At 33.4% G+C, this 57,671-nt stretch carries 38 protein-coding genes (1 of these 38 running past the window's edge); 30 read left to right on the top strand and 8 right to left on the bottom strand.

From position 1 onward, the window contains the following. The 4 genes in view from BUB89_RS16615 to BUB89_RS16600 are tightly spaced (at most 11 nt apart) and all read left to right on the top strand, a layout consistent with a single transcriptional unit that may run on beyond the window. Positions 1–283, top strand: the 3' portion of a protein-coding gene (locus BUB89_RS16615; RefSeq protein WP_073247132.1) for a sulfatase. 1,112 nt of this gene lie to the left of the window's left edge; the window shows 283 of its 1,395 coding nt (coding positions 1,113–1,395); the start codon falls outside the window, past its left edge; it ends in the stop codon at positions 281–283. A 6-nt stretch (positions 284–289) separates the two neighbouring features. Continuing rightward, positions 290–1,288: a hypothetical protein gene (locus BUB89_RS16610; protein ID WP_141384495.1), complete on the top strand. Its 999-nt coding sequence runs from the start codon at positions 290–292 to the stop codon at positions 1,286–1,288. An 11-nt stretch (positions 1,289–1,299) separates the two neighbouring features. Beyond that, positions 1,300–2,766 (top strand): sulfatase, encoded by a 1,467-nt coding sequence (locus BUB89_RS16605; protein ID WP_073247128.1) that lies wholly within the window; start codon positions 1,300–1,302, stop codon positions 2,764–2,766. Next, positions 2,766–4,157 (top strand): sulfatase family protein, encoded by a 1,392-nt coding sequence (locus BUB89_RS16600; RefSeq protein ID WP_200806842.1) that lies wholly within the window; start codon positions 2,766–2,768, stop codon positions 4,155–4,157. The genes BUB89_RS16605 and BUB89_RS16600 overlap by 1 nt, the downstream gene beginning before the upstream one ends. 139 nt (positions 4,158–4,296) lie before the next feature. On the opposite strand, the gene BUB89_RS16595 is transcribed toward BUB89_RS16600, so the two are convergent. Then, positions 4,297–5,382, bottom strand: coding sequence for a hypothetical protein (locus tag BUB89_RS16595; protein ID WP_141384497.1), 1,086 nt, complete (start codon positions 5,380–5,382; stop codon positions 4,297–4,299). Between the two features lie 464 nt (positions 5,383–5,846). Here BUB89_RS16595 and BUB89_RS16590 point away from each other — a divergent pair, with 464 nt between their 5' ends. From BUB89_RS16590 to BUB89_RS16495, 20 genes are all read left to right on the top strand, one after another. Beyond that, a complete protein-coding gene (locus BUB89_RS16590) occupies positions 5,847–6,872 on the top strand; it encodes a TolB-like translocation protein (RefSeq protein ID WP_159434589.1) in 1,026 nt (341 codons plus the stop codon). A gap of 10 nt (positions 6,873–6,882) precedes the next feature. Continuing rightward, positions 6,883–8,565 (top strand): Kelch repeat-containing protein, encoded by a 1,683-nt coding sequence (locus BUB89_RS16585; RefSeq protein WP_141384501.1) that lies wholly within the window; start codon positions 6,883–6,885, stop codon positions 8,563–8,565. 16 nt (positions 8,566–8,581) lie between these two features. Then, positions 8,582–10,201, top strand: coding sequence for a glycoside hydrolase family 43 protein (locus tag BUB89_RS16580; RefSeq protein WP_073247120.1), 1,620 nt, complete (start codon positions 8,582–8,584; stop codon positions 10,199–10,201). Further along, on the top strand, positions 10,194–11,213 hold the full coding sequence (locus BUB89_RS16575) for a nucleoside hydrolase-like domain-containing protein (RefSeq protein WP_073247118.1): 1,020 nt from the start codon (positions 10,194–10,196) through the stop codon (positions 11,211–11,213). Before BUB89_RS16580 ends, BUB89_RS16575 begins: the two co-directional genes overlap by 8 nt. 174 nt (positions 11,214–11,387) lie before the next feature. After that, positions 11,388–13,514, top strand: a complete 2,127-nt coding sequence (locus BUB89_RS16570; RefSeq protein WP_073247116.1) for a Sip1-related alpha-galactosidase — start codon at positions 11,388–11,390, stop codon at positions 13,512–13,514. Positions 13,515–13,613: 99 nt separating this feature from the next. Next, entirely contained in the window at positions 13,614–14,621 is a 1,008-nt protein-coding gene (locus BUB89_RS16565; protein WP_141384503.1) for a nucleoside hydrolase-like domain-containing protein, read from the top strand. Between the two features lie 460 nt (positions 14,622–15,081). Beyond that, entirely contained in the window at positions 15,082–18,276 is a 3,195-nt protein-coding gene (locus BUB89_RS16560; RefSeq protein ID WP_083552917.1) for a SusC/RagA family TonB-linked outer membrane protein, read from the top strand. A gap of 59 nt (positions 18,277–18,335) precedes the next feature. Next, on the top strand, positions 18,336–20,057 hold the full coding sequence (locus BUB89_RS16555; RefSeq protein WP_159434588.1) for a RagB/SusD family nutrient uptake outer membrane protein: 1,722 nt from the start codon (positions 18,336–18,338) through the stop codon (positions 20,055–20,057). A 33-nt stretch (positions 20,058–20,090) separates the two neighbouring features. Beyond that, positions 20,091–23,156: a SusC/RagA family TonB-linked outer membrane protein gene (locus tag BUB89_RS16550; RefSeq protein WP_073247108.1), complete on the top strand. Its 3,066-nt coding sequence runs from the start codon at positions 20,091–20,093 to the stop codon at positions 23,154–23,156. A gap of 11 nt (positions 23,157–23,167) precedes the next feature. Beyond that, the gene (locus BUB89_RS16545) at positions 23,168–24,844 is read left to right on the top strand and encodes a RagB/SusD family nutrient uptake outer membrane protein (protein WP_073247106.1); all 1,677 of its coding nucleotides are present in this window, start codon (positions 23,168–23,170) and stop codon (positions 24,842–24,844) included. 38 nt (positions 24,845–24,882) lie between these two features. After that, on the top strand, positions 24,883–25,914 hold the full coding sequence (locus tag BUB89_RS16540) for a DUF5627 domain-containing protein (RefSeq protein ID WP_073247104.1): 1,032 nt from the start codon (positions 24,883–24,885) through the stop codon (positions 25,912–25,914). 167 nt (positions 25,915–26,081) lie between these two features. After that, complete coding sequence (locus tag BUB89_RS16535; RefSeq protein WP_200806841.1) at positions 26,082–26,768, top strand: hypothetical protein; 687 nt, start codon at positions 26,082–26,084, stop codon at positions 26,766–26,768. A 161-nt stretch (positions 26,769–26,929) separates the two neighbouring features. Then, entirely contained in the window at positions 26,930–27,796 is an 867-nt protein-coding gene (locus BUB89_RS16530; protein ID WP_073247099.1) for a 3-keto-disaccharide hydrolase, read from the top strand. Then, positions 27,793–29,595 carry a glycoside hydrolase family 2 protein gene (locus BUB89_RS16525; protein ID WP_200806840.1) on the top strand — a complete coding sequence of 601 codons (1,803 nt, stop codon included), beginning with the start codon at positions 27,793–27,795 and terminating at the stop codon, positions 29,593–29,595. The genes BUB89_RS16530 and BUB89_RS16525 overlap by 4 nt, the downstream gene beginning before the upstream one ends. Positions 29,596–29,692: 97 nt before the next feature. Then, positions 29,693–31,435, top strand: a complete 1,743-nt coding sequence (locus BUB89_RS16520) for a glycoside hydrolase family 43 protein (protein ID WP_073247095.1) — start codon at positions 29,693–29,695, stop codon at positions 31,433–31,435. A gap of 19 nt (positions 31,436–31,454) precedes the next feature. Next, a complete protein-coding gene (locus BUB89_RS16515; protein WP_073247093.1) occupies positions 31,455–32,993 on the top strand; it encodes a family 43 glycosylhydrolase in 1,539 nt (512 codons plus the stop codon). Positions 32,994–33,024: 31 nt separating this feature from the next. Further along, positions 33,025–34,116, top strand: coding sequence for a hypothetical protein (locus tag BUB89_RS16510; protein ID WP_073247162.1), 1,092 nt, complete (start codon positions 33,025–33,027; stop codon positions 34,114–34,116). A 28-nt stretch (positions 34,117–34,144) separates the two neighbouring features. Next, on the top strand, positions 34,145–35,119 hold the full coding sequence (locus tag BUB89_RS16505) for a hypothetical protein (protein WP_073247091.1): 975 nt from the start codon (positions 34,145–34,147) through the stop codon (positions 35,117–35,119). A 115-nt stretch (positions 35,120–35,234) separates the two neighbouring features. Next, positions 35,235–36,863 (top strand): glycoside hydrolase family 43 protein, encoded by a 1,629-nt coding sequence (locus BUB89_RS16500; RefSeq protein ID WP_073247089.1) that lies wholly within the window; start codon positions 35,235–35,237, stop codon positions 36,861–36,863. A 13-nt stretch (positions 36,864–36,876) separates the two neighbouring features. After that, positions 36,877–37,677 (top strand): 3-keto-disaccharide hydrolase, encoded by an 801-nt coding sequence (locus BUB89_RS16495; RefSeq protein ID WP_159434587.1) that lies wholly within the window; start codon positions 36,877–36,879, stop codon positions 37,675–37,677. Here the strand turns inward: BUB89_RS16495 and BUB89_RS16490 are convergent. The 7 genes from BUB89_RS16490 to BUB89_RS16460 form a co-directional block, all read right to left on the bottom strand. After that, positions 37,664–38,302 carry a 3-keto-disaccharide hydrolase gene (locus BUB89_RS16490; RefSeq protein WP_234982685.1) on the bottom strand — a complete coding sequence of 213 codons (639 nt, stop codon included), beginning with the start codon at positions 38,300–38,302 and terminating at the stop codon, positions 37,664–37,666. The genes BUB89_RS16495 and BUB89_RS16490 overlap by 14 nt on opposite strands. A 242-nt stretch (positions 38,303–38,544) precedes the next feature. Then, entirely contained in the window at positions 38,545–39,234 is a 690-nt protein-coding gene (locus tag BUB89_RS16485) for a fibronectin type III domain-containing protein (RefSeq protein WP_073247085.1), read from the bottom strand. A 10-nt stretch (positions 39,235–39,244) separates the two neighbouring features. Further along, positions 39,245–42,703 (bottom strand): carbohydrate-binding protein, encoded by a 3,459-nt coding sequence (locus BUB89_RS16480; protein ID WP_073247083.1) that lies wholly within the window; start codon positions 42,701–42,703, stop codon positions 39,245–39,247. A 198-nt stretch (positions 42,704–42,901) separates the two neighbouring features. Next, on the bottom strand, positions 42,902–44,353 hold the full coding sequence (locus BUB89_RS16475) for a family 43 glycosylhydrolase (RefSeq protein ID WP_083552908.1): 1,452 nt from the start codon (positions 44,351–44,353) through the stop codon (positions 42,902–42,904). A gap of 21 nt (positions 44,354–44,374) precedes the next feature. After that, entirely contained in the window at positions 44,375–45,856 is a 1,482-nt protein-coding gene (locus BUB89_RS16470; protein WP_083552905.1) for a family 43 glycosylhydrolase, read from the bottom strand. 3 nt (positions 45,857–45,859) lie between these two features. Continuing rightward, positions 45,860–46,840 carry a DUF5107 domain-containing protein gene (locus tag BUB89_RS16465; protein ID WP_141384505.1) on the bottom strand — a complete coding sequence of 327 codons (981 nt, stop codon included), beginning with the start codon at positions 46,838–46,840 and terminating at the stop codon, positions 45,860–45,862. A 2-nt stretch (positions 46,841–46,842) separates the two neighbouring features. Beyond that, the gene (locus tag BUB89_RS16460; RefSeq protein ID WP_073247074.1) at positions 46,843–48,345 is read right to left on the bottom strand and encodes a sulfatase family protein; all 1,503 of its coding nucleotides are present in this window, start codon (positions 48,343–48,345) and stop codon (positions 46,843–46,845) included. A 199-nt stretch (positions 48,346–48,544) separates the two neighbouring features. On the opposite strand from BUB89_RS16460, the gene BUB89_RS16455 reads away from it, so the two are divergent. The 6 genes from BUB89_RS16455 to BUB89_RS16430 form a co-directional block, all read left to right on the top strand. Further along, positions 48,545–49,585, top strand: coding sequence for a family 43 glycosylhydrolase (locus BUB89_RS16455; RefSeq protein ID WP_073247072.1), 1,041 nt, complete (start codon positions 48,545–48,547; stop codon positions 49,583–49,585). After that, positions 49,582–50,964, top strand: coding sequence for a glycoside hydrolase family protein (locus BUB89_RS16450; protein ID WP_073247070.1), 1,383 nt, complete (start codon positions 49,582–49,584; stop codon positions 50,962–50,964). The genes BUB89_RS16455 and BUB89_RS16450 overlap by 4 nt, the downstream gene beginning before the upstream one ends. A gap of 111 nt (positions 50,965–51,075) precedes the next feature. After that, entirely contained in the window at positions 51,076–52,560 is a 1,485-nt protein-coding gene (locus tag BUB89_RS16445) for an arylsulfatase (RefSeq protein ID WP_073247067.1), read from the top strand. 16 nt (positions 52,561–52,576) lie between these two features. Beyond that, positions 52,577–54,013: a glycoside hydrolase family 27 protein gene (locus BUB89_RS16440; protein ID WP_083552928.1), complete on the top strand. Its 1,437-nt coding sequence runs from the start codon at positions 52,577–52,579 to the stop codon at positions 54,011–54,013. Positions 54,014–54,114: 101 nt separating this feature from the next. After that, positions 54,115–55,101, top strand: coding sequence for a glycoside hydrolase family 43 protein (locus BUB89_RS16435; RefSeq protein WP_159434586.1), 987 nt, complete (start codon positions 54,115–54,117; stop codon positions 55,099–55,101). Between the two features lie 360 nt (positions 55,102–55,461). After that, positions 55,462–57,671: outer membrane beta-barrel protein (locus BUB89_RS16430; RefSeq protein ID WP_073247065.1), on the top strand; the 2,210-nt coding region annotated here is incomplete at its 3' end.

Below are 57,671 nucleotides of genomic sequence, written 5' to 3'. Positions count from 1 at the left end.
TACAGGTTTACCAAAAAACAGCAAGAACGAAGGTAATAGTCTTTTGCCATTATTAAAAAATCCTAAGTTAGATTGGGATCATCCTTCATTAACTCAAATGGGTGAGGGGAGAAATACGATTCGTACAGAAAAATGGCGATACATTAGATACAATGATAATTCAGAAGAATTATACAATCACGAAAATGATGCTTTAGAATGGGTTAATCTAGCCAATAAACCCGAATATGCAAACGTAAAAGCGGAGATGTCTAAAAAGATGGATGCTATTTTAAAAAAATAAGAAAAAATGAAAATGATGAAATATAGTCTCCTAGTCTGCATTCTTTTTTTGAGTAATTCCTATTCTCAATCTGTTTTAGAATTTCAAAAACAGTACAGTGGGAAATGTACTTGGAAAGCAGATTCAGGAGTATTAAAATTAGAAACTTCAGGTGCAATAAATTTTACAGAAAAAGGTGTTAAAGGTTTTCTTTGGGATGTTCCTGAGGAGGTGAAAAAAATAATAATTAATGCTAATACTACTGTAAATGGAGGTTTTCATACTAAAGGAAATTGCACTATTTCTGGTGAAAACAGAAAAACTTCAGTAGTTTATGGAACTGAAACACAAAGTTGGCCGCAAAAAAATAACATTAAAGCATTCGAAATTAGTTCGTTTGAAGCCCATGGAGGCACAATGACCTTACAAAATATGACGAGCTTAAACCCGAGATCATTTCATGTACGTGGTTTAGGAGCTGTAATTCATTTAAAGGATTCTGATTTTATAGATACACGTGGGGGTAGCGGAAATCATAGTGATGGTATCGCTGCAGGAGACGGTTCGACGGTTGATAATTGCTATTTTGAAACAGGTGATGATGTGATAAAAGTGTATAATGATATCACGGTAACCAATACAACTATTAACATGGTACAAAATGCAGTACCTATTCAGTTAGGTTGGGGGGATTATCCAGATGGAGCGGTAGGAACTTTCAAGAATTTGATAATTATTGGAAATAGTGGTAGAGGGAATCCAGGCGGAAGTAATGCCATAATTAATGGTCGAACTGGTAAATATACGGTAACGATCAATATTGATGGACTTAGCATTGATAATCCTACGGCCTCGATGGTTAATTTATTTGACGATAAAAACGATGGTAATTTTGAAAAGACATTGAAGGGAACATTGAAAAATGTAAACATTAAAAATATAAAGAGATATTCAACCCAATTAAAAGGGAACGATCAACTTAAAATATTTGATACGAAAGGAAAAGAAATCTCAAAAGATTTTTAAATTAAAAAAAAATGAAACAAATTTATTCAAAAATAATAATGACATCGTTAGTCTTATTGTTATCTCTTACAACTTACAGTCAAACCAAAAAAGAAGCAGTAGCAGCAAAACCCAATATTTTATTTATTGCCATTGACGATATGAACAACTGGACAAGCGCTATGGGAGGCGCTGCCAAAACGCCAAATATGGAGAGATTGGCAAAGGCAGGAAAGTTATTTACCAATGCCTATTGCGTGGTGCCGGCTTGTAATCCATCAAGAGTAGCTATTATGACTGGGGTTCGTCCTGAAACAAACGGACAATATACCAATCCGGGGAATTTTAGAGACTTACCGGGAAATGCCAATAGAATAACATTACCGATCTATTTGCAACAGAATGGTTACGAAGCTGTTGCTGCGGGTAAGGTGTTTCATAACGGAAGAGGAAAAGGCACGGAACCCGATCCCCAATCTGATCCCCAGTCGTGGAATTACCAATTCCCTAATGATGTTGGGACTAAAGGACATCAGTTGTATTTAGACAAAAACAATCAAGCCAAATGGTTGGAAGGTGCAATGTATAAAGAAGGAATGAATATAAATAAACCAGATTACTTGAGCAAGTTTGGAGTTTGGGGAGTAACACCAGAAAAAAAAGAAGAAACTTCAGATTGGAAAAATGCGGAATTTGCATCTAACTATTTAGGAGAAAAACACGATAAACCGTTCTTTTTAGCGGTGGGACTTTTTAGACCTCATTCCCCTCAAATTGCTCCACAAGAGTTTTTTGACATGTATCCTTTAGAAAGTGTAAAAATTCCAGAATTGCCTGCCGACGATCAAGATGATTTACCTGAAGTTGCCAAAACTAATTTCTCGTCAAATTTTGTGAGATTAGTAAAGGAAAAGGGGCAGTTGCAAAAAGCAACCCAAGCCTATCTAGCTTCCATGAGTTTTGCTGATGCCTGTATTGGAAAGATTTTGGAAGGTGTCGAAAAGGGTCCCAATAAAGACAATACCATCATTGTATTATGGACAGATCATGGATGGCAATTAGCCCAAAAAGAAAGATGGGAAAAGTTTAGTTTATGGAAACAAGCGACTAATTCCCCTTTGATTATTAAATACCCTAATATGAAAAATCGTGGTTTAAGCACCAATCAAGCCGTTTCTTTATTGGATCTATTTCCAACAGTACTTGATTTAAGCGGAATTGCAAAACCTGATTTTTTAGAAGGGACTTCCTTGGTGCCTATATTAACTGATGCAAATTATATAAGAAAAGAACCTGCAATCACTACTTATGAAAAAGGAAATATAAGTGTTGAGAAAGGGGATTGGAACTTTATTCAATACATTGATGGTTCTGAGGAGTTGTACAATCATGCCACAGATCCAAAAGAGTTTAAAAATGTCATTAATATAAAAGAAAATCAGGCTATAATAAAAGAATTAAGAGCCTATGTCGCTCATCTTAAAAAGGAAAAAAGATAATGAGAAAAATATTCTATACAATGCTTTTAGCGTTTGCGGCTTTAAGTTTGACAGCCCAAAAAGCCAGTACTGCAACGAAGCCAAATATTATTGTAATTTTTACAGATGATCAAGGCTATCAAGACCTAGGTTGTTATGGTTCTCCAAAAATTAAGACGCCCCAGCTTGATAAAATGGCAAAGGAAGGAATTCGTTTTACCAATTTTTATGTGACAAATTCTGTTTGTAGCGCCTCCAGAGCTTCCCTATTGACTGGAAGATATTCTTTTCATAATGGAGTGGGAGGTGTGTATTTTCCGGATGCTAAAGGTATGGAGAGTTCAGAAATTACCATTGCAGAGGTGGTAAAGTCAGCAGGCTATAAAACGGCTTGTTTTGGTAAATGGCATTTGGGTGATTTCAAAGAAAATTTGCCAACTAGTCAAGGTTTTGACACCTATTATGGTATTCCGTACAGTAACGACATGTACATAGGAGTAAAACAAGAATTTGCCCAAAATGTGGTGTTTAATGAGGGGTATACTTTAGAAAAAGCAAAACAAGATCAATTATTGGTTAAAACAAGCAGTCGGGAAAAACTAAAAGAGCTTGGAATAAAAGAACAATGTCCTCTCTTTGAAAATGACAAAATTATTGAATATCCCTGCAACCAATCTACCCTTACAGAGCGTTATTTTAATAAAGCAAAAGATTTTATTGATCAAAGTAAAGGGAATCCATTTTTTATGTACATCACTCCAGCAATGCCTCATGTGCCTTTATTTGCATCTGAAAAATTCAAAGGAACCAGTGAACGAGGTTTGTATGGTGATACTGTTGAAGAAATTGATTACTATGTTGGGAATTTAATGCAATATTTAAAGTCAAAAGGATTAGAAAAAAATACCTTAATTATTTTTGCTTCCGACAATGGTCCTTGGTTGGGATACAAAGATTTGGCAGGAAGTGCATTGCCATTTCGAGATGGTAAGTTTACCAATTATGAAGGTGGCGTAAGAGTGCCCTGCATTATGTATTGGCCAGGAAAAATTAAATCAGGTAAAGTTAGTAATGCTATCGTTTCCACTTTAGATTTTTTACCCACTATTGCTCATTATACAGGAGTAAAACTTCCTAATGTTCCTTTAGATGGAATGAATATTTCTAATCTCATAGAAGTTAAAGGGAGCTTGAACAGGGATTATATGTTATATACAAAAGGCACTGAAATTTATGGCATTCGCAAAGGAGATTGGAAATATTTACCACACGGTGGAAGTCGAAATGCTGATGAAAAAACTACTCCAGAGCTTTTTAATTTAAAGGAAGACATTGCTGAAACAACAAATTTATTTGGGAAGCATCCTGCAATTGTAAAAAGACTTTCAGAAGAAATTTTAAAGTTCAAATAGATCAAATAGGGCATAATCAAAAAACATTTACTTAGCTTCAAATTGGATGAAATTAAAGTAATTGTTGACCGATTAATATGAATAAAAAAAGGTTGTGGTAAAATCCACAACCTTTTTTTGCTAGACATGACTTATTTGTTTATGGGCAGGTTGATGGTTTGATTATTTGAGAATCAGCAGGAACAACACCTATTCCGTATCTAATATTACTTGGATTTGTCCATGCACAATTTCCACCTATTTGCTCAATAGTGCCATCTTTTATAATTGCATCAGGATTTTCCCCAGAGATTCTTCCAAAAGTATAAAAAGGGGATCTCTTAACCGGTTTAGAAGGATTAGCTTTCCAAATACAGTTGGTAAACTTTACTTTAGCAAGTTCTGCACCTTCATTTTTCTTTTGAGACCATCCAACAATTCCATGCGCATAGTTATCAGTACCTACATAATTATCAATAAAAGTACAATTTATTGCCTCTGTTATTCCTGTACCAATATCAGAAACTTTTTGCCCCCAGCTTACCATAAAGATTGCTCCATTTTTATTATGATATATAGTTGAATTCGAAATTTTGGTTACTTCACCTACGTACAATACATCATCATAAGTATCAATAAATGCTTGATCAACAATAGCTCCTTTGGCAAAATGGAATCCATCTGTAGAATGCGTTTCTCTATTTTCAATAATTTTAACCTCAGATATGGTTGCGTTGCTGAAACCTGTCAAATGAAAATTGGCAGGATTTCTACTTTGTAATTTTGAAATACTAATAGTTCCATTACCATCATGTCTTATAGAGCATAAACTTCTATCGCCTTTTGTATAGGGCGTTCGAGAGCCATCTATAATTGAATTATCACGATTGTCTCCAGTTACGATGAAGTTTGTTTTTTTTATGACAATATTACCATATAAAGTCACATTAGCATTAATCTTTATTTCAGTTAATGGACTATTAGCGGGTATTACTAATGTTGGATTCCAAAGGCTACCATCAGCTGTTCCAATTTTTCCTGTTTGCGTAAAAGTTAAAATAGTGCCCGAAATTGTAGAAGTAGCATTGGGTAAACTAGGCGTATTAATTAACTTACCACTGAGAGATGTTTTAATTTCATTTTCAGATTGGGATTGCGGTTCGGCAATTTGGCTTTCAACTGAATTTACTAATTCTTCACTACAGCTCATGAACACAAGTAGAAATGTTAAAGCTAAAAATTTCATTTTTTTCATTTTGATTAAATTAATTGGTTAATGCTTAATATAAAGCATTTCAAAAATATAAGAAGCTTGAATTTAAGCTTTGTTTGTTTATTCCTTTATTTAGCTAATTTGTATAATAGAATATGATAAAGTCAAATGAAAAATTTGCGGTAAAGAAAATATAATCAGAATTTGATATTAGTTTTTATTTACTATTGGTTTTGTAATGAGTCAGAATTTTGAAATTAAACACATTTGAGTCATGTAGTTTTATGTTAAGTTTAATTATTTGAGGTTATTTAGTCAATAATCTATGGTTTTATTCAAAGAAAAACAAAAAAGCTATTTTTTCGTTGATTTAAACCAACAAAGTTTTTGTGATAAGGCTAATTTTATTTAAAAAATAATTTAGACTAAAATTAATAATGTGGAATTTGTTAAAAATATTAGTAATTGTGATTTTTGGTTGCATAACTATGAATCCAATGGTAATTATAGCACAAAAAACAGGGGTCGTAAAATATCCTCTAGATACGATGCTAAATTATGTAACTAAAATCACCACTTTTGGAGAACGATGCGATTGGTCTTTAGATGGAAAAAGAATAGTTTTTTTAGAGAAAACTTTTGGTGATGTTTTTGAAATTGAAGTAGCCACAGGAAAATTAACGCCCTTAACGCATCATTTTTTTCACGAGGGTTTTGTTAGGGCTCTTTATCTTTCAAATGGAGATATATTATTATCGGGGTCAAAAACTTTTGATGCCTATGACCCCTGGAAAAGTAGGAGTCCGGAAAAGGCTGAACTTTGGGTATTGAAAAGAGATTTGTCAGGACCACCAACACCATTAGGTGTATTTTGTAAGGAAGGTCCAGCGGTTTCAAGAAAACAAATGAAAATTGCTTGGACGGTTGATGATATTTATGTTGCTGATATTGTTTATGAAAATGGCACTCCCATGTTGAAGCAAATAGAAACACTTGTACAATCAAAAGACTTACCAAAAGAAGTTGAAAACTGGCATTTAGAAACCCAAAATTTCAGACCTCCTTATGATAATGAATTGATTTTTAATGCACATTTTCCTGCTGTAGAATATGAAGCTGAAGTGATGGGGATTGATTTAAAAACAAGAAAAATTGTCAATTATTCACAACGTCCTGATCGATATGATGAGCCAGAAGGGATTTTTCCAGATGGGAAGAACATTTTAGTAGAAAGCACCCGCCATTATCCAAAGCGCGACGAAGGACGAACCACTTGGGATTATATTGATATTTACAAATTAGCATTGGATGGTTCCGCTAAAATAGAACGTATAACCTATTTCAATAAAGATAAAAAATATAAAGCTACCAATCCTGTTGTGAGTGATGACGGAAGGTATATGGCTTTTCAATATTCATTAGTTGGTGAAACTACAGGCATTGGTCACGGAATTGTTATTTGGGATTTTGTTAAAGAACAAGAATACATTCGGTCAAAAATCAAGAATAAGTCAAAAGAATAAAATCTATTTTATGTATAAGAATATCCTAATTTTCTTTTTAATTTTCTTAAAGGGTTTTTATTCCGTTGCTCAGTCCGATAATCTAAGCAACTACAGATGGACAACGATTGATACAAAAGGTAAAGTTACGGCTCGTCACGAAAGTTCGATGGTTGAATATAAAGAGAAGTTTTACTTAATTGGAGGAAGAGGGATGAATCCTGTCGATGTATTTAATCCTAAAACGAACACTTGGGAAGAAAAATCTAAACCACCATTAGAAATTCACCATTTCCAGGCAGTCATTTATAAAGATGCCATTTATCTTATTGGTATGACAGGTAGATATCCTAATGAAGAGCCTCTTAATAACATTTGGCTCTATTATCCAGAAAAAGATAAATGGGAAAAAGGAGCAGAAATACCTCAATTCATAAAAAGGGGTGGAGCAGGAGCAGTAGTGTATCAAGATAAAATATACTTGGTATGTGGTATTGATTTAGGTCATACGAGTGGGACCAATAATAATTTTAATAGTTACAACTTAATTACTGGAGAATGGGAAACTTTGACCAAAGCACCCCATATTCGAGATCATTTTTCTACAATTGTGGTTGATGATAATATGTATTGTATTGGCGGAAGAAACACTAGTTTTCATTTACCGGATAACTTTGGAGCTTTCTTTGATCAAACGATGCCCTATATTGATGTCTATAATTTTAAAGAAAATAAGTGGCATACGATGAAGGAGGAATTACCCTATCCTACTGCCGCTGGTGGTTTGGTATATTTTCAAAATAAGATTATCTATTTTGGAGGAGAAGGGTTTCTAAAACAAGCATACAATACAACCCAATGTTTAGATTTATCTTCAGGAAAATGGTCGCAATTAGCATCGCTAAATACGGGTAGGCATAGTGGAGGAACTGTGGTTCATAATAATAAAATATATGTTGCTGCGGGAAGTCCTGTAAAAGGTGGAGCAAATTTAAATTCAATGGAAGTATTTTCATTGGACAATAATTGGATTTCGCTTTTTAATGGTAAAAATTTAGAGGGTTGGGAAGTTAAAAATTCAGAAAAGGATAATGGAAAAATATTCTGGACAGTTGATAATGGTGCTATTTTATATAACTCTTTGAAAATTAAAGACAACAACCATTTTTGGTTACAAAATAAAGTGGAATACGGTGATTTTGAATTGCGTTTAAAGTTTAAAACTTCTAGAGAAAATATAGGAAATAGCGGAGTTCAAGTTCGAAGTCGTTTTGATGAGACGGCCAAAGAAAACATAAACGGAACAATAATTCAAGGGTGGATGGACGGACCTCAAGTTGACATTAGCCCAAATGAGTACTGGAAAACAGGGTATATATATGATGAAACTAGAGAATATAAACATTGGATAAATCCTGTAACAATAGATTGGAAATTAACCAAAAAAGATGTAGAACCCAAGAAAACTAGTAATTATTTTGAAGACGAAGGTTTGGGGTGGAACGATTTAACAATTATATGTAAAGGTATGAATATTAAAACCGTCGTGAATAATGTTATTGTTTCAGATTATGATGGTTCAGGTGTTTTAGACGATAAAGAACATAAAAAACACCGTGTTGGGCAAACAGGATTCATAGCTTTACAAGGCCATATGAATTCAGAAAACAAAATATGGTTCAAGGATATTGAAATTAGAGAATTAAAAAAATAAAATAAAAATAAAAAAAATGAAAAATACGTGCATCTTTTTTTTGTGCTTGATTACGGCAGTTTCTTTTGGACAATCAGCCCCCGAAAATTATAAAAACCCAATCTTATCTGGTTTTTACCCAGATCCTTCAATTTGTCGAGTAGGCGACGATTATTATATGGTCAATTCTAGTTTTGAATGGTTCCCTGGTATGCCAATTCATCATAGTAAAGATTTAGTGAATTGGGAATTAATAGGATATGGTTTATCTAGACCAAATCAGGTTGAATTACCAGTAGGCTTAAAAGATTCCAGAGGTATTTATGCAGTTACCATTAGACATCATGAAGGTTTGTTTTATTTAATTACTACTTGTGTAAATTGTAAAAATAATTTTTATGTTACCGCTACTAATCCAGCTGGTCCTTGGTCTGACCCTGTATGGTTGAATTCAAGAGGTATTGATCCGTCACTTTTTTGGGACGAAGATGGGAAATGTTATTACACAGGTCATGCCAACATTACTGGTGTAAACGATTGGCCAGAGAAAAATGGTGCTTGGATTCAGGAATTGGATACCAAACAAGGCAAATTAATTGGAGAGCCAAAGCAAATTACACATGGTCACGCCAAAAATGCCCGTTGGACAGAAGGACCTCATTTATATAAAAAAGACGGTAAATATTTATTGTTAGTTGCCGAAGGAGGAACAGGTTTTCAGCATTCGGTTACCTTGCATCATAGCGATAATGTTTGGGGACCATACATCCCTTATCACTCCAATCCGGTGATGTCTCATAGACAGTTGGGACAAGATTTTCCTATACATTCTGTTGGGCATGCTGATTTAATTCAGACCCAAAATAACGAATGGTGGGCGGTTATGTTGGGAAAAAGAAAGAATGAAAACTTTTCGTTATTGGCCAGAGAAACTTTTTTAACACCGGTGAAATTTGAAAATGAAGAAAGCTATCCTATTCCTGTATTCAATCCTGGAGTTGGCCATTTGTCATTCGAACAAAAAAGACCTAATCTGCCTTGGACACCATTAAAAAAAGCGCTAGAAAAAGACGAGTTTGATTCCAAAGATTTAGCTTTAGAATGGAACTTTTTGAGAACACCCTACACCAAATGGTATGCATTAGAAAAAGGAAATTTAAACGTACAACTGCGACCTGAAATTTTAGATAGTTTAGTAAATCCATCTTATGTCGCTAGACGAATTCAACATCATAAATTTGAAGCTTCGACGCATCTTGTATTTGATGCCAAAAGTGCAAAAGAGCAAGCCGGAATCGCCGTTTATCGCAATAGTACCAACCATATTCAGTTAGTTAAAGAAAAAAATGATTTGGTCTTGTTTGCAACCAAAAAAGGAAAACGAACAGAAACGGCTAGAATCCCTTTTAGCGGAAAAGAAGTATTTCTAAAAATTGAAGGAGATAATATTAGAGCCACTTTTAGTTACGCAACCTCTGAAGGAAACTATACAACAATTGGCGGAGTTCAGGATTTAGCGATTGTATCAGACGAAGTTGCAGGTGGTTTTAGTGGTCCTTATGTAGGGATATATGCCACAAGCAATGGAGAAAAGTCAAAGAATATTGCAAGTTTTAAATGGTTTGATTATAAAAATTTGAATAAAGAGAATGAATAAAACTTTAAGTGCATTTTTTTTAAGTCTGTTTTTTGTAAGCACTACTGTCGTAGCACAAAAACCAAAGGTTTGGATATATACGGATATGTCCGATAATACAATTCCTGGAAATAATCACATGAAAACAGTAAACGATCCCGATGATATTTCCGGAATGGCTGGCTATTTACTAATGGCCAATAGGTTTGATACCAAAGGGATTGTAGTAACAAGTACACATAGATCGGAACACAAAAACTCTGGAAACCAAGCCGATTGGGCCAATGATTTTTTTGGCAAAGCCTATAAAAAGGATGTTGTTAATTTGAATAAAAATTTTGGAGGTTATCCCAAAAATATTGAGTTTATACAATCTTGTATTAAGGAATCTGCCGAAAAATACAATTCAAGTACAGTGTATAATTCTTTAGAAAAGTATAAAACGGTTGCCTTGTTGAAAGATGAGGTGGAAAAGAGTACCGAAATTACCAATGTGTTGTGTTGGGGATCTTTGACAGAGCCAGCCATTTTGGTCAATTATTGTATCGCAAACCAAAGGTTCGATTTGCTTAAAAAATTGCGTTTCATAGCCCATTGGACAAACTCTTCGCTACATCAGGGAACTCCTGCAGATCCAGCAAAAGTAGCCAATTGTAATGAAGATAGGTCGGCCTGCGAATTTTTGAAAGAACAGGCTTTAAATGGGAGCATCGCTTTTTACGAGTGTGGCGCTATTGGTCAACATGGCATTGTTTCTGGAAGTCCAAAAGGGCTTGAGTATTATAATCAATTTAAGAAAAGCAACCTTGGAAAAATATTTTCAGAAGGGAAGTTTGTCCAAGATGCTGTAGACCACTCTGATGCTGCAACCTATTGGGTTTTATTAGGGAATTGGGGTGTTAGTTTGAAAGATATAGCTAGTAATGGAACTAATTTGCCTGAAGTGGAAAAGAAAAATGAAGAGCAGTTCTTCAAGTTCTCCAAAAGCATTCATGAGGAACTGTTACGTCGTTCTAAAGCTGCTGAAAACTAGACTTTGTTGCGCTGTTTTTATAAGTAATTCTTATTTGTTTTAAATGGAAATAGCGCACTAGAGTCACTATACCAATCCAAAAAATTTCGAAACCATTTCATCCAAATTACCAATCCATTTTTCGGTAAAGCAATGAAGGTTAGTTTTTTATTTACATAATTCACAATTAAAAATATGCAAAAACCTATTAAAAATCTATTTCTGTTTCTATCGATCGCTTTTAGCGTTATCAGTAACAGTCAAACGAATAAGATCAAAAACAATGTTTTTGATGCTAGCGCTATATCAAAAAATGGTATTGAAATTTTAAACGGATATTCGGCTGTACCTAACAATGGAGTACTGGGCAATTATTCCGTTACACTGCCAGAATATGAATCGGTTGTATATATTAGTACTATCGGACGCGAAAAAATATTAGATGGAATGAACCGCGTTTTCTCCTGGGCAGCCAAGGATTTAAAAACCATAGTGACTAAAGACTTTAACCCAGATACCAAAGCAGGGGGTGAGCCGTCACGAAATGGTTTACTGGCTTTGTTTAAGCTCAAAAATGATGAATTCCTGTTGTTACAAGGAGTTACCAGTCCAAAGGCTATGTCTTATTTTGTAATTGCTGACGATGGAAAATTAAGTATCAATCTGGCAACCTTTGGTATTGATGCTGTTTCGGGCGATATTCCATTGATTACTTATGCTCGTGGTAAGAATGTGTACGATGTTTTTCAAAAGGCTTGGAAAAATGCCATTTACACCGAAGCACTTAAGGGGCGTACAGCGATGCGTTATGAAAAAGAATATCCTGAAATATTTAAATACCTTGGATGGTGCAGTTGGGAACAATATCATACTAAAGTTTCAAGCGATCTTATGGTAGATGCCATGCAAAAAATTGAAAAAAGCCCTTTGCCAATACGTTGGGTATTGTTGGATAATGGTCATGAACATAGCTATAAATCCGCAGATGGAATGAATAGCAGCCGCATGCTTTCATTAAAGGGAAGTCCAGAAACTTTTCCAAACGGCTTTAAACCAATGATGGATGCAAAGACAGAAAAAATTAAATGGACAGGAATATGGCACACTATGAATGCTCACTGGCAAGGATTACACCCCGAACATGAGATTCACGAATTAGATCCATATTTAGTAAAAATTAGTAAAAGTGGTGGCTTTGATGTTATGATGCCGAAAGGCGATTATGAGTCTTCTCAAAAGTTTTACAATACTTTAATTGGTTCAGCTAAAAAAGATGGTTTCGATTTTGTAAAGATTGATAACCAGAATAGGCAAATTGCATTTTACCAAGGCATGTCTAATCCTGTAGCAATTGTATCTCAACATGCACAATCGCTTGAAAGTGCTGCACTAGAACATTCAGACGGTTTAATGAATTGTTTTTGTCTGGATATGTTAAGTCTGATGAATACAAAATACAGTGCTACTTCCCGCGTAAGTGTGGACTACTTATTGAATAATGAAGCAAAAGCAAAATCGCACCTTTTACAGTCCTACCAAAACACACTTTGGATGGGACAAGCCGTTTGGCCTGATCACGATATGTTCCACTCGAGCGACAAGTTTTGCGGACAAATGATGGCCGTTAGTAAAGCCATGTCTGGTGCACCCATTTATTTGTCTGATGCCCCGGTTGATTTTCAAGAAAAATTAGTATTGCCATTGAGTTATTCTGATGGAGAATTGTTACGCCCCCTGGCACCTGCCGTTCCTTTACCAGAATCCGTTATGCTATCGGCTTTAACAACACCGCAGGCATACCGGGTAGTAGCACCTTTACAACATGGTGCAGCGGCATTCGTAGCCTACAACCTTATGCATCCCGCACCAGCAGATAAAGTTACAAGTGCTTTCAGGGTAAAAGATTATGAAGCAGCTGGAGAATTTATTCAGCCTAAGGCAGAATCTTGGAAAGCACCAAAAGAAGGATTGGTCTTTTACGATTGGTACGAGCAAAAAGGAGGAAAATTAGAAAACGAATACAAGTTTGACTTAATTGGCTTTGCTGATAAATTGGTTCAATTATCTCCCATAAAAAACGGTTGGTCTGTTATTGGAAATCCTAATAAGTATTTGTCTGCAAGTACAGTTAAATCAATTGAGTACTCTGATAAGAAATTGAAAATTGTAATGATAGAATCGGGCGAATTGGTTGTTTATAACCCATCGCCGATAAGCTGCTCTTCAGCCAAAAAAATCGAAAATATGGGTAACGGTTTATGGAAGCTCTATTTGCCTGAGGCTCAGAAAAACTTTGAGGTTGTTATTACTTTAAAAGACTAACTTATTACAAAAAGGCAATAAAGAAATGTATAATCTTCCTGATTGTTTTTACAAGTAATAATGTACCTGTCACAAATAAAAATATGTAACTAAATAAAGATGAAAAAATTAGTATTAGTGTTGGTTTTTATGACGGCTCTAGCGCAAGCACAGAAACCAAAAGTTTGGATTTATTCTGATATGTCAGACAAAACAATTCAAGGAAAAGACCACGGAACAGCCAATGATCCTGATGATATTTCAGGAATGGCGGGTTATTTACTTATGGCCAATATGTTTGATACTAGAGGTATAGTAATTGCAAGCACACACAGGAGTGAGCATAAAACATCTGGAAACCAGGCGGATTGGGCAAATACTTTTTTTGGAGAAGCCTACAAAAAAGATGTTGTTCAATTGAATAAGAATATTGGTGGTTTTCCAAGCACGATTAACTTTGTTCAGTCTTGTATAAAAGAATCTGCTGAAAAGTACGATTCAACTAAAAAATATTCGATCCTTAAAAATTACAATACAGTTGAATTATTGTTGAAAGAAGCTGAAAAAAGTAACGATATTATTAATGTGTTGTGCTGGGGTTCTTTAACAGAACCTGCTATATTGGTTAATTATTGTTTGACGAATAAAAGGAATGATATTTTAGATAAATTAAGATTTATTGCCCATTGGACCAACTCCTCTTTGCATCAAGGTACAATTGAGCAGCCTTGGAAAGTGGCCAATTGTAATGAAGATCGAGCTGCTTGTGAGTATTTAAAAGAAAAAGCTTTAAAAGGTTTTATTACCTATTATGAATGCGGAGCAATTGGTCAACACGGGATTGTTTCGGGAAGTCAAAAAGGATTGGAATATTTCGATCAATTCAAAAAAAGCAATCTAGGAAAAATATTTACCGAAGGAAAATTTGTCCACAATTCAGTAGATCATTCAGACTCTGCTACCTTTTGGGTTTTATTAGGGAATTGGGGAGTTAGTTTGAATGATATTGCAAGTAATGGTACAAATTTTATCGAAGTAGAACAAAAAAATGAAAACCAATTTATGTTGTATTCAAAAATTATTCATAATGAATTGTTAAGGAGGTCAAATGCTGCGGTCTCAAAATAACAAATTAAAGATTATTGAGCTTTTTAAGGTCCTTTTGGGGGCTTTTTTTTTGGTTTAATTGTAAGTGATTGATTGTGAGTGTTTTGTTGTCGAAGTCTGATTATGGGATTTTGTTTGAAATAAGTTGATTAAAACAATTTCGCTAAAAAAAGGAATAATAAAGAGATAAGTTTTACTGGTAAAAATGGAAATTTGGATAATTAAATAACATAAAATTATGAAAAATCAATTTTCCCGCATTTTGCATTTTGAAATATTGTTTCATGTATTTACAAAATAGTTTTTTTACTATTAATAATACTTGATTTCAAGTAAAAATCACTTTGTCTTTTTTTTTTAAACAGATATAACTTTAAACTAAAACCAATTTATGAACTAAACCAAATTAAAAAATTATGAGTAAAAAAAAACCAAAATTATTAACCTAATTTCGTATAACCAGATTTTAAAATTTATTGAAATGAGTAAACAAATAGAATATTTTAATTTTCTCAAATGTAAGAAGACATTACCAACAATAATTTTGTTCTTTATGTTTTCTGTTTTTCACGGTCAGACTTTAAAAGTTAGTGGAAAAGTAATTGATGATACGGGGTTTCCATTGCCAGGTGTATCAGTACTAATAGAAGGAACTAACAAAGGAACTAATACAGATTTTGAAGGGAATTATACAATTCCGGCAAATAATAATGATGTACTAATTTTTAGTTACATAGGCTTTACAACACAAAAAAATAAAGTTAGTGGTAAGGTACTAAATGTAAAAATGATTTCTGATGTAGCCAATTTGAAAGAAGTAATTGTAGTAGGGTATGGTACACAAAAAAAGGAAAGTGTTGTAGGAGCAATTGCTCAATTAGATGGTCAAGAATTAACTAAAAGGGGTAATTTAACTAATTTAACAGATGCTTTGAGTGGTTCTATGCCTGGAGTAAATGTTTTAAGTAGTTCTGGAATACCCGGAGGAGCTATTGATGGAAATTATAATGAATCTCAAATTTTAATTAGAGGAAGGTCAACATGGAATAATGCATCTCCTCTTGTTTTAGTTGATGGTGTTGAAAGAACAATGAATGATATTGATCCAAATGATGTTAAAACAGTAACAGTATTAAAAGATGCTTCAGCTACTTCAATATTTGGAGTAAAAGGAGGAAACGGAGTAATTTTGATTACAACTAAAAGAGGATTAAAAGGAGATGCACAATTTAAAGTAGATGCAAATATATCTTTCAAGTCAGTGTCTAAAATTCCTCGCGTTTTAGAAGGTTATACTAGTACGGTTGCTAAAAACAGAGCTATTGTAAATGGTTTATCTGTTATGCCTGTAACTTGGGGAGACTTTACATCAGATGAAGAATTAGAATATTTAAGAAGTAATCAGTATCCAGATGCTTATGCCAATAGGGACTGGGCCAATAGTATGTTAGAAGATTATGCTTTATCAAAAAAAATAAATGCGAGTGTTTCTGGAGGAAATGATTTTGTTAAATATTTTGGTTCATTAGGTTTCGTTACAGATGGAGACATTTTAAAAACTGAAAATGTCGGTCAAGGGTATGATCCGGACTTTAAATATGATCGTTTTAATTTTAGAACAAATTTAGATTTTACACTTACCAAATCAACAAAACTGGAAGTGGGACTTAATGGCTATTATGGAGAGCAATCCAGATCAGGGGCTTCAGTCTTTGGTTTTTGGTATGGTATTTATTCTAAACCTTGGACTACACCAGTTTTGCAATATGAAGATGGTATTTACGGTCAAGGTATTGATTATGAGCGTTTTGGTCAAAATGGGTTTGTTGATTTAAATTTTAGTGGAGTAGATGTTACTAATAGAGGAGAAATTAATACCAATTTTAAATTAACTCAGGATTTAGATGTAATAACAAAAGGTTTAAAAGTATCAGGAGAATTGGCATTTGATAATTTTTACAGTTCTTTAGGGAATGGTATTTCTGATGATGGAGTTTTGATGAAATATGTAGATCCAATTTATTATACTTTAAATGATCCAAATGCAAATATCGAAGACTATACGTCTTATTTTTTTCCAAATTCATTTACAACTTCTACAAATGGATTTGAGTTTAAAGATTTGCCTATTGTTTATGAAAATTCTCGCATAGATAATGGATCTGCTAGATCAGTTAGAAGTAGATTGATGTATCGATTAACTTTAAATTATAGTAGGAAATTTGGAGTTCATGATGTTTCAGCTTTAGGATTATTTAGTAGGGATAACACAAAAAATTATTCTGTTAATGGTTGGCCTTCAAAACGAGAAGACTGGTCAGGTAGATTGGCATATGGTTATGATCAGCGTTATAATATTGAATTAAATGGTTCTTATAACGGGACAGAAAAATTTGGGCCAGGATATAAATTTGCTTTTTTTCCATCTGTTGGATTAGGATGGACAGTGTCTAATGAAAAGTTTTTTGAAAAAGTAAAAAAATACATTAACAATTTAAAATTTAGATATTCTGATGGTATTGTTGGAAATGACAATGCAAATAATATTGGTCAATGGCCTTATTTTACTTCCTATGTTTCAGGTGGAACTAACGGGGTCAATGGTAATGCTCTTAATAATAGTTCTTTTGGAGATGGTCCTTTGTATGGCGGACCACTAATTTATGGCGAAGGAACTATTGGAAATCCTTCATTGCGTTGGGAAACTGCACGAAAACAAAATTTAGGAATTGAAGTAGGTGCTTTTGATAACGCATTAACCATGACCTTAGATCTATTTAAAGAGCATCGTGAAGATATTTTAGTTACAGCTAATCAACGAAATGTTCCAGATTATTTTGGAGCTCCTGCTCCAACAGCAAATATTGGTATTACTGAGAACAAAGGGTATGAGTTTGTAGCCAATTATAAAAATAACATTAACAATTTTAATTACTGGGCTTCTCTTAATTTCACTTTTGTAAAAGATAAAATCATTCAAAAAGAGGATTCTCAATTATTGCCAGATTATCAAAAAGAAGCTGGTTTTCAAATTGGTCAAAATAAAAGTAATGTTTCAACAGGAATTATTAATAGTTGGGATGAAATGTATACAGGTGTTGTTGGTGTTAATAATGCTACATTATTACCAGGCGATTACCGTTTGTTAGATTATAATGCTGATGGATTTGTTGATTTTAAAGATGTTGTTCCTTATGGTTATCCAAACAGGCCTCAGGCTACTTATGGCTTTGCTTTAGGAGGAGATTATAAAGGATTTTCATTGAGTTTTAATTTTTATGGTCAGTATAACATAACTCAAACAGTAGCTTTAGATGAGTTTGCGTTTAATGCTCCTGCTATTTATCAAGATCAGTTAAGAGATACTTGGACTCCTGAATACAACAATAGTAATCCAATTTATAGATCATTAAATTATGGAGGAAGAGCTGCTAGTACGGGAAATTATACAAAAAAAGATGGTTCTATGTTTCGATTGAAAACTGCCGAATTAGGGTATGATTTACCAAAAGGAATGATTAAAAAAGTAGGCCTATCTGCATTGCGACTTTTTGTTAATGGTAACAATCTCCTTTTATGGACTGATTTACCTGTTGATATCGAAGGTCAGGATTTTAACTATAGAAACTATCCTGTAACTAAACAAATCAATTTAGGGCTTTCAGCAACATTTTAATTAAAAAAATTATAGAAATGAAAAATATTAAATTTTTTTTATCGGTATTTATAATCTCCTTGATTACATCAAGTTGTGAAGATTATTTAAATGTACCGCCAGAAGCTGCTATAACAGAAGACAAAGTTTTTAGTACTTACTTGTCTTTTCAAGGTTTTGAAGACCAGATGTACCAGTATATTGTGGATCCTAATTTATCTACTATTACTGTTGGTCATAATTTAACAGGAGAAACTATTGCAAAGCAAGGTTGGAATACATCTCAGGGAGCGTCAACAGGAAATTATTTGAATTTAACTTCTGGTGGTGGACGTTCTAATTTTAAATTTTTTGATGATGGTACTGGTGTTGAGAAAGGGATATGGGCTTATTCTTGGAAAGGAATCCGTCGTGCTAATATTGCATTACAAAAACTGAATTTACTAGTTAATGCAACTCAGCAGGAAAAAGATCAAATTGAAGGTCAAGCTTATTTTTTTAGAGCTTATTTTCATTTTGAATTATTGAGAGCTTACGGTTCAATTCCTTATATAAATACTGTTCTCTCTGCAGACGAACAATTAAAATTCCCTCGTTTTTATGAGTATAAAGGGAAGTATGATTATCAGGCATGTACTGAATTTATAGTTGAGGATTTACAAAAAGCTGCTGACTTACTTCCACCAAGTTGGAATAATACAAATACAGGCAGAGTTACCAAGGGAGCTTCATACGCATTGATGGCTAAAGCCTTGCTTTATGCTGGTAGTCCATTGATGAATGAAAATTCTAGAAATTCAGCAACGTATGATTCTGGTTATATGACTCGTGCAGCTGAAGCTGCTGGAGAAGTATTAAAAATGGTCGATACTAATATATATGATTTAGTAACTTTTGATAAGTATTTGGAAATGTTTGCAAAGACAGATGGTAATATTCCGTATAGTAAAGAAATAATTTTTCAAAAAGTAAGAACTGATGTAGGTGCTGGTGAAATCAATAATTTTGTAGGTAGGTTGTATACACCAAATTCAGGACTTTTTGGAGGTAATGCTATATGTGAAGCTGTTACACAAAACTTTGTTGATATTTTTGAAATGGCTGATGGGACTAAATATAAGCCGGGTACTCTAGCCCAAGGCGGGTACGATTATGATAATACAAAACGTTGGAATAATAGAGATCCTCGTTTTAGAAAAAGTATTTATGTTGATGGAGATATGGCAGGTATTCACGCTACAACCAGATTAGAAATGTTTAATGGAGGCTCAACGATGGCTGATGGAAATACATTAAGCCCTTATATTGTCCATAAGTTTTGGCCTGTTGGAGCAAATAAAAAGGATGCTCAATGGAATACTCTTAGAGTAATTACTCCATTAATTAGATTAGCTGATGTTTATTTGATTTATGCAGAGGCAGTATATAATTCATCTAATGATGTAAATTCAACAGCCACTAATTATAGTTTGACAGCTTTACAAGCAATTAATAAAGTAAGAGCTAGAGCAGGTGCATCAATAGTAACAGGTTTGAGTGTTTATGATAACAATTTTAATAATTTAGTTAAGTATGAGCGTGATGTTGAATTATGTTTTGAGGGACACAGATGGTATGATTTGAGAAGATGGAAAATTAAACCAGATGCTACTTTGTACAGAATGAGTTTTGATAAGAATTACACCACTTTTAATAGGGTAGTAATACAACCTTTTGTTTTCACAGACAGAAATTATTGGTTACCGTTCCCTATCAATTTGACTTATGCATATGAAGGATTTCCACAAAATCCAGGATGGTAATTTCACAAAATATTAACCGATTAAATGAACACGATGATAAATAAGTTATATAAAAAGCTGCTTTTTTTCTTTACATTTTTTGTGATACTATCAATTAATGCACAGGAAGAAAATGGATATATGTTAAAAGGTAAAATTACAGATGAGTTCAATAAACCTATGGCAGGTGCATTGATTACAGCTGGGATTGATGGAAAAGTATTTTCAGATAAGGATGGAAATTTTGAAATACTAATTAAAGAGGCCACTGCTATTACGGTGACAAAAGAAGATTATGATGTTACAAAACATGCTATTTATGAAGATAAGAATAATTTAAGTATTCAATTATTACCTGCTAAATTATTTTTTCAAGGTGCTGATAAAATAAATTTACCTTTTGGAAAATTAGAAAAGGGCAGAATAGTAGGATCTGTAAGTAATATTGATATCAGTGAGCATTTACGTAAAGATCAACGTATTGGTGTGGCTAGTGCTATAACTGGAAAAGTAGGAGGTGTCTTTAATAATTCAAATGTATTGGGTTTAGGTTCGGCTGTTTATGTTGTTGATGGGATTCCTAGACCTATTGATTTTATTAATCTTACAGAGATAGAAGACATTACTGTTTTGAAGGATGCAGTTTCAAGAGTTTTGTATGGATCAGCAGCAGATAAAGGAGTAATATTAATTACAACAAAGAGAGGGAAAATTGGTCAAAAGAATCTATCTGTAAGAGCTGAATATGGAGTTCAAACCGCAGTTGCTAAGCCTAAGTATTTAAACGCAGCTGATTATATGGAAGTATACAATCAGGCTAATTTAAATGATGGTAAAGCAATAAAGTATACTGACACTCAAATTTCAGATACAAGAAATGGTACAAATCCATTATTTAATCCTGATGTAGATTATTACAGTAGTACGTTTTTAAAAAATAATACGAATTATTTAGATGTTAATTTAGAAGCCTCAGGAGGTAATGAAAAAACACAATATATGCTTACTGCGGGTCTTTCTAATAATGAAGGTTGGCTGAATTTGGGAGAAAAAGAGGGTACAAATCGTTTTAATATTAGAGCTAATTCTAACTATCAGTTATCTTCTAGATTAAAAATGAATTTGGATGCAGTTAGTGTATTTAATATTTATAATTCACCAGATGTATTTGATATTAATAATTTAGGGAGTTCAGAGGATAATAATTATGAAATTTCTAGTGATTTTTGGACTAAGGCCCAAACTAATTTACCTAATTCTTACCCATTGTTAATTCCAATTTCTAGTATTGCTGATCCTTCATCATATGAAGGTGCTAATTTAATTGATGGAAAATACTTATTAGGAGGTACTAATCAATTTACAAGGAACATTTATGGTGATTTAACTAGAAGGGGAAATAAAACAGTTACTGATAGATATTTTCAAATTAATTCAGGTTTAGATTGGGATTTAAGTTTTATTACCAAAGGATTGTCTGCTAGAACAAATTTTACTTTTGATTTTTTCAATACTTCTGTTGAGAATCAGAATAAGTCTTATGCGGTTTATCAGCCAATTATGGTAGGTAATGATATTTCGGTTGTTAAAATTGGAGCTGATGTGCCATCAAATGAAAAAAGCGTAATTGCTGATGAGGCTTATTTTAGCCGTACATTTGGTTTTTACTCAACATTAAACTATAAGAGAAATTTTGGTGCTCATTCATTTGATATAACAGCATTATCGTATTCGAGTAAACGTGTAGTTCCTAATTCTTTTCAAAGTTTGAAAAATCTTAACTACGGTTTGCGTGCTAATTATATGCTTAATGATAAGTATGTTATAGATTTTTCAGGTGCAGTGATTGGTTCCAATAAGATGGCTGAAGGTAATCGATTTGCTTTTGCCCCTACGGCTGGTTTAGGATGGATTATTAGTAATGAAGACTTTTTTAATAAAACAGGTAAAACCGATTTTTTAAAACTGAGAGGTACAGTTGGTTTACTAAAGAATGATAATTGGGATGATTATTTCTTGTATGAAACTTCTTTTAGTAGAGGGAATTTCTTTAATTATTCAAATACTACAGGTAATTCAGCTATTAGAAATCAAGAATTGAATTATAATAATGTTGGTGCCGATATCGCTTGGCAAAAACGTTTAGAAATGAATTTTGGTTTCGAAGGATTGTTTTTTAACAAATCATTGTATGCTGATGCAAGTGTTTTTTATTCTAAAAGCTATGATTTGATAACTATACTGAATAATTCAACACCTGATTTGCTTGGCTATACTATCTCAGGGAATAATAATTCCTACATTGATAGTGGTTTAGAATATACAATCAAGTATAAAAAAGCACTTAGTCGTGATTTGAAAATAGAAGTAGGTTATAATACAATTTTTTCAACTTCGCAGGTTCATAAATTAGATGAACCAATTTATGGTCCTAATGGACAAACAAGAGTTCGTACTGGAAATAGCTCAGGAGCTATGTTTGGATTAACAGCTAATGGTCTTTATGGAACTTCTGATTTTAATACTGATGGGTCACTTGTTGCAGGAATGCCGGCAGTTAGTTATGGAAACGTACAGCCAGGGGATATTAAATACGTTGATATCAATAATGATGGAGTTATTAATGATGATGATCAATCAATTATAGGTAATAGCAGACCAGATGTTCAGTATAGTTTAGATTTAAATGTTTCTTATAAAAACTTTGATTTTTATGTATTAGGTTTAGGTCAATCTGGGCAAGATAAATATCGTAATAATTCTTATTATTGGACTTATGGAGAATTGAAGTACTCTGAAACAGCTTTACAGGCTTATGGACCTAATAATATGGACGTAAACGCATCAATGCCTCGATTGTCTTCTGTAAGAAATAACAATAATTACAGAAATTCAACTTATTGGATATATAAAAATAATTTTTTTACTATTCCTACCATGCAATTATCTTATAATATAGCAGGAAAGGAAAAGGGAATGTTTAATAGTGTTAAATTATTCATAAAAGGAAATAATTTGATTAACATAAATAAAAACAAGGATATTGAAAATCTTCGTTTTGGTATAGGTTCTAGTCCAATTACGAAAGGTATGTCAATAGGTGTGCTTACATCATTTTAAAAAATAAAATTATGAAAAAAATAAATAAAATATTAATTACAGCAATTGCTGTCTTTTGTTTGTTTGCGGTTTCTTGTGAAAATTATTTAGAACCAGATCCACAAAATAGAATAACATTGGATGATGCAATAGATAATCCAGTTTTTGCTGAAGGATTACTGCTTAAAGCCTATAACGGTTTGCCTACAAATTATAATTTTAATTTGGATGTGGCAAGTGATGATGCGGTAACAAATGATAATAACTCTAGTATAAACGCAATGACAAGAGGTGGGTGGACTTCTATACAGAATCCATTTAGTATATGGTCTAAAGCTTACGAAATGAACTTGTATATTAATACTTTTTTAGAAAATGCTGATAAGGTAGTTTGGTTTCCTTCTGATGCTACTAAAAATGAAAATTTCAAGAAACGTATTATTGCTGAGGCATACGGTTTAAGGGCTTGGTGGAGTTTTCAATTATTACAGAATCATTCAGGTGTTGGTACTGATGGAACCCTTTTAGGGTTTCCAATTGTTGATCGTGTAATACAATCTGGAGAATTTAATCAATTACCAAGGAATACTTTCAAAGAATGTGTTGATTATATTATTGCTGATTGTGATAAAGCTATTGCAGGATTACCAGCTCGTTGGGAAACTGCTGGAAGTGATCCTGTGATGGGGATTAGAAACTTGAATAGAATTAGTGGATTAGCAGCAATGACTTTAAAATCTACCGTTGCATTATATGCTGCAAGTCCTTCTTACAATGCGGCCGGAGCAGGTACTTGGGAAGATGCTGCTAATTATGCTGCGGATGTTATTATTGCAAATGGAGGCATCAATTTATTGGCTTCAGATGTTACATTTTATGAAAATTACCAATCAAAAGAGATATTTTGGTCATCTACGAGAATTACTAATAAATTTGTTTGGGAACAAGATAATTTCCCGCCATCTTTATTTGGGAAAGGAAAGACTAATCCAACTCAGAATTTTGTTGATTCATTTGGAATGGTAGATGGAAAACCGATAACAGTCTCAACAACTTATAATCCTAATAATCCTTATAATCAAAGAGATCCAAGGTTAGCAAAATATGTAATTTATAACAACTTAACTTTTGGTACTCAATCTATTAAAACATACGAAAATTCAGGTTCAGATGGTTTGAATAACATCGCAACATCAACAATTTCAGGTTATTACTTGAGGAAATTTTTGAATCCTAATGCAAAATTGAATCCTGCAGGAGTTATTACGGGAGTTGATCATTTTTATACTTATTCAAGATTTACTGAAGCTTTACTTAATTTTGCTGAAGCAGCAAATGAAGCTGGTGGACCGGATTTTAGTATTAAAGGTTATACTGCTAGAGGTGTTATAAATGCTATAAGAACAAGATCAGGTATTAATTCTACTTATACAGCAACTCTCACAAGTGCTGATGCTATGAGAACTTTGATTAGAAATGAACGTAGAATTGAGTTAAGTTTTGAAGGAAATAGATTTTGGGATTTAAGAAGATGGGGGTTGACTAATGTAATGAAAGAGGATGTGAAGGGAATGAGAATTTCTCAAAACCAGACTTCCTTTTCAATTTTTACTGTAGCACCACGTAGTTATCAAGATTATCAGATTTATGGGCCTGTACCATTATCTGAAACTCAGAAATATGATTTAATTCAAAATAAAGGGTGGTAATTTTAAGCCATAAAAGTTAATTAATAATAATTTATGTTATGAAAATAAAAATAATATATTTTCTTGCAATAGTGTTTTTGACCTTTGGTTGTGAGAATGGTGAAAATGAATTTGAAGATTTTGATACACAAAATGTATATTTTCCAATTCAATATCCTGTAAGAACAATTTCTTTGCTCGAAGACAGTAGAATAGATAATTCGATAGACCTACAGAAATCATTTAATATAGGTGTAGCTGTAGGAGGATTGAGAAATAATAGTATTGACAGAAAAGTTACTATAGCAGTAGCTCCTGAATTGGTGCAAAATGTAACTACAGGTGGAGTCCCTGTTTTATTAATGCCTAGTAATTATTATACATTAGCGTCAAATGAAATTACTATTCCTGCAGGAAGTTTTTCAGGAACAGTAAAAGTACAGCTTACTGATGCTTTTTTTAATGATCCATTGGCTGTTAAAACTACCTATGTAATTCCATTAGTAATTGTCTCATCTAATACAACTGGAATTTTAAGTGGGGTTCCTGTTGAAGGAGTTGTTAATCCCGATAGAAGAATTTCTGAACATTGGCAAGCCAATTTTAAACCTAAAGATTTTACTTTATTTGCTGTAAAATACATCAATAAATATCAGGGGAAATACCTACACAAGGGAAAAGATGATACTTTAGATGCTGGAGGAGCTGTTGTCAGTTCAGATGTTTACAGTACACAGTATTTAGAACAAAATATTTTGACCGATTTGTTTACTGTAGGATTGTCTAAATCTACAATGAATAGAATAGGGAAAAGTAATGCGACTACTAGCAAAATGGATTTAACTTTTGGTGCTAATGGTGCAATCACTATTTCAACTGCAACAGGAGGTTTGTCAGTAAATGGAACGGGTAAATTTATTGCACGTGATGAAGAAGGTGCTTTGACTTGGGGAGGAGAATCAAGAAAAACCTTGATTTTAGATTATACTTATACAGCAGGAACAGTTAATCACCATGTAAAAGATACTTTAGTGTTTAGAAATGATGAATTGAAATTTGAAGAATTCAGTATTGTAGTGAATAATCCGTAGTATAGTTTTTTATAGTTAGTTTAAAAGCCATATTGTAATTGTTGCAATATGGTTTTTTTGTGTAAAAGAGCAAAAAATATGTACAAATACACAGCAATGCATTAATCTTAATATCTAATTTTATTTCATTAAGGAACAAAATAATAATTTAATAAATAATAATATATATGAAAATTTTATATTTTTTTAAATTGACTCTAGCAGTCTATTTCCAATTATATTCTTTTAATATGTTTTGTCAAAATAAAAGCATAGACAAAGTTTTTCAAGAAAAAAAAGGTTTTTTACAAGTAGAGGCTGAAGATTTCTATAAACAAACCAATTCAGAAATAAGAAAATGGTATGTTATTGATGTAAATTTTAAAACTGAGATAAAAGATGCTGATGATTCTCATACAGATACAGCTAGTGGTAGTAAATACATCGAAATCTTACCAGATACAAGACAGACACATGACGACAAATTAGTACAGGGTGAAAATTTTACAGGAAATACAGGCACCATGGCTGTTGTCCATTATAAAGTTAAGATTAACACTCCTGGACGCTATTATGTGTGGGCAAAAGCTTTTAGTACTGGATCAGAAGATAATGGATTACATGTGGGATTAGATGGAAATTGGCCAGAATCTGGTAGACGTATGCAATGGTGCGAAGGTAAAAGATCATGGTTTTGGGATAGTAAACAACGTACAGAAGAAGTTCACTGTGGAGTTCCCTATCAAATTTATTTAGATATTAATAAGGCAGGCGAGCATGATATACAGTTTAGTATGCGTGAGGACGGTTTTGAAATGGATCAATGGTTAATGACAACCGATAAAAATTATAATCCAAGAAATGACTTAAAGTAAAGTATAGCTTTTTTTTCTTTTAAGAAAAGCCAAATTATTCAAACCTTTCATTTGACCAATGAATTTTAAGGATAAAATTGTTGTAATAGCAGCGCATATTGATTAAATCTTCAAATAAAAATACTTTAAACCGGCGATATTTCGTCAGAAAAATAAAATAAATGAATTGTTTAAAAATTAAAGCTTCCGTCTTAGGGTTGATTCTTTTTTCCGCTTGCTCAACTTCACATAAAGGAAGTCAAATCACAAAATTTGGTGCAGTAGATATGGAGGGTTACGTTAATCTGTATAATGGAAAAGATATGGATAACTGGGACGTTATGTGTAGAAATTTTAATAGAGAATTGGCCAAAAAAGTGTTTACTGCCGGTGAAAATGGCGAAATGCATGTTTTTAAAGATTTTCCAGATGAAGGCACAACCAATGCAGGAAAATCGCTAACCCATTGTATGTTCTTTACCAAAGAAAAATACAGTAAATATAGTTTTAAATTTGAATACAAATGGGGAACCAAAACTTACAATAATTTCAATCAATTTCAATATGATGCCGGGTTGTATTATCACGTTTTTGATGTTGCAATTTGGCCACAAGGGATAGAATATCAAGTGAGATACAACCATGTAGAAAATAGAAATCACACAGGTGATATTTGGAATTCAGGGGCTAAATTTGATTGGGTTGCTGACGAAAAAGTAAGTGATCCTAAAATGAAAACCTATTTGTCTTTAAAAGATGGAGGAGTAGTCCAAGAGCATAGGGGAGGAGAACATAGAGCTCACAAAAATGCTCCGTTTCATGCTTTAGACGGGCAATGGAATCAATGTGAAGTCATAGTAATGGGAGATAAATATGCCATTCATAAATTAAATGGAGTTGTTGTAAATGTGATTACCAATTTGAGTTTGAGCGAAGGGGTTATTGGTTTACAATCTGAAACGGCCGAAGTGTTTTATAGAAATATCAAAATCAAAGAGTTTAAAGAAGATATACCGATGGAACAATTCTTAAATAAATCAAAAAAATGAAGAATATATTAATATTATTATCTCTTTTTAGTAGCGCTTTTTTAACTGCGCAAGATAGTAAAATGGTTCCAGGAACTCATGTGAAAGACAAAACTCCAATGCAATCCCCTTGGGCAAAAGATTTGGACAAGAACAATCCCTTAGCCGAATATCCAAGGCCTATTATGGTAAGAACGAATTGGAAAAATTTGAATGGTGTTTGGGCTTTTGGTGAAGCTAAAGAAGGAATGGCAATTCCCAAAAAATTAAATGAAAAAATAGTTGTTCCTTTTCCGTGGGAGTCTAATTTGTCGGATATTCAAAGACAATTAAAAACGCAAAGAGCTTGGTACAAACGTAGTTTTACCGTTCCAAAGGATTGGAGTTCGAATGATGTTTTGTTGCATTTTGGTGCTGTAGATTTTGAGGCAAAAGTCTATGTGAACGGACAGTTTGTTGGGATGCACAAAGGAGGATATGACGCATTTTCGTTTAACATTACTTCCTACTTAAACAAAACAGAAAATGAACTAGCTGTAGAAGTCTTCGATCCCGGTAGTGATGCCGCTATTGCCACTGGTAAACAATCCAATGATAAGTTTGATAATCCGCAACGTTATGCCTATACACCGTCATCAGGTATTTGGCAAACCGTTTGGTTAGAACCGGTTCCTAAACAACACATTACTAATTTTACCATTACTCCCGATATTGATTTAGAATTAATTAATGTTTTGGTGAATGCCAATCAAGACAATAATTCAAAAATAGAAGTTGTTGTAAAACAAGGGGATACAGTCGTGTCTTCTGGTGAAGGACAGTTGAATATTCCTTTTCAGGTAAAAATTCCAAATCCAAAATTATGGTCGCCAGACAGTCCTTTTTTGTATGATGTGATTGTTAAATTAAAAAGCAATAATCAAGTTTTAGATGAAGTAAAATCATATACAGGAATGAGGAAAATTGCCATCGAATTAGAGGGTAATCTACAAAAAATAACGCTTAACAATAAATTTCTATTTCAAATGGGACCATTAGATCAAGGGTATTGGCCTGATGGAATTTACACTGCACCCACTGATGAAGCCTTAAAATGGGATGTGGAAAATATAAAAGATTGGGGATTCAATATGATTCGAAAACACATTAAAATAGAACCACAACGTTGGTATTATTGGGCAGATAAATTGGGTCTTTTGGTTTGGCAAGATATGCCTAGTACTTTTAAAAAACGCACTGAAGCCGAAAAAACTCAGTTTGAAACGGAGCTGACGCAGATGGTTCGAAATAACGCAAATCACCCTTCAATAATAGTTTGGGTAGTGTTTAATGAACATTGGGGATTATATGATGTAGAGCGATTGACCAATTATACAATGGCTCTAGACCCTTCTCGTTTGGTTATTGGGAACAGTGGTATCGATGCTGGAAAACCAAACATCGACTACGAAGTTGGACATATAAAAGACAATCATTCTTACCGACCACCTTCTGTACCTTTTGCTTCTAATAAAAGAGCAGTAGTTAATGGTGAATATGGTGCAATAGGTTATAATGTACCTGGGCATATTTGGGATTTGGATGGTCCTTGGGTACATTATAATTATGAAGGAAAAGAAGCAGCAACAAAGGAGTACGAACGATTTATTAAAATGATTGTTGACGATTTTCAAAAACAAGGCTTAAGTGCTTCGGTTTATACCCAATGGACTGATGTTGAAAATGAAATGAATGGACTTTATACCTACGATAGAAAGGTTGAAAAATTAGATAAAGAAAGAGTTAAGAAAGCGAATGAATCAACTTATAAAACAAAATAATTGTGATGATATTTAATAAACAGCTTGTTTTTTTTTTCTTATTACAAGTTTATATGCGCAAAATAATGAAATTATAGGGGGATACCTTTTTGCTCACATGACAACTGACGATTATGGTACCTTGCATTATTCCATTAGTAAAGATGGATTACATTGGAACTCTTTGCTTAACGGGAAAAGAATATTGGAAGACTACAAAGGTCATCCAGATATTATAACCGGACATGACGGTAAGTTTTATTTAGTGGGAAATCCAAAAGAAGGGGGAAACAAAATTAGAATTTGGAAATCAACCGATTTGCTGAATTGGGAGTTTTTAACGGACTTGAAACCTGATATGAGCCAGTTGTCTGAATTCGATTCAAAAGATTATTGGCATGGGGCACCAAAAATGTTTTATGATATTGACACTAAAAAGTATATCATTACCTGGCATTTTGCTACCAAAAATAGGAACAAAGTGTCAGCAGATGAATATTGGGGAAGTATGCGTACTTTATTTGTGACAAGCACAAATTTAAAAGAGGTATCTATGCCCAAACGCCTATTTGATAAAGATTTTGCCACTATTGATGTGATTATTAGAAAATTCAATAATTCCTATTATGCCATATTGAAAGATGAACGCGCTCCAAGTCAAGAGTGGCCAACAGGAAAATCCATTCGTCTGGCCAAAGCTCCAAGTTTGGAGGGACCTTATTCAGCAATTAGTCCATCAATTTCTCCAAATTTCAGGGAAGCTCCCACATTGATTCCGCAACGTAACGGAAAAGGTTATTATTTGTATTTTGAACAATATCCGGGTATTCAATACGAAATGGCAATAGCAACTGACATCGAAGGGCCTTGGTATGATGGGTATGCAAATAGTTTCAGCATTCCTAAAGAAGCGAGACACGGTTGTATGTTGCCAATTAACGAAGAACAATTTGAAAAGTTGAATTCAACTTTGGGAGATTCAAATGATTTAAAAAATGAATCCAAATGGCTGTACGTTGGGTTTAAAGATCCGGGTGACAAAGGTCTTTGGTTTTCTACCAGTGAGGATGGTTATGTTTGGAATGAATTAAATAATGGTAAGGCATGGGTAAATCCAGCTTTTAGAATGAACCGGATGAGAGATCCCTTTATCACTAGAGATCCAAGACAGGGATTTCATTTGTTATGGACTATTGGAAACCAAAAGATGGGGTATGCCCATTCCAATGATTTGGTTCATTGGTCAACACCACAAACTATTCCTGTATTGGCAGATAATCCAAACGTAAAAAATGTTTGGGCACCGGAAATGTTCTACGATCAAGCCACCAAAAAATGGTTTATTTATTGGTCTTCCACCATTAAAGGTGAATTTCCTGAAACTGAGGGACAAGTAAAAAATGATAAAAACCATCGTATTTATTATATGACTACCGATGATTTTAAGAATTTTACCAAACCAACTGTTTTTTATAATCCCGGATTTTCTGTCATTGATGCTACAATCATAAAGGAAGAAGATACCTTTTATATGGCTGTTAAAGATGAGCGAGATGTTCCCTTAAAAAAGAATATCCGTATCACGACTTCGAAAAGTATTCAAGGGCCGTGGTCTGAATTGAGTGCGCCTATTACTGGATCGTGGACAGAAGGGCCGTCTCTTTTTAAGAAAGATGACACCTATGTTTTGTATTTTGATCATTATAATGGAGGAAAAGGGATGCAAGCATTGAAAAGTAAAAATTTAAAAAATTGGAAAGATATTTCAGAAAAAGTACAATTTGCACCCGAATCGAAACATGGGTCATTCATAAAAATAACTTCGGATGAATTTAATGCTTTAAAAAGAGCAGAATTTTAATGTTTAAATAGATATATAAATGGAAAAACTTTTGAATGCAATATTACTTCTGGTTTCAATTTCTCTTTTTTCACAAAAAGGAGCAATTGAAAATGCAATAAATGAAGGTCAGATTTCAGCAGATAAAAACAATGGTTTATACAAGAATCCTATATTTCCGGGTAATTATGGGGACCCCACATTAGTCAGAGTTAAGGATGATTATTATGTGGCCTTTAGTAGAACCAATGGTGTCGTGATTTGGCATTCCAAAGATTTAGTCAATTGGAAACCAGTAATTAGACATCGCTTACCCGAAGGATACAATACGGTTTGGGCTATAGATTTGCAATATTTTGATGGCAAATTTCATGTCTATATGCCCATAAAAGACTATCCAAATAAAAAGGATAATGTATTTGGGAATTTTGTCATTACAGCTAAAAATCCTGAAGGACCATGGTCAGATCCAATCAATTTAGAGATAGAATCTCCAGGTTCGGATTATTCCGGAATTGATCCGGGATTTATCCAAACACCAAAAGGGGAGAAGTTTTTATACTTAAATCACGGTTGGGTGGTTCGTTTAAACAATGAAGGCACGAAAGCAGTATCCAAACCTCAAAAGGTATATGATGGTTGGAATTATCCCAATGAATGGGTAGTGGAGTGCAAATGTTTAGAAAGTCCTAAGTTATTTTACAAGGAAGGATATTATTTTATGGTTTCTGCTCAAGGCGGCACAAATGGGCCATCAACTGCCCACATGAGCATTGTTGCTAGAGCAAAACATCCTCTTGGACCTTGGGAAAACTCTCCTTACAATCCCCTTACGCATACCTATAGCCAAGAGGAAGCATTCTGGCATCAAGGACATGGAACTGTTTTTGAAGGGGCTGATGGTAGTTGGTGGACTATTTTTCACGGAAGGAAAAATAATTTTACAGAAATGGGAAGACCTAGTTTGTTAATGCCAATTGAATGGACTAACGACGGTTGGCCAATCCAGAAGAAAGCCGTTAAATCGGATGATTTAATTCAAAAAATTAAAGGAGAAAATACAGGTCATGGCTTAGCATTATCTGATAATTTCGATGCTAAAACACTAGGGATTCAATGGTATTATGATAATGCAAAAAAGGAAAATTTTATATCCGGAAATGGACAATTGATTATGAAAGCCTCGGGTGAGAGTTTCAGATCAGCATCCGAGATTTATAATTATGCTCCAAACGACAGTTATGAGATTACTGTAAAAATCCAAGGCGCTTCCAAAAAAACTTTAGCTGGTTTAAGAATGGGTTACGAAGGAATTGTAACCGATGGTGAAACTGTATCTCTGGCAGAAGGGCCAGATTGGAGACTTAGACAATCGATTTACACCTTGAAAAACAAAAAAACAGTATGGCTAAAAATCAAAAATAGGCAAAAAGATATAAGCATGTTTTACAGTGAAGACGGGACTAATTGGACAAAATTTGATTGTTCTTTACGTTCACATGACAGCTATAAGTATTCTTTGTTTAGCTACGGAACTGGAGAAGCACTATTCGAAACATTTAGATATCAAGGATTATAAACACACACAGATGAATTTTAAATTAAAAAGTATGAAAACTAAACATTTTTTAATGTACGCACTTTTGTTAATAGGCACTAGTTATGTACAAGCTCAGACAGTAGTTAAAATTAAAAAAAATCAATTTTATATAAACGGAAAGCCCACTTATGAAGGCCGTTATTGGAAAGGAAATAAAATTGAAGGCTTGTTAATCAATTCAAGAATGGTTCAAGGTATTTTCGATGATTTGAATCTGGATAATATTGGTGAATTTGCTTATCCAGATACCAAAAAATGGGATGCTGAAAGGAACAATAACGAGTTTATTGCTGCGATGCCATTATGGCGTGAAAATGGAATGAATTCTTTTACCATCAATATGCAAGGAGGAAGCCCTTATGGATATGGTAATAAAAAATGTTTGAATCCCGGGTTTAATCCGGATGGTTCGCTGATGCAACCTTATATGAATCGATTGGATAAAATTCTAAAGAAAGCCGATGAATTGCAAATGGTTGTTATTTTGGGAATTTTTTATTTTGGTCAAGATCAAAACATCAAAGATGAAGCAGGAATCATCAATGCTACCGATAATCTAATCAATTGGCTTTTTAAAAAAGGTTATAAAAATGTGATTATAGAAATTGCCAATGAATGTGATTTAGGAAAAGAATATGACCACGACATCATTGCACCTGAGCGTATAGTGGAATTAATTAATAGAGTAAAGAAAAATAAACAAAAAGGCTATCGCTATTTGGTGAGTACAAGTTTTAGCGGAAAAGTGGTTCCAACCGATAATGTTGTAAAAGCTTCTGATTTTATTTTAATCCACGGAAATGGAGCCGATAAACCTGCTGTAATACAAGGGTTAATTGATAAAACGAAGCAATTGCCAAGTTATCGACCGATGCCAATTGTTATCAATGAAGACGATCATTTTAATTTTGATAAAGAGACTAATAATTTCATAGTAGCTATTCAAAACTATGTTTCTTGGGGGTATTTTGATTTTAGAAAAAAAGGAGAAACGGATTTTAACGAAGGTTATCAAAGTATGCCAACAGATTGGGGCATTAATTCAGATAGAAAAAAAGGATTCTTTAAATTGGCCAAGGAAATAACGGGTGGTATAAAATAATGATGTAAACAAAGGAATAATAAAAGTCATGAATAAATTTATTATAAGTCGTTTAGATATAAAGGTGTTACTTTTTGTAGCAATACTTTTTTCAATAAATGTACATTCTCAAAAGCTTTCTGTCAAAAAAGGTATCGCTTATTTTAATGCGGATACTATTATTGGACCCAAATTCAAAGTTCCTGAAAGTTGGGATAAGGTAATTATCAAAAAGAATGTTACCGTAACAGGTAGTTTCTATATGCCAACAAGAACTAGACCAATAGAATTTGCCGGTGAAAGTCGCGAAACATCAATTATCCAAGGAGATGGTAGTCGGCCAACGGATGATGGAATTAAGGGACGTTCCTATTCAGCCATTCGATGTGATAAAGATCCCGATGTTTACATACATGATTTAAAAATTACTAAACCCATGAAATTTCATATCCATGGGGGATTTGGAAATGTTATAGTTGAGCGTTGTAATATAATAGCTGGCAGTCATACCACCACAACCGATGGAATACACGGCGGAATAGGAAAAACAGTTGTGAAGGATTGTTTTATAGATGTTTATGATGATGCGCTCTATACGATAGAGTGTAAATTAGTCGAAAACACCACTTTTGTTCACAATAAAAATGGTTCGCCTTTTATGGTAAGTTGGGGTGCTTCGGTACCTGATAATCATACTTGTGTCATCAAAAATTGTACTGTTATAGATAATTATGAGGATGAAGGATATCATCATGGCATTGTGGGTTGGGCAGGTAAAAAAGAGCAAAAATCCCAAACGATGCATCTAAAATTTGAAGGAACTTTTACCAGAAAAGTAAATCCGGGTAAAAAAGAAAGCCCGATGTACACTATTGGTCGTCCCGGTAAAGAGGGGGTAAATGATGCGATATTGAAAATAGAGGGGAATTGCATTTCAAAAGAAAGTATAAAAATAAGAGGAAATACGAACAGTAAAGTAGAATTTGTTAATTGTATATCCAAAAGTGATTCGACTACTCACTAAAATAGCCCTATTTATGCCATCTGATTTGTGTTGTATTCAAAACGAAACGACTCTCTAGTTAATAGCGGACTTGCACTTTTGAAAAGGGTTTAGAAGAATTACCAATACTTGTAAAATGAAAAAAGTTATACTAAAAATTATATTTTGTTTCCTATTTGGTTCTGCACTGCAAGCTCAAGAAGAACCAAAAAATTTTCAGAATCCAGTTATTCCTGGTTTTCATCCTGATCCCTCAATCACTAGAGTAGGTGGGGACTATTATTTGGTAAATTCTTCTTTCAATATGTTTCCAGGAATCCCTATTTTTCATAGTAAAGATTTGGTCAATTGGCAACAAATTGGGAATGTTTTAGATAGACCAGAACAATTGATGATGAAAAATCCAGGTAATGGAGGTGGGATTTGGGCACCCACAATTCGGTATCACGAAGGCTTGTTTTATGTAATCGTAACCTGCAAACAGTGTATCAATGAGTGCGGTTGTGGGGATAATTTTTATGTCACTGCCAAAGATCCAAAAGGACCTTGGTCAAACCCAATTTGGGTTGATAAATCCTATGGCATAGATCCAACAATCTTTTGGGATGATGATGGAAAATCGTATTATGTTGGGTCAACACACGATATAGGAGGCCCTCAACAATGGAATTCTCAAGACCGAATTTATATTAGTGAAATAGATTTAAAAACAGGGAAGTTACAAACAGAACCCATTATTTTAACAACAGGTCACGCAACCAATGCAAAATATGCCGAAGGCCCACATATTTATAAAATTAATAATAAATATGTGTTGTTGATTTCTGAAGGGGGTACTTGGAACAATCATGCCATTACTGCTTTTGAAGCCAATAAAGTTACTGGTCCATACACGCCCACTCAAGTAAATCCAGTTTTGACTCATAGACATTTAGGGATTGATTTTTCAGTTACTACCGTAGGACATGCTGATTTAGTTCAGACTCAAAACGGCGATTGGTGGTCGGTCATGTTGGCGTGTAGGCCTATTGATGGGAATTATTATTTGGGTCGTGAAACATTTTTGACTCCAGTAAAATTTGAGGGAACAACTCCAATTTTTAATGAAGGAAAAGGACAGGTGATGCTAGAAGATAAGCGCCCAAACTTGCCTTGGACTCCTTTTGATAAAAAAGTTATAGATGAATTTTTAGACAATAAATTGGGTTTTGAATGGAATTTTATTAGAACTCCTCTTGAAAAATGGTATCAATTGAAAAATGGTACACTAGAAATAGCCCTTCGACCAGAGAAAATTACGGATAAAAACAACCCTTCTTTTATTGGACGAAGATTTGAATATTTGAAAAGTAAAACCGTTACTAAATTGAATTTTAAAACTTCAAAAGAAAATGAAGTAGCAGGATTAGTAGCGCTTCAAAACGAAAATTATCAATATCAATTATTAAAATCTAAAAATTCAATTCAATTAATTAAGGTTTTTAATAAAGATAGAAAAGTTCAAAACATAGAGCATATTGCTAATATGCCCTATACAAATGATGCCGTTTTTTTGAAAATTGAAAATGAAAACATGAAGCTTCGTTTTTATTTTGGATTAAATGACACTGATTTTATACAAATTGGTCAAGATCAAGACGCAAGTGTATTGTCATCGGGTGTTGCGGGCGGATTTATAGGTGCTTATGTAGGAATGTATGCCTCTAGTAATGGTGTTAAATCAAAGAACAGTGCCAGTTTCGACTGGTTTGAGTATAAACCTTAAAACAAAATTAATAATGATGAAATTTAATAAATACGTACTGATTTTTGGAGCAACTCTTGTTTTTATAGGATGTAAATCAACTTTAAAGAATCAAACTAAGGAATCTAATAATATAAATACAGTTAAGGGCAAACCACTGTTCAATGGCAAAAACTTAGATTCGTGGTATTTAGTTGTTAAAGACTCCTCATTTATTGGTGATAAAGAAGATTTATTTGCAATTGAAAAAGGGGCAATTCACGTATATCCCACCCAAAAACATAATTCTACTCAGACCTATGCAGGTTTATTGACCAAAGAAGTGTATAGCAATTATAAATTGACACTAGAATACAAATGGGGTACTAAGAAATTTGTTCCTCGAGACAATTTTGTTCGTGATGCGGGAGTAATTTTTCATCAGTTTGGCCCTGATGTTATTTGGCCAAATGGTGTCGAGTGTCAAATTCAAGAAGGGGATACGGGCGATATTTGGGCTATTGGTTCCAAAGTAACTTCAAAAGTGAGCAATGTGATTCGTAATTATGACCCTAATGGAGGATTGGTTACAAGAGGTACTCCCAAAGAAAAATTCCAACGGTTTCATAGGTCTTATGATTGGGAGAAACCAAATGATTGGAATCTACTTGAAATAGAAGTAAAAGGCAACAACGCTAAATATACTTTAAATGGATATGTGGTGAATGAAGCATTAGACATGCAAAAATGGAATGAAGTACATGGAATTTATGAGCCTTTGACTTCTGGGAAAATTTTGATTCAGGCCGAAGGTGCCGAATTGTATTATCGAAATATTTTTATTACAACTTTCTAATCCAGATATTTCTAAATTGAGTTTTACAGCCATGTTCTTGTAAAGAAAGAATGTCCTCTCCATGAGCCGAAGGGTAATTGTGTAATCCTATATAATTTGTCATCCCATTGATAGTGGTGTTATTTTGTACTAAAACGCCATTGTGGAATACCGTTATTCTTGCCGGAGTATCAATAAGGCCATTCGTTTTAAAACGAGGTGCTGTATAAACGATATCATAGCTGTTCCATTCTAAAGGACTTTTCATAGCATTGACTAATGGTGGATGCTCTTTATAAATACTAGCTGCTTGGCCATTGCTATAGGTTCTGTTGTTATAGGAATCTAAGATTTGAAGTTCATACCTGTTTTGAAAAAAGACACCACTATTTCCACGCCATTGACCGCCTTCAATAACTTCGTCGGGAGCACTCCATTCAAGATGCAATTGACAATCTCCAAACGGCAATTTAGTTTGAATACCTCCAGTTTCAGGAACTATTTCTAAATAATCGTTGTTTACGATTTTCCAAGGAGCGTTTTTTTTGCTGTCTTTTTGACTTACCCATTGGTCTAAATTTTTACCATCAAATAAAATAATTGCGTCCGAAGGTGAATTACCTAAGTTTTTGGCGGGAGTAACCACAACGACTTCAGGTTGCTAAATTTCAGTCATTTCTGGTTTCATTGGCATAGGTGAAACTTCAGGTGGTGTTATAATAACCTTATGTTGTGCTATTGCTATTGTTGTTGTAAGTAGCAAGGATATTTGAAAATAATAATTCATTTTTCTATCATTTTTTGAGTTAAGGTTTAAATAAAAAACCAATACTGCTAAGTTAAATTAGCAGTATTGGTTCATGTATGAATATAAAATATTTTTAAACATTAATTGGTTTTAAAGCTCCAAACTTGCCCCTTAGTAATTCCACCTTTACCATCTTTTGCAACGATTCTCCAATAGTATTTTTTGGAAGGTTCTAAAGTTACAGTTTGGGTTGTACCTGTTATATTATCTCCTTTTTTTGTGATAGGAGGATTAACTGTATCTACATATACATCATAAGTTAGGGCATCATTATCTAAATCACTAGCCGTCCAATTTAAATCAGTAACTGTTCCATTAATGGTTGTGTTTATGCTTGGTGAAACCAGTTCTGGAGCGAAAGGGATATGATTTGAAATTCCGTTACCTTCGGTATAAAAACTATTTGAGGTGCTAAAATTGCTTGAATTTTCAACATCTGTTGCTTTAACTCTCCAATAATAAAGAGCACCTTTTTCTAATGAAATGACTGTAGAAGTAGTTGATACTGTTTTTGTTTCAATTAAAGGTGAGAATGTATTGCTCTTGGATATTTCTAGTACATAAGAAATAGGGTCGTTTTCAGAATCGATTGCTGGATTCCAGCTAAAATTTACCGAATTGTCTATGCATAAAACATTATTTCCAGGATAAACTTGTATTGGTACGCTAGGCGCATTATTTGTGACAGGTTCATTGACCTCATCATCTCCAGAGCCTCCGCAAGCCGTAAGTAAAATACTGATTTTTAACAGATATAAATATTTTTTCATAAGAATAGGATTAATTTTTAATGATTTTGAAATATACAGGAGTATTTAGTATTGCTTTTGCAAAATATAATCCCGATGGAACATCTTCAATGTTTAATTCAACGTTTCCGTAATTTACAGGATAGCTTTTTGTTGAAATCAGTTTGGAATTAGAGTTATATAGCTCAATAACAATTTTGTCAAGGTTAAAAGGCATATTATTAATTATAAAATGTCCTTTAGTAGGATTTGGATATGCTGAAATTTCATTAAATTGATCCATTCTTTTTGAGATAGTTCCTTCACATTCTACATTAGATTTTATTTCAATTAAATCCCCTTGATCGATATCTACATCAAATGATGTTTTCATTGTTTCTAAAATTTCATTACCGTTTACAAACACTTTAAAAGGTGCAGTACCTTCTTCAATATTTATGGTAGCTTTAGATGAATTCATAACAGTTTTAGCAGACATTGTTACTCCGGCAGTAATGTTGACACTATAGCATTGTGAATAGTTTTTACTATCAATTGTAATACAAAAATCATATTTTCCTGGTGTTAAATTGGCAACTGTTAATGGTGTTGCTGACGTGAACTGGTATGATGTTCCATTGATGGTGGTTTTGTAGTCGTAATTTTCAGTAGCAGCGATTGTGATTTTTCCGTTTGCTTTATTCGGACATGTTTCGCTCACTGAAGTAATTGAAAAGTTTGATGAAGAAGGCTTGAATATTGGACATCCTTTTTCATCTACGACAGTACCTTCGGGTGTGTTTGCACACTCATCAATTTCATTTTCAACACCGTCTTTATCATCATCAATGGTTGAGAATTCTATCCAATTAATATTGAATACCGCTATTGCTGCATTTATTTTAAGTGTTTGTAGACCTTTAGTCAAATTCAGGTCAAGAGTAATTGTTTTCCATGATTGTAAACCACCAGTGTTTTCAATATTAATAGTTTTTAGGAGATTCCCATTACTACTTAAATTAAAAGCGGCATCACTATTCGAAGCAACTCTAAATTTGACTCTGTATACCTCCGATTTTTTTACATAAACTTCATAATCAATAGAGCTATTTGCATCAACTAAATTAATACTTTGTCCACCATTGGTATCTGAAGTAGATTCGGAGGTTATACCGCTCGCACTAGTATAATTTTCGGACTGGATTAAAGATGGTATTGAAGGATAATTGTCATATGCTGCTGGGTTAGTTGCGGGTACAGTTACATTGTCTAGCCCAAAAACTCCTGTATTTTGCCCTTGACCAGTACCGTATGCACCAGCAAACATGATCACAATGTACTTGTAATCAGTTGCATTTATGGAGTAATTAACAGTTTTCCAATTTTCTGAAATACCCAACGCCAAGTTGCTAGATAGCTCCACAACGTCAGCATTTCCAGTTCCAGTTCCTTTCTCAAAACCCACCGCAAAATTGTCACCACTAGTACCGCTACCACCTGTTAGTCTAAAATATTCTTTATTGGTATCAGAAATAGTTGATTTTACACCCCAAACTCTAAAAGCTATTCTATCTGAGGTCATTGGAGATTTCCAGAAATAATCAAAAGACATATCTAATATTCCTGTAGCATCGCCATTGGTGTTGTTGTAGACGTAAGCAGCGCCTCTAGCAAAATCTGATGGAGCAACTCTAGCTAAATAATCTGAAGGGTTTCCACCTGTGTTTTTTACTTCAAAATCATTGGCAGTTGTTCCCGAAGGATTTGCTACGAACCATTTACCTGTTCCTGTCAGTACAGCCTCAAGTTCTGTTTTAGTTATTCCCCTTTCTTGTGTTGCATACACCGTGTTTGAAAGAGGGGTTAAAGTGGTGCTTGTAAAGGTTTCTGTCTGAAGACCTGAAACAGGAGGGGCAATTCCAATGTCAAAAGTGATATTTTGGGTAGTGGCTGCATCAATGTCAAAATAAAGGTTGCTGTTGAGATTGGTTAATTTTACACCACCAATTGTAACATTGGTGAAATTTATATTTTTTGCAAAATAAGTATTAGTTCCAGTTGTGGTAGCATTTAATTGTCCGCTTATTCTACCTTTGGCAAATTGACTTTCTACTGTAATATTTTCTAATTGAACGTCTCCTAAATATCCTAAGTTTGCGATATCCACTTGTGCAGCGGCAGGAACTCCGTTGCCTTCTGATCTTGGCTTTATGTTTGTTAAACCAGGGATTGATCCTTCGATTCTAATATTTTTGAAAGTGGTTGTGGTAGATCCTGTTCCGTAATCAATTGGGTTAAAATCTAAATTTACTTGTGCCGCAATTAAACCATTATTGTTACCAAGACCGGTCCACTCAGGGTTTATGATATCAATATTTTCAACAATAGAAGATCCAGTATCTATGGATGCCCAACCGTAAGTCATAATTGCACCATTGTGACCTGCCCAGAGTACACAGTCATGGACATTAATATTATAGTTATAAAAGAAATCATCAACGCAGCGCATGAAACTGTTTTTTATCTCACTACCAGAACCTATTCTAATACCGTCATTATTTGCATGCCAGCCCAAAAATTTTAAATTTTCAACTTTTGTTTCTTCTCGTGATACTATACCATGCTGAGGTGAGTCTACAATGTGAATACCATTTACCTCCGCAGACTTACCTAACATTACAATTTGTCCATAGGGTTTGTTCCCTTGACCATCTTGCCATATGTGTAGTCTTCCTGATAAAACACCTCTTCCATAAATTTTTTGATTGGTATTGTTATAATTGGTTCTATTTATCAATCCATCTACATAGGCACCTCCAGCCAAGTATAATTTTTTACCATTATCTAAATAGAGGATACCATCCGAATTGATTACTGTACTAGCAAATTGATAATTTCTTAAATTATAATAACCTGGAGCAAAATAAATTGTTGTTGCATTTTCTAATGCAGTAGGAGATAAGTCATTAGAGTATACCACAACTCCTGCATCAGTAGGATTAGGCTTATCTGTTTCTGGAGGATCTACAAAAATGGTTAACATGTGTTTGATCCATTTTTTTGTACTGGTTTCATTAGCAGTGTCTTCAAAATCAACAGAAATGTATTTATTATTACTGTTTATTGTAAAAGAGACTTCGTTACTTCCAACAGTTGGAGTAATGTTGTAGCTTTTGGGCGAAATTTTAACTTTTGAAGAGTTATTTCCAAAAGTTTTCACAATTCTAAATGTTACCCCAGGACTTGATATGTTGTTATAGGAAATGGAGGCGTACGAGAAGGTTCTACCTGTAAGTTCATTTCCCTGATGGTCATACTGAAGGTCATTGGGGTCGGCTGTAGACATCAAAACCTCTACTTCTTGTTCGGGATCGGTTCCATGTTTTACAAATACGCGATATTTGTCTGACAACAAGGCTTCACTAGTTCCGGTTGGCCAATCATAGTGGGTGATTTGTGCCAATATGGAAGCTGTGAAAAGAAAAAATGATAATTGTAAAATTTTTTTCATAATTTAATAAGACTTGGTTTTTATTGATTGGTTAATTCATATTTATTTATAAAATTAGAATGTTATCTTATTGTTAATTAGCGCAAAAGTTCCTATTTTAAGTGATATTGTTTTTGTGTTATTAATTTCAATAAAAAAAGGTTTAATTCGTTAAGAATTAAACCTTTGATACATAATAGTTTTAAAATTAAAGTTGTTTTATTTTGGCGAACCAGCAAATATTTTAGCTGAAATTAGTTTTGTATTTGGACTGGAATTATTATCAAAAACAAAATAAACATTATGTTTTCCATTGGCGTTTCTTAATAAAGTTTCGCTAACACCGTCTTTTTTAATGATAAAAGTACCTATTAATTCTCCATTAGGTTGGTCTAAATGTATAGCACATTTAGTTGGGGTAATGATTCCTTTGATATTAATTCCTGCATAATAGTAACCAGAACCTAAATCAATATTTTTAAACTCAATAGTATTATCTTTTATATTGTTTGATTTTACGTCTAAATTAATTTCAAAAGGTTGGTTTATACTAACAGGAGGTACGCCTGATAAGGTTTGTTGTACAGGGCGTATTTGACCTGATTCATCATACACAATTTTATCAATACAAACGGAACGTTGTGTCCAAGTACCGGCATCTTTAAAATCATCTTGTCTCCAAGAAGATAAAGCCGAAGTGTGGTAAAATAGATATTCTTCTCCGTGATATTCTACGATTCCGCCATGGTTAGATTGGTACAATCGCCAAGGAACGTAATTTTTTCCAGGGTATTTAGGACCATCGTTAACATTAACACCTAATTCATAATTCATAATTCCTTTGTATTCAAAAGGGCCTAAAGGATTGTCACTCACACCATAATCTAATCTTGATTTTTTTCTAAATAAATCGTCAGGATTCTCGGGATCAATAGGTTTGTCGTAGTGTGTATGATAAGAAATATAGTATTTTCCTGCTTTTTTGTTCATCCAAATGGCTTCCATAAAACGCTCGTCATCTACTTCCAGTGTAACAGGTTTTCCGTCTAATTCGGTCATGTTGTCTTTTAGTTTTGCGGCCATATGGCTTCCATAATACAAGTATTTCTGACCATCATCATCAATAAAAACCGCAGGGTCAATTCCGTTTGTCCCTTCAATTTTTGGATTAATAACTTTGAATTTTTTATCAGGTGAATCGCTTACAGCAACGGCAGTATATGCTATTGTTTTTCTGTTTTTTTCATCATATCCCCCTTCTTTATATAGAATACGCACAGGAAAGTACAGGTAATATTTTCCTTCATAATAAACCATATCTGGTGCCCAAAGTGCCCAGTCTTCTCCTTGAGGTTCTTCATTTTTTCCAATAACATCATAAATGTTTAAAATCTCTCCGTGATCAGTCCAGTTGACCATATCTTTGGAAGAAAAAGTATGGTAACTATGCATAGTAGAATAACCACCACCATCTTCATGGTCAACTGAGGTAACCATCCAAACACGTCCATCGGGCATCACATGAGGAGAAGCATCAGCAGTGTACATGTGCTTAATTACTGGATTAGCATAAGGATAAGTTTTTGTATTTGAATTCTTTTTTTGGGCATAAGTGGCCATTGAAATTATAAAGCATAATTGCAATAGGCTAATTTTAGTAAATGGTATCATTTTTTGTAATTGTATTATTTGTTACTTTGTTTTTTTAGGAGAACCAGCAAAGAAATTGGGTTCTGAAATTTTAATATCATCATTGTCATTTGATTTAAATACCAAAACAATATTATGAATTCCATAAGCTTCTCTAAGAAAAGTTTCGGCTACTCCATTATTTGTTTTTAAACTATTTTCATTTAGAAGAATGGTTCCTAAAAGGGAGCCCTTAGCATTGTCTTTTCGTATTTCAATTTTTCCTTTTTGGACTGATTTAAGCACTTTTACTCCAAAGTAATAATAACCAGTACCTAAATCAACATTTTTAAAGGAAAGAGAACTATTGTTTTTTGCGGTAATACTTTTGCCCTTGATATTTATTTGTTGTTTGTCGATAGCTTTTTTAAGGTTAAGAGGAATACTGAAATCTTGATTTATAGTTACTTTTTTAACTCCTTCCACAGTTTGTTGTACAGGGATTATTGTACCATCCGGATTGTAATTCAATTCATCAACACATACCGAACGCTGTGTCCAAGTTCCTGGTCCTTTAAATTCTTCTTGTCTCCAAGAGGATAGGGCAGAAGTATGATAAAACAGGTATTCTTGACCATGAAATTCAACAACTCCACCATGATTGGATTGGGTTAATCTCCATGGGACAAAATTGGTTTCAGATAGTTTTGGTCCGTTTTTAATATTTGCTCCCAGTTCAAAATTTAAAGTTCCTTGATAGGTAAGAGGTCCTTTGGGAGAATTACCTATGCTATAATCCAGATTTGATTTTTGGCGATTGGGATCTTCAGGATTATCTTTAGAGACTTTGTTGTTATATTTTGTATGGTAATTAAAATAGTATTTACCATTGCGTTTGTGCATCCAGGCTGCTTCCATAAAGTTTGTAGCGCCGATATTTAATTTGAAAGAAGGACCGTCTAATTCTCTCATGTTATCTTTTAGGATTCCCATATTTAATTGATTCCAATACAAATAGGCTGTGCCATCATCATCTATAAAAACGGAAGGGTCTAATGCACTGTTTGCTCCTTGAATTCTTGCATTGGTTACTTTAAAACGCTTTAGCATACTATCACTTTCTGCAACTACACAATAGCGATCAATCTCACCATTTGCTTTTAGATTACGCATTGGGAAATAAAGATAGTAAGTGCCATTTCGATAAGTAAAATCGGGAGCCCAGATGGCCCAATCTTCTCCAGGAGTTTCGTTTAGATCTGCTAATCCTATGATTTCGCCATGATCAACCCAAGTAACCATATCCGCTGTTGAAAAGGCATGTACAGAATGCATAGTAGCATAACCACCACCATCTTCATGATCTACTGAAGTAACCATCCAAACTCGTCCGTCTGGCATGACGTGAGGTGATGCATCAGCAGTGTACATGTTTTTTATTACGGGATTAGCGTAAGGGTATGGTTTTGTATTTGTATTCTTGTTTTGGGAGTGTACTATTGATATCCCAAAAGCTATCAGAATAATTATAAACTTTTTTTTCATTTTTTAATATAGCGTGTTAATAATTGTTTTTATTTCGGTTAGATTGATTTTTTTGTTTTCAGGATATTTGTGTTCCATTAACCACCAATCTTCGGTGTAACTTACTGTTTTTTCAGGTAAAATAGTTTCCAATGGTCCAATAGGTTCGATTTCGCATTTCTCCTCTTTGTAGTACCAAATAGAAACTTGATTACTTAAAACATCACCATAGGTTTTATTGTCAGCTGCTTTAAATTTTTTTATAAAAAGCAAATCATCTTTCGAATTGTAGGCTAACCAGCCCGCATTACTGTCCATCACAAATTTGGGTTGGCTGGGAGTTCCAATCATTTCTAATATACCCTCTCGCACTCTTAAATTATCTTCTTTTGGAGGATTATAATCGATATAAGTAGAATTGTAGGGATATATGGCATATCCTTTGGGCAATCTACTGTTCGGATTTAAAGGTACTAAACAAATGCCTCCCCCTTTGGCAAAAGTTCTGCTCCAGTGGGCATAGTTTTGTACTTTCTTTGAAACATTTTTAATGTGTTGAATACACCGCAAATGGGAAGAATTATCCGAAAGTATAAAGTCACGAATTAATTGAACGCCAACAACAGTGTCTATTTGGCTGATAAGTCTCGCCGAATTTTTGCCTGTAATTTCTGCATTCCACATGTTATGAAAACTTTCTCGAGCTGGAGCCGTTTTTTCTGGTCCAATATCAAATCGGCCACCGCTGACTTCAAATTTAGGCATTCCTTTTTCCCAAATTTTTCCATCCAATTCTCTATTTTCATATAGAACATTTTTACCTCCTAATTCATAGGATAAAATTCTACCTCCAACATTTGGGTCTAAAATTACTTTGACTTTTGGATTTTTTAATTCAATACAATTTTTATAACCAAATGCTTCCACAGTTTTTATTGTAACTTGTGAAAAACACAAACCTGTCACTAAAATGAATGTTATAAGTGTTAAAATGAGTCTTTTCATTTTTAATTTTTTATACTTACTTGAGGTTTGTTTTTTACTTTCATATTCTTGATTACATCATATTCTTCATTAACACAGCGTTCTCCCCATCTTTCATACATAAATTTTAGCGAATAAATATTTTGGGGTTCTTCTCCTTTATCTCCGTATTTTTTAGACCAATTAGCCAATAATGTTCTATGTTGTTCTAGTTGTTTACGGTATTTAGGGTTACTGGCTAAATTGTTGATTTCGAAAGGATCATTTTCTAAATCGAAGAGTTCTTCTTCGGGTTTAGTTGGAAGCCAGTATTTTGCCTGAATTTCATTAAGTTTTCCAGCTTCAAACATTTTTTTGGTATCCACATATTCAATTCTTTTATCTCGATAAGTGGGTTGAGTATAGGAACGATTGGGCATGTAATTTTTTATATATTTGAATTTATCAGTTCGTATGGCTCGTATTCTATCAATAGTAAAATCGCAACGGTCTCGTGTTGCTACAATATGGTCTCTTTTGAAATTGGGAGCAAAGATATTTTTTCCTTCCATATAAGAAGGAATTGGTATTTCTGCTAAGGCTAAAGACGTAGTTCCAATGTCAATTCCGCTAACTAAATCAGTGCGTTTACTTTGTTTTTTTATTTGGGAATCATCACCAAAATATCCAACGATTAATGGAATGTGAAGTCCGCCATCATATAAAAATTGTTTGTGTCTATAGCCATCATAACCGTGGTCTGAAAAGAAAAATACATAGGTATTGTTCAATAGTCCTTTATCTTTGAGTTTATCTAATATTTCTTTTACTTCCACATCGGTTGCCCTAGCTGCATCATATTGTCTACAGATATCCTCGTGCAAGGTTGGGACATTTGGATAATATGGAGGAAGAGGAACTAAATTTCGATCAATTGGAGTAATTTTTTCTTTGGTTTTTGGATATACTTGTACTAATCCTAATTTGCCTCCTTCTAATTGAATTTGTCCAAAAAAGGGCTGGTTTTTGGATAAAGGACTAAGCCAATCTCCTGTTCCGGTTAAGGTGTAATAAAAATCGATACCAAGTTCATCATTGTATAGTTTTTTACGATTGTAGATAAAATTGTAATCGTCTTTACCGTGGCTGAAAGTGTAATATCCATTTTCTTTGAATACTTCTGGTATAGTTTTTACGCCATCGGGTAAAAAAATGGCATCTTCCACAGTTCTTGAAGAATGATGGTTGTGAATACCAAATGTGGTTGGCATTGTTCCCGTAATATTGGCTGATCTAGAAGCGGAACAAACTGGAGCAGCTGCAAAAGCCTTGTTGAACAAAACCCCATTTTCTGCCAACTTGTCCAAATTTGGTGTTGGATTTATTTTTTCGCCATAACAACTTAATATTGGATTCAAATCTTCTACATAAATCCATAAAATATTTGGTTTTTTTAAAGAGTCTTTCTTTTTATTATTTTTTATAGGATTGGCTAATAATGAGCATCCCGTAAATAAAATAATTGCAATTTTAAAAATAGTTTTCATCTAGGGTAATTTTATTACAACAAATTTATTGGTTGATTCTTTTTTTTAATTGCTTATATGGTTATTGTTTTGGTTTTTTTGTAAATAGCTTAGAGAAATAGGTTGATTTAGATAATAAAAGTTCGTTTTGACAAATAGTATGATTTATTGAGCAAGACCGTTTTTGTAGTTTTTAGTCTATTTGTTTAAAAGCTTTCCAATGAAAAACTATTTTTTAAAACCACTTTTATTTTTATTCTTTTTTAGCTGCAATTCGGTTCAAAAAAAAGAAACATTTTTTACTTGGACTAATCCTATTCGTGAAGGAATCAATAAGTATGGCATGAAGGATTTTTTTGTCTTTTCTGAGGATGAGAATTATTATTTGGTAGGTACAGAATATAACGACCCACTCAAAGAGTATTTGGGTCCTAGTTTATACCAAAGTAAAAAACTTAATCATTGGAAAAAAGAAACGAGACTTATAAATGTAAAGGATATTCCTGAAAAAGCATGGTATAAAGACGGTTGGTTTGCACCTGAAATAGTGAAAATAAAAAGCAAATATTATTTTACTTTTAACAATCGTAATAATGCGGTAAATCCGTATCAAAAATTAGGTTTTGGAATTGCAGTTAATGCTAATTTAAATGAAGAGTTTAAAGTTGTAAATACAGAAAAACCAATTGTTCTTGGCAATCATGGTAGTTTAGTGGTTGGTAAAAATGAAGATGAAATATACTTACTATACGATATGGATGCTCGTATTTATATAGCTCAAATAGATTTAGAGAAAGCAATTCTAAAAACGGAGCCCAAAGAGTTGTTGGGGCCAGAGACTTTAGGTAAGAATTATAAGTATTTAGATGCTCCTCAAGTGACAAAAGTAGGAGCTGTTTATCATATATTATTTTCACAGTTTTATGGAGGTTATGAAGTAAAAGTTTATCATATGACAGCAACACATCCTCTTGGACCATGGAAATGGGATGATGCTAATCCGTTGTATAGCTTTTTGGAAGCAGAAGCTGATGAGGTAGTTAAAAATAAGTACCCAGTTCCACATGGTTTTGCGCCACCAACACAAGTTGTTTTTAGTAACCAACTTTTTTTAGGTAAAAACAATCATTACTTTAATGCTTATCATAGTTCTGAAAAATATTCAGAGCCTTATTTGTGTATTGAACCTGTTGAAATTAATGGGGATAAAGTTTATGTTCCTGCTGCTAAAAATAAACATCAAAAAGTTGTTATAAAATGATTCGAAAAATAAATATTATTATTGCCCTTTTGTGTAGTTTAGTGTCTTATGCACAGATTGTTACTTATGGGACTCCATTAAAAACTGTTGCTGAAAATGAATTTGCTTTCTTATCTCCGCATTATAAAATAGCGTTGATTCAGAAGGATGTGGTCAAAGAAAGTTTTGTTTATGGGATGGATGCAATGCATGTGACTAATAATTCAAAATCTACTTCTTGGTCTAGTTTTTCTTTTGAAGGAAAGGTAAAAGTTAGGGTTACAATGTTGCAAGAGAAAGTACGTTTTGCACAAGTATTGCCTAGAAAAGAAAACATTAATGTGGAGATAATAAATAAACATACCATTGAATTCGAAATTTCAAAAGCGGGACAATATTCTATAGAATTTGAATCGGGTATTTTTATTAAACATCCACTGCTTTTATTTGCAAACCCTTTAGAAGTTGCTGTTCCTAACAAAACAGATTCTAATGTGATTTACTTTGAACCAGGCTATCATGAAATTGGTGATAAGTTTGTTATTCCATCCAATACAACCGTTTATATTGCAGGAGGTGCTTATGTAAAAGGACAGTTTTTTGCCGAAAACGCAGAGAATATAACCATAAGAGGAAGGGGGATTTTATCGGGAGAAGATTATAATCCAAGAACACATAACCATATGATAACCCTCAAAGATTCTAAAGAAATTAAGATTGAAGGAATTACCATTGTACATGCGCCTCGATATATGATTTCTTTGACAGGCTCCAGTCATCATTTAGATAATATTAAAATGATGGGATGGTGGTTTAGTACTGATGGGATTTCTGCAGGTGAAAACACTCTGATTGAAAACTGTTTTTTTAAAGTGAATGATGATGCAATTAAGCTTTATAATAGTAACACAATCGTTAAAAAATGTACGATTTGGCAATTAGAAAATGGTGCGCCATTTATGATTAGTTGGAATGGAAGTAAGGATTTTGGGAATGTAAAAGTTTATGATATTGATATTATAAGAGTGGAGCATCATTGGGACAACGAAAATTTAGCTGTGTTTTGTGCTGTTCATGGTTCGAAAGCTGATATTAGTAATTTTCATATTGAAGGTATAAGAATCGATAATTCGTATTGGCGAATGTTTCATATAATTACTCGTCCTAATAGATGGGCTAATTGGAATCCAGAAAAAGGTTCTATCTCTAATTTTATATTTAAGAATATTGATTATTACGGTCAACAAAAAATACCAAGTTTACTTATGGGACATGATGAAAATCATCCTGTTTTTAATTTCACTTTTGAGAATTTAAAACTGAATGGAAATAAAGTATTAACGACTGATGAATTTTTAATTGTAGATAAAAAAACGTCCTCTTCTATTGTAGTCAAATAAAAAGAGAGATTATTGTTTTATTTTGAGACAAAAGAGCAATAATAATGAACAAATGAGATGCTCAAAAATAGGTGGATGTGATAAATTTGAAAAAAAATACAATATAGAATTATGAAAAACCACTATTTTATTGGATGCGTATTTGTTTTTGCATTCCTAAGTTTAGGCTGTAAAAACGCTTCAAAAACAGAAAAATCTTTACAAGAGGATCAAAGTCAAAAACCAAATATCGTATTTATTTATGTTGATGATATGGGGTATGGCGATTTAGGGTGTTATGGACAAAAAACATTAAAAACACCTAATATAGATAAGCTTGCTTCAGAAGGGATGCTTTTTACACAACATTATGCTGGTTCAACAGTTTGTGGACCATCTAGAGCTTCCTTGTTAACAGGTAAACACACAGGACATTCTTCAGTTCGTGGAAACAGTCCAGAAGGGCAATTATTAGAAGATAGTGAGATTACCATTTCTGAAATGTTGAATGCAAAAGGATATAAAAGTGCTGTTATTGGAAAATGGGGTGTAGGTAATGATCCTAAACCAAATGATCCAGCAAGAAATGGTTTTGAACATGCTTATGGTTATGTAAACATGTGGCATGCCCATAATTTTTATCCAGAATTTTTATATAGAGATGGTGTAAAAGAAACCTTAAAAGGAAATGTTACGGATGGGTCTTATAAATATGAAAAAGGCATGAAGGAAGGAGCTGGTATAGCCAAGGTTAAAGAAACCTATTCAATAGACAAATTAGAAGATGATGCTATGAAGTTTATGGAGGAAAATGCCAAGAATCCATTCTTTATGTATTATTGTTTGAATATGCCGCATGCTAATAATGAAGCAGGATATTTTACAGGCGATGGGATGGAAGTGCCAAGCTATGGCGAATTTGCTAACAAAGATTGGTCTAATCCTGAAAAAGGTTTTGCTTCGGCTATAAAAATTATAGATAATAGTGTAGCTAAAATAGAAGCTAAATTAAAACAATTAGGAATTGCAGAGAATACGATTATTGTTTTTGTGAGTGATAATGGGCCTCATAATGAAGGAGGTCATAGCGAAGCATTTTTTGATAGTAACGGAATTTATAGAGGAAGTAAACGCGATTTATATGAAGGAGGAATACGAGTTCCTTTAATTGTTAAGTGGCCAGCAAAAATTAAAGCAGGGTCAACAGCAAACAATCCGGTAGCAACTTGGGATTTTTTACCAACATTTGCTGATATAGCTGCAGCTAAAACACCAGAGAATATCGATGGAATCTCCTTTTTGCCAACTCTTTTAGGTAAGGATAAAGAGCAAAAAAAACATGATTACTTGTATTGGGCTTTTTATGAATTAGGAGGTAAACAAGCAATTAGAGTAGGAGATTGGAAGTTAATAAGATTGAATGTGAAAGGCAATCCAGCTAAGGTGGTAGAAGAATTGTATAATATAAATGAAGACCCATCAGAGAAGAATAACATTATTGCACAATATCCTGATAAAGTAAAAGAGTTAAGTAAAATGATGAAGTCGGCTCATGCTGAGCATCCCTTGATTTCATTGTTTTCTAATGATGGAAATACAGAAACACGATTTAAATAATTATAAAATTTTAACGATGAAAAATATAAAAATAGCAGCATTGGCTTTATCATTTGTCTTTTTTAGCTGTGGAACAAAAGATAAAAATTCTAAAACGAATACGAATTCTGAAAATGAAAAAGTAGTTTCTAAATTAGCGGCTACACCTCCTATGGGATGGAATAGTTTTGATGCTTATGATTGTCGAATCAATGAAAAAGAATTCAAGGCTACCGTAGATTATATGGCAGATAATCTCTTGCAATATGGATGGGAATACGCAGTGATTGATTACATCTGGTGGCATCCGGAACCTGGAAATTGGGATACGCCTCGAAGAAAAGGACATCCAGATATTCGTTACAACGAAGATGGAAGCCCTTTGCATCCTGAATATACTACTATGGATGAATACGGAAGGTTGTTACCCTCTGTAGAGCGATTTCCTTCTGCAGCAAATGGAAAAGGTTTTAAGCCTATTGCAGATTATGTTCATTCAAAAGGGATGAAATTTGGTATTCATATTATGCGAGGTATTCACAGAGTTGCAGCACACAATGCAACGCCCATTATGGGAAGTAAAGCAACAGCAAAAGACATTGCTGAGCCTTTTGATACCTGTAACTGGTGCAATCATATGTTTGGAGTTGATGCTTCAAAAGAAGGTGCACAAGAATACTACAATTCTATTTTTAAATTGTATGCAGAATGGGGAGTAGATTTCATTAAAGCTGATGACACCATGTTTCCTCCTTATCATGATGGCGAGATTGAAATGATACGTAAAGCAATTGATCAATGCGGAAGACCAATGGTATTAAGTTTATCATGTGGTGAAGCACCATTATCTAGAGCAAGTCATTTGGTTAAAAATGCTAACATGTGGCGTGTCTCTGCTGATTTTTGGGATGATTGGGAGTCTTTAGAACATAATTTTGATTTATTAAATGCTTGGTCTCCATTTATTGGTGAAGGTCATTGGCCAGATGCTGATATGATTCCGTTTGGACGTATTTCACTTCAAGATCGTCCACATGGTAAAGAAAGAATGTCAAAGTTTACTGTACCTGAACATTATACACTAATGAGTTTGTGGAGTATTGCAAAATCTCCATTGATGATGGGAGGAGACTTGTTGACTACTCCGGAAAGCACAATGAAGTTTCTTAAAAATGAAGAAATTTTATATGTTAACCAACATAGTATCGATAACCGACAAGTTATGAAACAAAACGGTCAAGCAGTGTGGATTGCAACGGATCCTAAGACTGGAGATAAATTTGCGGCTCTTTTCAACTTAAGTGATAAAGAGCGTCCTGTGAAATTTAATTTAGAATTAGAATCTTTGAGGGATGAATATAAAGTTCGTGATTTATGGGATAAAAAAGAGTTAGGAGTCGTGAGTAAAGAACTTACTTCGGTAATTCAAAGTCATGGAGCCAAAATGTTTAGATTGACAAGGATTAAGGAATAATTTTAATAGGTTAGTTAGGTTATTATTTCATTTTGAACCCATTAATTAATTTTTGAGGCTATCAAAATTTTTTAATGGGTTTTCTGTAAATTATTATGTCTATGAAAATATATCTTAAAATTGTAATGCTATTTGTAGTAGTTACTTCTTCGAATGCACAATTAAAAAAACTGGAAGATATTAGAGTTAGAGATCCTTATATTTTTGCAGACGAAAAATCCAAAACCTACTTTTTGTATGTTCAAACAGGAAATAGATTAGTTGATAATGATACGATAAAAGGAGTAGAAGTTTATAAAAGTAAAGATTTAAAAATGTGGTCAGGTCCTACTACTGTTTTTGCTGCGCCAAAAGAGCACTGGGGAAAAAGAATGATTTGGGCTCCCGAGATGCATCATTACAAAGGTAAGTACTATTTATTTGTAACCTTTACTGGGGATGAAATGCAAATAAAGTCAAATAATAAACCAAAACAATATCAAAGAGGCACCCAAATTTTAGTGTCGGACTCACCATTAGGTATTTTTAAATCATTCCGAAATCAGTCAACTACTCCGGTTGATTGGATGAGTTTAGATGGTACATTATGGGTAGAAAACAAAAAACCTTATATGATTTTTTGTCATGAATGGGCACAAATTCAGGATGGTACAATGGAATTAATTCAATTGAAAAAAGATTTATCAGGAACTGTAGGGAAACCTAAGAGCCTCTTTCATGCAACAGATGCAAAATGGGTTAAAAGTTTGTCTTCAACAGGTTTCAAATACCATGGTTATGTTACAGATGGGGGTTTTATGTATAGAACTAAAACAGGTAAGTTACTAATGATTTGGTCTAGTTTTGGTGATAAAGGCTATAGTTTGGGGCAAGCTATCTCCGAAACAGGATCAATTAAAGGACCTTGGAAACAAATTGATAAGCTTATTTTTGAAGAAAATGGAGGACACGGTATGATTTTTAAAACTTTCGAAGGGAAATTGATGATTACTTTACACCAACCAAATAATGGAGAAAATGAACGAACTAAACTTTATGAATTAATTGATAATCTCGATTATTTGGAATTAAGCAAATTAGTTAATTAAAGAAAGTTAAAGCTACAAATAAATAAGGAGACTATATGTCAATCTGTGTTTATCAATATAATTTCGGATATTTAAGTGTAATGAATGTAAAAGTTTTTTATTTTATTTAAATGAAAGACAATTGTCTTGATATTTTAAACGAGAGTGCTTATTGTGTTTTTATTATTATTGTAATGTTGTGTGTTTACTTAAAAGTAACACTAAAATACGATGCTTAGAAAGAATACTGAATTGAAAAAATATACTAATATTTTTACTTATTGTGAGTTATGAATTAAAATAGTTTAGATTAATAAAATTTAAATAATAACTTTTGATAAGTTAGTTAGATGGTTTATATATATTTATTTTAAAAAAGAAATGAAATTGAATAAAATTGTTTTTATGGTTATTTTTTTAATAACCGCTTCTTTATTTGGTCAAGTGAAGGGAAAAGTAGTTGATGGGGATTTTCCGTTAGAATATGCTACAGTTACTTTGTTTTCAGTTAACAATCAGTCGTTAGTAGCTGGTGTAGTTACAGATGCTACGGGAAGTTTTGCAATACGAAATGTAAGGGGTGGGAATTATTATCTTGAGGTTTCCTTTATTGGTTTTGAAAAAAAAATAATCAAAGGTGTCGTTGTTAAAAATAGAAATTCTGTTGTGAACCTTGGGACGATCAAATTAATTTCTGGAGAAAATCAATTAAGCGATGTTGTTATAAAGGCGCAAAAGAGTACAGTTGTAAATAAAATTGACAGACAAGTCTATGATACTAAATCTTTTCAAAATGCTCAAGGTGGAACTGCTACAGATGTTTTAAAAAATTTACCATCGATTGCTATTGATGGACAGGGAGAGATTAGTGTTAGAGGGAGTTCAGGATTTGTAGTTTTGTTAAATGGTAAGCCTACTCAGGGAAGTATAGCTACTATCCTAGGACAATTGCCCGCTAATGCCATCGAACGTGTGGAGGTAGTTACGGCTCCATCAGCAAAATATGATCCTGATGGTAAAGCAGGAATCTTGAATATTATAACCAAGAAAGGGGCAACTAATGGTTCCTTTGCACAATTAAATATCAAAGCAGGAGTGCCTTCAATAGAAGATTATGATAATGTAGATCCTGTTCATAGATATGGTATTGATGGTACTTATAATATAAAAAAAGACAAATGGGATATTTCTCTAGGTGGGAGTTATTCTCGCAATGATATTACAGGACGTAGAGAAGGCGATGTATTTACTATTAATCAGCTACAAAATTATAAAACACAATTTCCATCAGATGGTGAACGTAGTACTGACGAATTAAATTATAGTGGTCGTTTTACATTGGATTATACACCTAATACCGCTAACAATTTTTCTGTAGGTTTCTATGCAGGAAAACGCAAAAACGAGAGAACAGCAGATATCTATTATAATAATAAAACTACTTCTTTGACCGATGAAACCACCATCAAGACTTTTGATTATTACAACGAGAATTTGCGAATTCGTGATGGTGATTTTGCTTTAGGAAGTTTTGATTATACACATACATTTAACAATAAATCCAAGTTAATTTCTTCGGTTTTATATGAGTACACCTTATTAGGAGGTCCAACTACTAATCTTAATCTAGGTTATAATGATCCTTCAATTGTCTATCAGGATGAGTACAATACGAATGATAATCCACTGTATGGAACCCGAGTGCAATTAGATTATGAATTTAAACCTTTTTCATTTGGAAAGTTAGAAACAGGTTATCAATTTAGAAAATTAGTTCACAACGGAAATTTTATTTATGAAAGGCGTAATAATGTTACAAACATGTATGAAATTGTTCCTGAATTTACCAGTATTGTAAATTTAGATCGTTTGATACATTCGGGTTATTTACAATTGAACGGAAGTAAGAATAAGTGGGAATATGCAGCAGGATTACGTTTGGAATCGATGAATCGTGATTTTTATTTAAAAGGATTTGATTTGCCAGCCGAAAATTTAGAATATGATTATGTAAAATTATTCCCTTCTGCTTCGGCTCAATATACATTGGATAATAATGTAAAAATAAAAGCAGCTTATAGTAAAAGAGTAGATCGTGCTCCAACCTATAAAATGAATCCATTTAAAGAAAGAGAGCACTCTGAAACTTTTGAACAGGGCGATAAAAATTTATTACCGGAGTTTACTGATTTACTAGAATTAGGAATAAGCAAAAATTTTAAAGGCGGAAATTCCGTTTTTGCAACTGCCTATTACAGAGATGTCCAAAATTTAATTAACCGTGTCAACACTTTATCTTATGATAGTTCAGGAGTACTTAATGATACTATTTTAGATCGTATTTATACAAATGTGGGAAGAGGAAGAGCGGTAGGTCTTGAATTAGGAACTCAATTCAAACCTACTGAGAAATGGACTAATTTTATTGGAGCCAATATTTATAATTTTAATATCAAAGGTAGTTTTGACGGAAAACCAATTAATTCAAACGCGACTCAATATTCGATAAATGCCAACAGTACCTATAATTTTTCAGAGACTGCATCTATGCAATTTACATTGAATTATTTGTCAGAAAAAATCACAGCACA

Source organism: Flavobacterium flevense (genome assembly GCF_900142775.1).
GTDB classification, from domain to species: domain Bacteria; phylum Bacteroidota; class Bacteroidia; order Flavobacteriales; family Flavobacteriaceae; genus Flavobacterium; species Flavobacterium flevense.
Note: the sequence above shows the minus strand (reverse complement) of the source record. Positions and strands in the feature narration are given on the sequence as shown.

Excerpts from the sequence above, each read along its gene's own strand:
- BUB89_RS16610 (WP_141384495.1), top strand. The coding sequence starts at position 290 with ATGAAAATGATGAAATATAGTCTCCTAGTCTGCATTCTTTTTTTGAGT.
- BUB89_RS16605 (WP_073247128.1), top strand. The coding sequence starts at position 1,300 with ATGAAACAAATTTATTCAAAAATAATAATGACATCGTTAGTCTTATTG.
- BUB89_RS16600 (WP_200806842.1), top strand. The coding sequence starts at position 2,766 with ATGAGAAAAATATTCTATACAATGCTTTTAGCGTTTGCGGCTTTAAGT.
- BUB89_RS16595 (WP_141384497.1), bottom strand. The coding sequence starts at position 5,382 with ATGAAATTTTTAGCTTTAACATTTCTACTTGTGTTCATGAGCTGTAGT.
- BUB89_RS16590 (WP_159434589.1), top strand. The coding sequence starts at position 5,847 with ATGGTAATTATAGCACAAAAAACAGGGGTCGTAAAATATCCTCTAGAT.
- BUB89_RS16585 (WP_141384501.1), top strand. The coding sequence starts at position 6,883 with ATGTATAAGAATATCCTAATTTTCTTTTTAATTTTCTTAAAGGGTTTT.
- BUB89_RS16580 (WP_073247120.1), top strand. The coding sequence starts at position 8,582 with ATGAAAAATACGTGCATCTTTTTTTTGTGCTTGATTACGGCAGTTTCT.
- BUB89_RS16575 (WP_073247118.1), top strand. The coding sequence starts at position 10,194 with ATGAATAAAACTTTAAGTGCATTTTTTTTAAGTCTGTTTTTTGTAAGC.
- BUB89_RS16570 (WP_073247116.1), top strand. The coding sequence starts at position 11,388 with ATGCAAAAACCTATTAAAAATCTATTTCTGTTTCTATCGATCGCTTTT.
- BUB89_RS16565 (WP_141384503.1), top strand. The coding sequence starts at position 13,614 with ATGAAAAAATTAGTATTAGTGTTGGTTTTTATGACGGCTCTAGCGCAA.
- BUB89_RS16560 (WP_083552917.1), top strand. The coding sequence starts at position 15,082 with ATGAGTAAACAAATAGAATATTTTAATTTTCTCAAATGTAAGAAGACA.
- BUB89_RS16550 (WP_073247108.1), top strand. The coding sequence starts at position 20,091 with ATGATAAATAAGTTATATAAAAAGCTGCTTTTTTTCTTTACATTTTTT.
- BUB89_RS16545 (WP_073247106.1), top strand. The coding sequence starts at position 23,168 with ATGAAAAAAATAAATAAAATATTAATTACAGCAATTGCTGTCTTTTGT.
- BUB89_RS16540 (WP_073247104.1), top strand. The coding sequence starts at position 24,883 with ATGAAAATAAAAATAATATATTTTCTTGCAATAGTGTTTTTGACCTTT.
- BUB89_RS16535 (WP_200806841.1), top strand. The coding sequence starts at position 26,082 with ATGAAAATTTTATATTTTTTTAAATTGACTCTAGCAGTCTATTTCCAA.
- BUB89_RS16530 (WP_073247099.1), top strand. The coding sequence starts at position 26,930 with ATGAATTGTTTAAAAATTAAAGCTTCCGTCTTAGGGTTGATTCTTTTT.
- BUB89_RS16525 (WP_200806840.1), top strand. The coding sequence starts at position 27,793 with ATGAAGAATATATTAATATTATTATCTCTTTTTAGTAGCGCTTTTTTA.
- BUB89_RS16520 (WP_073247095.1), top strand. The coding sequence starts at position 29,693 with ATGACAACTGACGATTATGGTACCTTGCATTATTCCATTAGTAAAGAT.
- BUB89_RS16515 (WP_073247093.1), top strand. The coding sequence starts at position 31,455 with ATGGAAAAACTTTTGAATGCAATATTACTTCTGGTTTCAATTTCTCTT.
- BUB89_RS16510 (WP_073247162.1), top strand. The coding sequence starts at position 33,025 with ATGAAAACTAAACATTTTTTAATGTACGCACTTTTGTTAATAGGCACT.
- BUB89_RS16505 (WP_073247091.1), top strand. The coding sequence starts at position 34,145 with ATGAATAAATTTATTATAAGTCGTTTAGATATAAAGGTGTTACTTTTT.
- BUB89_RS16500 (WP_073247089.1), top strand. The coding sequence starts at position 35,235 with ATGAAAAAAGTTATACTAAAAATTATATTTTGTTTCCTATTTGGTTCT.
- BUB89_RS16495 (WP_159434587.1), top strand. The coding sequence starts at position 36,877 with ATGATGAAATTTAATAAATACGTACTGATTTTTGGAGCAACTCTTGTT.
- BUB89_RS16485 (WP_073247085.1), bottom strand. The coding sequence starts at position 39,234 with ATGAAAAAATATTTATATCTGTTAAAAATCAGTATTTTACTTACGGCT.
- BUB89_RS16480 (WP_073247083.1), bottom strand. The coding sequence starts at position 42,703 with ATGAAAAAAATTTTACAATTATCATTTTTTCTTTTCACAGCTTCCATA.
- BUB89_RS16475 (WP_083552908.1), bottom strand. The coding sequence starts at position 44,353 with ATGATACCATTTACTAAAATTAGCCTATTGCAATTATGCTTTATAATT.
- BUB89_RS16470 (WP_083552905.1), bottom strand. The coding sequence starts at position 45,856 with ATGAAAAAAAAGTTTATAATTATTCTGATAGCTTTTGGGATATCAATA.
- BUB89_RS16465 (WP_141384505.1), bottom strand. The coding sequence starts at position 46,840 with ATGAAAAGACTCATTTTAACACTTATAACATTCATTTTAGTGACAGGT.
- BUB89_RS16460 (WP_073247074.1), bottom strand. The coding sequence starts at position 48,345 with ATGAAAACTATTTTTAAAATTGCAATTATTTTATTTACGGGATGCTCA.
- BUB89_RS16455 (WP_073247072.1), top strand. The coding sequence starts at position 48,545 with ATGAAAAACTATTTTTTAAAACCACTTTTATTTTTATTCTTTTTTAGC.
- BUB89_RS16450 (WP_073247070.1), top strand. The coding sequence starts at position 49,582 with ATGATTCGAAAAATAAATATTATTATTGCCCTTTTGTGTAGTTTAGTG.
- BUB89_RS16445 (WP_073247067.1), top strand. The coding sequence starts at position 51,076 with ATGAAAAACCACTATTTTATTGGATGCGTATTTGTTTTTGCATTCCTA.
- BUB89_RS16440 (WP_083552928.1), top strand. The coding sequence starts at position 52,577 with ATGAAAAATATAAAAATAGCAGCATTGGCTTTATCATTTGTCTTTTTT.
- BUB89_RS16435 (WP_159434586.1), top strand. The coding sequence starts at position 54,115 with ATGAAAATATATCTTAAAATTGTAATGCTATTTGTAGTAGTTACTTCT.